Raw genomic sequence first — 54,209 nt, forward strand, 5'->3', positions numbered from 1 at the left:
CGACATCCCCGCCGAGGACCTCGACGCCCGGGCCCTGAACCTGCTGCGCGAGCGCGGCATCGCCGACAGCGGCGATCACGTCATCCTCACCCGCGGCGATCACATGAACGCCCACGGCGGCACCAACACCATGAAGATTCTCGATATGGAAGCGACGTCATGAGCGTGCAGCGCCCCGCCCGGGACGTTCGGCGCACGCTGCCCGAGCGCAAGCGCATCGCGCTGATCGCTCACGACGGCAAGAAGGAGGAACTGCTGGCCTGGGCCAGACGCTGGCAGGCCACGCTGGCCGCCCACGAACTACTGGGCACCGGCACCACGGCCAGGCGCGTCGCCGACACGCTGGGGCTGCCGGTGGAAGGGCTGATGAGCGGCCCGCTGGGCGGGGACCAGCAGATCGGAGCCCGCATCACCGAGCAGCGCCTCGACCTGCTGATTTTCTTCTGGGACCCGTTCTCGCCAATGCCTCACGACCCGGACGTCAAGGCCCTGCTGCGCCTGGCGGCGCTGTGGAACGTGCCGGTCGCCTGCAACGCGGCGAGCGCAGACTTCATGATCAGCTCGCCCTACGTGGCGGAAAATTACGACGCCAGCATTCCGGATGCCGGCGAGTGGATCGCCTCGCGCACCCGGGACTGACGATCGCGTCAGGCGCGCGGCAGCTCCGGCTTCGCGCGCGCCTTCTCCCGTTCCATCGCGGTTTCACGCGCCGTGCCGAACAGGGCCCTCACCCGCTCCAGCCGCGCCTGACTGCTGGCCGACAGCGGCGCGCTGGCCGCCACGACATGTTCGACGTGGGCCAGCTGCTGGTCGATGGTCTCGACGACATCCCCCTCCAGTAGTGACGGCAAGGCCTCGAGCGCGGCCACCGCGTCGAGCTTGAGCACGAAGAACTGCTCGCGGACCACCGACTTGAAATGCGCCAGGTCGGTGCCCGGTTCGACCTCGGCGCGCGTCGCCTTCAGGCGCTGGAAGTTGCGCTCGTCGGTTGATGGCGCGCCACCCAGCACGAAGATGATGGCGCGGACCACGGCATCATGGCTGCTCCCCTGATCCACCTTGGCGCGCAATTCCGCTCGCCGCTGGGCGATGAAGCGCCGATGCTCCGGCTCGCGACCGGGACGACGATTGGGCACCTCGCCCCGGTCGCCCCCCAGCCCGGCCAGAATCTGCAGCCAGGGTTGCCCATAGACTTCCAGGAATGTCCATTCGATGGCGCGATCGCGCATGTCCCGGTAGGCATCGAGCCCACGCACGATGTTGTCGGACATGACCTGCTCGGCGACTCGCCAGGGGTTGTCGTCACCCACCGGGGCACGATTGGCACGCACGGTATCGGCCAGGACCGGCAGAGGCACCGTCGCCGGGTTGCGATCCGACAGCAGCTTGTAGCCCAGGCGGATCGGATGCATGCGGCGCATCCAGCGTGCGCCTTCCGGGGTCATCCAGGTGCGTATCCACGGCCGCAGATAGCGCTGATAGAGCCCCAGGTTGATCTCGGAGAGGCGCGCCACGGTGGCAAAGCGCCGCTCGTCCTCGTGCAGCGGCTGGACCACGGCCTCGACATCGTCGAGCTCCCGCGGCGTGAACTCGAGCAGGTAGTCGCCGTCGACGCCTCCGGTAGCCGATGTCGGGCGCTCGGTGACCTGGGTCTCGTACAGGCCCGGCGGCAGGATGTCGATGTAGTCCATGTTGGCGGTGAACTCGGCATGCTCCTTGCGCGAGACACTGCCCGAAACGAAGATGCCCAGATGGCCGGTGGTGTCGTGAATGCAGTAGACGATGGTCTGCTCGTTGGCCCGGATATCGTCGGCACTGTCGTAGAGGTCGGAAATCCAGCCCAGCGCCTGGGGCGGTGGCGTGATGTCATCACCGCGAGAACAGAACACCACGATCGGCGAGCGGATGTTGCGCAGGTCGATGCGCCGGCCGTCGCGGGTGAGCAGCTGCGCGGTACTCAGGCGGTTGCCGACGAACAGGTTGTCGACGATGTACTGAATCTCCTCGCCGGCCAGCACCACGTGCCCGCCCCACCAGCGCTCGAACTCCAGATAGCGCTCGGCCTCGCTGTCGATGTTGGCAAACAGGCGATACTGCTTGCTCCACAGGGTGTTGGCCGGGTTGAGCTTCTCGAAGTTCTGCACCAGCCAGGCGCCGTCGAAGTTGCCGGCCCCCAGGTCGCTGGCCAGGGCCGTGACCCAGCTGCCACCGCTCATGCCGCCGGTGTAGCGCATAGGTGCCTTGCCGCGTTCGCCCGCCCAGTAGGACAGCGGCGCACCGGCGATGAGGATCGGTCCGAAGCAGGCAGGCTCCAGGGCGGCCGCCATCATGATCTGCCAGCCGGCCTGGCAGTTGCCGACCACCATGGGGCGTTCCGTGGTCTGCGGATGCCGCTCGATGACGGCACGCAGGAACTGGATTTCCGCCTCGACCACGTCCTCGACGGTCTGGCCGGGCACGGGAAACGGCAGAAAGCCGATGAAGTAGCAGGGGTGCCCGGCTCGCAGGGCCACGCCGATCTCGCTGTCCGGCTTGAAGCCGCCGATCCCTGGCCCGTGTCCGGCACGCGGGTCGATCACCACGAAGGGACGCTGGTCCTCGTCGATCTCGACCCCCTCCGGGGGCAGGATGCGCAGCAGTTCGTAGTTGACCGGCCGCGCCAGCGTCCGGCCGTCGATCAGCAGCTCCGCCTCGAAACCCAGCACCGAGGGGCGCGTCTGCTCCATGTGCTCGAGATACTGATTGCCCCGCTGGCGCATGACATCCAGGTAGAGCACGCTGCGCTCGAGGGTGTCTCGCCAGTAGTCGACGGCGGCCTGGCCCAGCCCCAGGGGGTCCCACAGGGCGGTCAGTGACGTGGCAAGCGAGGCATTGACGGGAAACATGGGTCGACTCCGGAAGTGAGTGCTGCACTGCAAGATAAGCATACGCTTCCCCCGCCGTCGATACAGCCCACCGGCTCTGCAAATTCATGCGCATTTCAGGCGCAGCCGGCGCCGCGCAAGGCACTCTTATGGTGCACTCCCGCAGTCCCAGAGCACCAAACCAGTGCATGGAAAGCATCGTTCTGGTGAGGCCTGACAACAACCCGCTGTTTTTAAATGGAAACAGGATTGGCATGTATCGTGCTTACCAAATGCACGGCGCCCGCGATCAGCCCCGCGACGTGCACCAGGAACCCACATAACGACACGACACGCCATGACCGACACGCCTTCCAGCTCCGACGTCCTGTTCCTGCTCCTCGGTTCCTGCATGGTACTGGCCATGCACGCCGGCTTCGCCTTTCTCGAAGTCGGTACGGTACGCGCCAAGAATCAGGTCAACGCCCTGGTCAAGATCATTACCGACTTCGCCGCCTCGACCGTGGCCTACTTCACGATCGGCCATTTCATCGCCTATGGCTCGGGCTTCTTCGTCAGCGCCCAGACCCTGTCGGCCGACCACGGCTACGGCCTGGTCAAGTTCTTCTTCCTACTGACCTTCGCTGCGGCCATACCGGCGATCATCTCCGGCGGTATCGCCGAGCGGGCCCGCTTCTACCCCCAGTTCACCGCCACGCTGCTGCTGGTCGGGCTGGCCTATCCGTTCTACGAGGGCATCGTCTGGAACGGCAACGCCGGTATCCAGAACTGGCTGACCCAGACCTTCGGCCGCCCCTTCCACGACTTCGCCGGCTCCATGGTGGTGCACGGCTTCGGCGGCTGGATCGCGCTGATGGCGGTACTGGCACTGGGGGCAAGGCGTGGCCGCTACCCTCGCCATGGCGCGGTGGCCGCCCACCCGCCGTCGAGCATCCCCTTCCTGGCCCTGGGCGCCTGGACCCTGACGGTGGGCTGGTTCGGCTTCAACGTCATGTCCGCGCAGACCCTCGACGGCATCAGCGGCCTGGTCGCCGTCAATTCGCTGATGGCGATGGTCGGCGGCATCCTGGCGGCCATGGCGCTGGGCCGCAACGACCCGGGCTTCATCCACAACGGGCCGCTGGCCGGGCTGGTGGCGGTCTGCGCCGGCTCGGACCTGATGCACCCGATCGGCGCCCTGGTGACGGGAGTGGTGGCCGGGGCCCTGTTCGTGTCCCTGTTCACACTCACCCAGAATCGCTGGCGCATCGACGACGTGCTGGGCGTATGGCCGCTGCACGGCATCTGCGGCGCCTGGGGCGGCATCGCCGCGGGCCTGTTCGGCCAGACCTGGCTGGGCGGGCTGGGTGGGGTCAGCCTGGCCTCGCAGCTCATCGGCACGCTGGGCGGCATCCTGCTGGCGGTCGTCGCCGGCGGCATCGTCTACGGCGGACTGAAGCGGCTGGTGGGTATCCGTCTCAGCGAAGAGCAGGAATTCGAGGGCGCCGACCTGGCATTGCACCGGATCAGCGCCACGCCGAATCGTGACTGAACAACCGCCCTTCCGCTCAGGCGGACGGCGGACCCTCGCCGCGCGGCGGGGCTGCCGGCGGCTCGCCCGAGGGCGACTCGAAGACCTCGGGCGGCTCGTCGGCGCCGGCCGACGTGTCACGCTCCGCTGAGCCGCCCGGCGTCGACGCGCCGGGCGCCGTGGCGGTGCCGCGCTGCCGTTCGCGCCATGCCAGGGCGCCCAGTCCGGCCACGGCACCGTACTTGACGGCCTTGCCCAGGGCGCTGCGGCCATGGCGGCTGCTCAACAGCAGCCCCAGCACACCCCCGGTCAGCACGCTGCGCGCATCCAGCCTGCACGCCTGACCACAGCAACGATCGAGCCAGCGGCTCAGCTCATCCTTCGCCTGCCTGTCATCCATGATGATTCTCTCCTTCGCGTCGATGAAGATACGTTTTTCACCCCGCACGGCGTGCGGGGCCATCATGCCCGGACGGCCTCAGCCGCCGTTCACGGTCCTGGCCTCGAGCGCCTCGATCACGTCGCCTCCCAACCCCAGCGAGGCAGCAAGCTGATCGAGCCAGGCCCGCTCCATCGGGTTCTGCACGTCGATGATGGCAACGCTGGCCAGGTACATTTCACGCGCCGCCTGGGGAGAATCAGCGTCCATCGCCAGCTGTTCGGCATCCAGCGGCGCCTGGAGTTGCTCGTCCACCCAGGCCAGCAACGGTGGGTCGGCACCCAGCGCATTGATCTGCTCGACCAGCTGAGTGCGCTCGGCGGCATCGATATGGCCGTCGGCGCGGGCGGCGGCGATCATCGCCTTGAGCAGCGCCATGCTGCGGGCCTCGCGGGCCTCGCCCTGCAACTGCTCCAGTGGCTCGCCGTCGTCGGGCACGGTCGGCTCGGGGGATTCCCGCTCGGCCTGGTGCGACTGCCAGGCGCGCCAGGCCAGCATCCCCAGTCCGGCCAGGGCCCCATACTTGACCGCCTTGCGGCCGGCACGGCGCCCGCGATGGGACCCCAGCAGAATTCCCAGGGCGCTGCCGGGCACCAGCCGGCGTGGATCCGGGCCCCGCCTGCCTCGACTGCCGGCCTGCTGCATCAACTCCTCGAGCACTCCTCTGGCGTTCATGACACGCTCCCGATCCGCCTGAAGATGCTGTCAGCATAGGTGATAGCCGCCAGAGACGAAAAAGCCCGGCATTGATGCCGGGCAACCAAGGGGTGACGAGCATGCCACGTCACTCGATCTCGATCAGTACCTCGCCGGGCGTGACACGATCGCCGCGCGACACGTGCACGGCCTTGACGCTGCCGGCGACCCGGGCATGCACCTCGGTTTCCATCTTCATCGCCTCGGTGATCAGCACGGCCTGCCCTTCCTCGACGCGGTCGCCCGCCGCGACCAGCACGTCGACGATGTTGCCGGGCATCGAGGTGGTCACGTGACCGGGCGCGGAGGCCTTGGCACGCCCCGACTCGCCGCCGCCGACATAATCGTCCTTGGCCTCGAAGACCACTTCCTCGGGCATGCCGTCCAGGGTCAGGTAGACCTGGCGCTTGCCGCCGGTGCGCCCCACCCCGGTGATCTGCACTTCGTAGGACTCGCCGTGCACGTCGATGACGAACTCGGTGGGCACGCCCTCGGTCACCGGTCGCTTGGCCGGCTCGGCGCTGGGCAGCGGTTCGGGCGCCAGGGTGCCGTCGCGGCGACCCTGCAGGTAGTCGCGTCCCAGGTCGGGGAACATGGCGAAGGTCAGCACATCCTCTTCGCTTTCGGCCAGCTCGCCGATCTCGCCGGTCAGGCGCGTCATCTCGGGCGACAGGCTGTCGGCCGGACGCCCCTCCTCGACCGGCTCGTTGCCGATGGCCTGCCGACGAACGGTCTCGTTGACCTCGGCCGGCGGATGGCCATAGCCGCCCAGCAGGTAGCGCTTGACCTCGTTGGTGATGGTCTTGTAGCGCTCGCCGGTCAGCACGTTCATCACCGCCTGGGTGCCGACGATCTGCGAGGTCGGCGTGACCAGCGGCGGGTAGCCGAGGTCGGCACGCACTCGCGGAATCTCGGCAAACACCTCGCGAATCTTGCCCAGCGCGTTCTGTTCCTTGAGCTGGTTGGCGAGATTGGACATCATGCCGCCCGGCACCTGGTTGATCTGTACCGAGACATCCTCGCGGGTGAACTCGCTCTCGAAGGCAGCGTACTTCTTGCGCACCTCGCGGAAGTAGTCGCCCACCTCCTTGAGCGCCTCCAGATCCAGTCCGGTGTCATAGCCGGTCCCCTGCAGGGCGGCGACCATCGATTCGGTGGAAGGATGGCTGGTGCCGCCGGCGAAAGCCGAGTTGCAGGTGTCGATGTGCCGGCAGCCGGCCTCGACCGCCTTGAGCTGGCACAGCGCCGAGAGTCCGGAGGTGGCATGCGCGTGCAACTGGATGGGCACGTCGACGGCCTCGCTCAGCGCGGCGACCAGCTCCTCGGCGGCATACGGCGTGAGCAGCCCGGCCATGTCCTTGATGGCGATGGAATCGGCACCCATCTCGACCAGCCGCCGGGCCTGGTCGACGTACATCGCCAGGGTGTGCACCGGACTGACCGTGTAGCACAGCGTACCTTGGGCGTGCTTGCCGCTGGCCTTGACCGCGCGCATTGCGGTCTCGAGGTTGCGAAGGTCATTGAGCGCGTCGAACACCCGGAAGATGTCGATGCCGTTTTCCGCGGATCGGGCGACGAAGCGCTCCACCACGTCGTCGGCATAATGACGGTAGCCCAGCAGGTTCTGGCCGCGCAGCAGCATCTGCAGCGGCGTGTTGGGCAGCGCGTCCTTCAGTGCGCGCAGCCGCTCCCAGGGGTCCTCCTTGAGAAAGCGCACGCAGGCGTCGAAGGTCGCCCCGCCCCAGACCTCGAGGGAGTGAAAGCCGATGGCGTCCAGCTGCGGACAGATCGGCAGCATGTCCTCGGTACGCATGCGAGTGGCGATCAGTGACTGGTGACCGTCACGCAGCACGACGTCGGTGACGTGGACCCGGTCGGGTTGCTTCGGGCTCATGAATCTCTCCTTATAGTCCGGCGTGGGCGGCGATGGCGGCGGCGATGGCCAGCGCAACCTCTTCGGGGTTGCGCTTCACCGAGTAGTTGAGCAGTTCGGGATGGGCCGGGACAAAACCGGTATCGAACTCGCCGCTGCGGAAGTCGGGATGGCGCAGGATTTCCTGGTAATAAGGCGCGGTGGTCTTGACCCCCTGCAGGCGCATGTCGTTGAGCGCGCGGATGCCCCGGTTCAGGGTTTCCTCCCAGGTCAGCCCCCAGACGATCAGCTTCAGGCACATCGAGTCGAAATACGGCGGAATCGTGTAGCCGGTATAAATCGCCGTGTCGGTGCGCACCCCGGGGCCGCCGGGCGCGTAGTAGCGGGTGATGCGGCCGAACGACGGCAGGAAGTCGTTGCGGGGGTCCTCGGCGTTGATGCGGAACTGGATCGCGTAGCCGTGGTGATGGATGTCCTCCTGACGGAAGGCCAGCTTGAGCCCCGCGGCGATGCGGATCTGCTCGCGGACGATGTCGACCCCGGTGATCGCCTCGGTAATGGTGTGCTCCACCTGAACCCGGGTGTTCATCTCCATGAAGTAGATCTCGTTGCCCTTGACGAGGAACTCCACGGTGCCGGCGTTCTCGTAGCCCACCGCCTTGGCGGCGCGCACCGCCAGCTCGCCGACATAGGCGCGCTGCTCGGGGGTCAGCTGCGGGCTGGGGGCAATCTCGATGAGCTTCTGGTTGCGGCGCTGGATCGAGCAGTCGCGCTCGAACAGGTGAATGACGTGGCCGTGGCGGTCGGCGAGGATCTGCACCTCGATGTGGTGCGGCTCGACCACACACTTCTCCATGAACACGTCGGCGCTGCCGAAGGCCTTGGTGGCTTCGGAGATCACCCGCTCCCAGGCCTGTTCGAGCTGCCGGGCATCGTCGCAGCGACGGATGCCGCGCCCGCCGCCACCCGAGGTGGCCTTGAGCATCACCGGGTAGCCGATCTCGTCGGCCAGGGCGAGCGCCGCCTCGCAGCTTTCCAGGTTGCCCTCCGAACCGGGCGTCACCGGCACCCCGGCCTCGCGCATCGCCGAACGCGCCGCGGTCTTGTCGCCCATCCGCGCGATCACCGCGGCATCCGGGCCGACGAAGGCGATCCCTGCCTCGGCGCAGATGCGCGCCAGGTCGGCATTCTCGGACAGGAAGCCGTAGCCGGGATGAATGGCGTCACAGCCCGTCTCGCGGGCCAGGTCGACGATGCGGCGCGGGTCGAGATAGCCCGCCAGGGGGTCGTCGCCGACGAAGTGGGCCTCGTCGGCGCGCTTGACATGCAGCGCGAAGCGATCCGGCTCAGTATAGATGGCGACGGAACGGATCCCCATTTCGGCACAGGCGCGCACGATCCGTACGGCAATCTCGCCGCGGTTGGCGATCAACAGTTTCCGGAACACAGGCTGTCCTCCAGGGTTGCGTCCACGACGGGCATGCGAAAAACTCAAGGGTGGCTTGTCCGTTGCCTCGGCCGTGTTGGGTGTGGCTTTTACGCTACCCCGGGCAAACACCAATAGAAAAATTGATATTTTTTTGCCAACCTATAAGGTAGCGCTTATACCTGTAACGGAAACCACCATGTCGCGCCCGCACCTGCTCAACAGACTGACCTTTCGCCAGCTTCAGGTCTTTCAGGCCGTTCACCGCCAGCAATCCTATTCGCGCGCGGCCGAGCAACTGGGGCTCACCCAGCCCGCGGTCAGCGCCCAGATCCGTCAGCTGGAACAGGCTCTCGAGCAGCCGCTGTTCAAGTACGCCGGCAAGACCCTGCACGTGCTGCCCGCCGCCGACGCTCTGGCGGCCACCGTGCAGTCGATCTTCGGCCAGGTCTCGAGCCTGCAGATGGAACTGTCCGAACTGGCCGGCACGATCCGCGGCGAGCTCAATCTCACGGCAGTCTCCACCGCCCAGTATGTGGTGCCGCACATCCTGGCGCGTTTCCGTGCCCGCTATCCGGAAGTCCACATCCGACTGCGGGTGTGCAATCGCGGTCAGGCACTGGAGCGTCTCGCCGAGCGACGCGACGACCTGGTGATCATGGGCATGGTGCCCGACGACGCCAACCTGGCCTTCATGCCGATTCTCGACAACGAGATGATTCCCATCGTCTGGCCCGGGCATCCCTTGCTCACCGCCACGCAGCCCACGCTGGAAGACTTCACGCGCCATTACGTGCTGATGCGCGAACCCGGCTCCGGCACGCGCACCGCCTTCGAGGAGTTCGTCGCGCGCGAGCGTGTCTCCCTGGCGCACACGCTGGAAATGGGCACCAACGAGGCGATCAAGCAGGGCGTGATGGCCCATCTCGGCGTGGCGGTGCTGCCGCGCCTGGCGGTTCAGCTCGAGCTGGCCTCGGGGCTGCTCGCCTCCCCCGACCTGCCCGGCTTTCCGCTCAAGCGCTCCTGGTGCACGGTCTACCCCAAGGACCGCTACCCGACCCCGGTCACCGAGCTGTTCATGCGTTTCGTGCGCGAACTGCTGCCGGAGCTCAACGCCCATTTCAAGGCACCGATCGAGCCCGCCCCCGGGCCCAGCTTCGTGTGCCTGCCGATGGTCGACGCCTGAGCGCCGCGCCGGCAGGGCAATCGCAGTTGGCTTCGACGAGGGCGCCGGGGGCAGACTGGAGGGGAGGTCCGATGCCAGGGATGGCATCGGTAGCGCCCAGGGAAGGGTCTACAGCGCCTCCTCGCAAGCCTGCCGCCGGCTCAGCCCGAGCCATGTTTCAGCTATCGGCAATAGCCCTGGCCAGGCCGGCGCTCGCTGTCCAGAACCGGGCCTCGTGTGGTATGTTGAGGCCATCGATCCACGCATCATCCGTCATGCCCGGCCGCCCGGAACCGCCATTCGGCGCAGCGCCCATGCCCCCGCGGCAGTGCCGGCGTTCCGGCGCCAGCGGCCGGCTTGCAGAGAGGCTCAAGAACCATGAGCGACACCCCCTCCCAGCGCGTCACCAGCGGCAAGAAATACCGCAACGATCACGGCATCGCCGCCATCAAGGATGGCATGAAGTCTCGCAACCAGAGCGAAGGCGGTGGCGTCGGCGGGCGCAAGCCCCAGTGGCTGCGCGCCCAGATTCCCGGCGGCGGGCGTTTCGACGCCGTGAAGCGCAACGTCGCCGAACACCGGCTGAGCACCGTCTGCGCCGAGTCGCACTGCCCCAACATGGGCGAATGCTGGAGCAACGGCACCGCCACCATCATGCTGATGGGCTCGGTGTGCACCCGGGCCTGCCGTTTCTGCGCCGTCGACACCGGCAACCCGCGCGGCTGGCTCGATGCCGAGGAACCGGCCAACACCGCCAAGTCGGTGGAGCTGATGGGGCTACGCTACGTGGTCCTCACCTCGGTGGACCGCGATGACCTGCCGGACGGGGGCGCCAGCCACTACGCCGCGTGCATCCGGGCCATCAAGGCACGCACCCCCGAGGTCGCCGTGGAAGCGCTGACCCCGGACTTCGACGGCACGCCCAGCGCCATCGAACAGGTCGTCGACTCCGGCCTCGAAGTGTTCGCCCAGAACGTCGAGACCGTGGAACGGCTGACCCAGCGTGTGCGCGACCCGCGCGCCGGCTATCGCAAGACCCTCGACGTCCTCGCTCACGCCAAGCGTCACCGCCCCGAGGTGATCACCAAGACCAGCCTGATGCTGGGCTTGGGCGAAACCGAGGAAGAGATCCTGCAGACCTTCGATGACCTGCGGGCCATCGGCGTCGATATCGTGACATTGGGGCAGTACCTGCAGCCGACGCGCAACCACCTGCCGGTGGAGCGCTGGGTCACCCCCGAGGAGTTCGAACGCTACCGGGTGCTGGGGCTGGAAAAGGGTTTCATGGAAGTGCCCTCGGGTCCGCTGGTGCGTTCCAGCTATCGAGCGGATCGGGTGTTCGAGAAGAACAACCTGGGCCTGGCAGCCCCCGCCGAGGTGCCCGGGCAGTCCTCCGATCCGAACCGCATCGACGCCGTCAACGTCGGCTGAGCGCCGCCCCCACGCATGAAAAAACCCGGCAGCCTGTAAAGGCCGCCGGGTTTTTCATGCCCGCTTTTCCCGCACAGGCTATGCCTCGGCCAGGATTAGCTCACGACCCAGCTCACGGGCCAGACACTCGGCCAAGCGCCCGGCCACCGTATCGACATCCGGGCAGTCATCGATCAGATCGGCAAGCCGCGTCATCGCCATGCCGGCATACCCGCAGGGATTGATGCGCAGGAAGGGCGACAGGTCCCCATCGACGTTGAGGGCCACGCCGTGAAAGCTGCACCCGCGACGGATACGCAGCCCCAGCGAAGCGATCTTGGCCTCGCCCACGTAGACCCCCGGGGCATCGGGGCGTGCCTTTGCCGTCACGCCGTACCCCGCCAGCAGGGCGACGACCGCGTTCTCCAGCGCCGTCACCAGATCGCGCACGCCCAGGCCGGCACGCCGCACATCGAGTAGCGGGTAGAGCACGACCTGACCGGGGCCGTGATAGGTCACCTGACCGCCGCGATCGGTGGCTACCACCGGGATATCGCCGGGCATCAACAGGTGCTCGGGCTTGCCGGCCTGCCCCTGGGTGAACACCGGATCATGCTCGACGAGCCAGAACTGGTCGGGCGTGTCGGCGTCACGCTGGTCGGTGAGCTCGCGCATCGCCTGCCAGACGGGCAGATAGTCGCGCCGCCCGAGGCGCTGCACCTGAACCGGCAGACGGCCGCTGTCGCTCGTCATCACACCACCATGTGCACACGGCCGGTCGCCTTCAGCGAGGCGAACAGCGCCTCGAGCTGGTCATGGCCGGTCGCGGTGATGGTCACGCGAACGGAGCGAAAGCGCCCGTTGCGGCTGTCCACGGCATTGATGGTGGTGCGATCGACGCCCGGGGCATGCTGCTCGACGATCTCGATCACGACTTGCTCGAAGTCCGGCGCGGCATCGCCGACGATCTTAATGGGATAGTCACAGGGGAACTCGACCCGAGGCCGCTCGACCCCGGAGGTCGGCGTCTCGACCCGCAGGTCGCGCAGGGATTTGTCGTTCATGAGGGTCACTCGGTGAAAGCCATTTCCGAGTATTCTACGCAACCTGTACCGGCCGACCAAGGTCGACCGGTACACAGGCCAGGCATGGCGGCCGGCGATCGACCACCGCCGGGCGCGGGTGGCCTCAGAACAGGCCGGTCACGAACAGCACGATCGAATCCCAGATACGCTTGAAGAAGCCGCCCTGCTCCACGCTCTGCAGCGCCACCAGCGGCTGCTCGCGGATCACCTTGCCACCCAGCTTGACCTGCAGCGTGCCCAGCTGCTGACCGGCCTGTACCGGCGCCTTGATGGTCTCCGGAATGTTCAGCTTGGCGGTCATTTCATCACGCCGGCCCTGCGGCACGGTCAGGTAGATGTCCTGGGTCACACCCAGCTTGAGGGCATCGCTCGCCCCGCCCCAGATACGCGGCTGATTGAGTACGGCACCCCGCTGGTAGAGCTTGAAGGTGTCGAAGAAGCGGAAGCCGTAGCTGAGCAGTTTCTGCGACTCCTGGGCGCGGGCCTCGTCGGACTTGGTGCCCATCACCACGGAAATCAGCCGCATGTCGTCCTGCTTGGCGGAAGACACCAGACAGTATCCGGCCTCTTCGGTATGCCCGGTCTTGAGGCCATCGACCGACGCGTCGCGCCACAGCAGGCGGTTGCGATTGGGTTGACGAATACCGTTGTAGGTGAAGTACTTCTCCGAGTAGATCTGGTAATGCTCCGGATAGTCCTGAATGATGTGCTTGGCGAGGGTCGCCAGGTCCCGTGCCGACGAATAGTGTCCGGGACTTGGCAGGCCGGTGGCGTTGGCGAACTGGCTGTTCTGGAGCCCGAGGCGTTGCGCCTGCTGGTTCATCAGCTCGGCGAAGGCCGACTCAGAGCCGGCGATGTACTCGGCCAGCGCGACACTGGCATCATTGCCCGACTGAATGACCACGCCGCGCAGCAAGTCTTCTACGCTGACCTGAGTCCCTTCGCGGATGAACATTCGTGAGCCGCCGGTCTGCCAGGCCTTCTTGCTGATCGTGACCAGATCCTGATCGTTGATATTGCCGTCGTCGATCTCCTTCTCGACGATGTAGGCCGTCATCATCTTGGTCAGACTGGCTGGCGGCAGCCGCTTGTCGGCATTCTGTTCGGCCAGCACCTCGCCGCTGTTGGCATCGATCAGAATCCATGACGAGGCACTGAGGGTCGGCGGCGAGGGGATCATCGGCTCCGGCAGCGTCTGCTGCAGCGCCGAATCGGGCTGGGGAGCCGGATCAGGCTGAGGCGCCGCGTCCTGAGCCTGGGCGGGCTGGGCCGCGATGAACAATACAGTGACGGCGGCAGTCAGCCAATGCCAGGACGGTGTCGGTAAAGCGGGCAATCTCATACGATGTTTCTCGTGGTTTGATTCGACGGAGAGTAATGGTAAAGCGGCTTCAACGCCCAGCGCTCACCGAAAAGGCTTGCGCATAACCCGCCTTACGCAGTTCGCTGCGCAGGCGCTTGAGCGCCGATTGATTGGCGACCGGGCCAACCTGGACCCGGTACAGGCGATCATCGCGAGCGATGCGCACCGGTCGCGCCAGTTGCTGCTGCAATCGTGACTTGAGCCGTTCGGCGCTAGCCGCCGAACTGAGCGCCGCCACTTGCAGATAGATCCGCGATGCTGCGCTGGCCTGCACCGGCTCGGCGACGGGCTGGGGCTGGCCAGCGGCCGGCAGCGCCTTGGCGACGTCACCACCCGCACGAACCGGTGCATCCGGCGCCTTGAGTCGAGTCTCTTCCGGACGCTCCGCAGGCCCTTTTCCCGGCGACGTTTCGCCACTCGCCAAGGCCTTGTCCGCGCCATTCTGACGATACTCGGCCTGCCAGGCGACAGGGTCGATCGCCTCGACCCGCACTTTGCCGGTTCCGTTGCGCAGGATACCCAGACGGGCCGCCGCCGCATAGGACAGATCGATCAGGCGATTGCCCTTGAACGGTCCGCGATCGTTGACTCTGACGATCACCGTACGACCATTATCGAGATTGGTGACCTGCGCATAGGTCGGCAACGGCAGGGTCCGATGCGCCGCCGACATCTTGTACATGTCGTAGGGCTCGCCGCTGGCGGTGTCATACCCCTGGAATTTCTTGCCGTACCAGGAGGCCGTGCCTTCCGCCGCGTAACCTCGCGGATCGGAGAGCACGTGATAGGTCTTGCCCCAGACCCGGTAGGTCGGCCGATTGCCACTCTTGGCCCGCGGCTCGACCCGGGGCACGGCGTCCGGGACCTGCGTGACATCGGGCGGGCTGTCGGGATAGGCATCATCGCGCATGGCATAGCGGCCGCCGTCCCGCCGCCCTCCGTCACCGGCACAACCGGCCAGGATGAGCAACGCGACCAGCGCCGCCGGCAGCCACCACGCACGTTTCATGCCGACGCCTCCAGCGCCTCGCGAATGCGCTCGGCCAGGGTGGCCACCGCCATGGCATAGAGGTGGCTGTGGTTGTAGCGAGTAATGACGTAGAAATTGCGGTAGCCGAGGCGGTAACGGGTCTCGCCGTCGGCCACCTCGAGCGCCAGCGGAATCACCCGGCGACTCGCCGCCAGGCTAGAACCCTGTGCCCGGATGCCGGCGGCGGCCAGCGCATCGACACGCTCATAGGGCGGCTTGGTGCGGTTGAAGGCGATATCGTTGGGCGGTGTGGCCGGCCCCGTCGCCTCGCCGACGATCGGCGCTCCCGCCTGCCAGCCATGCCGGGCGAAGTAGTTGCCGACACTGCCGATGGCGTCGACGGGGTCATGCCACAGATCCCGCTTGCCGTCGTCATCGAAGTCCACGGCATAGGCCTGATAGCTGGTGGGAATGAACTGGGGATAGCCCATCGCCCCGGCATAGGAACCCTCCAGCGAACCCGGGTCGACCGCCTGCTCGCGGGTGATGGTCAAGAAGGCGGCCAGCTCGCCGCGGAAGAACTCACCCCGCGACGGGTGGCGAAAGGCCAGCGTGGCCAGCGAATCGAGCACGCGATGGCTGCCCGTATGGCGTCCATAGTAGGTTTCCACGCCGATGATCGCGGCAATCACCTCGGGCGCGACGCCGTAGGTCTTGCGGGCCCGCTCGAAGGCATCGCGATGGGCGCGCACGAAGTCGGCACCCGCCTGGATGCGTTCCGGCTGAATGAAGATGTCACGATACTCGTCCCAGCGCAGATGGCGCTCGGGCGCCTTCGACATCGCGTCGAGCACGCCCTGGCGATACGCCGCCTGCTTCAGGGCCTTTTCCAGCCAGCCACGATCGGCGCCGGAGGCCACCTGAGCATCGACCCAGCGCGCGACGGCCGGGTGCGTGCCCGGATCGAATGTCTCGTCGGCGCCCACCGCCGGCAGGGCCGCCAGCAGACCCAGGCCGCCCAGTACGCCTGCCCGCAGCGCGCGTTGTCGACGCTCCAGCCACTTCCTCATTGTCGTCGAATCTCCCTGTTGGCCGATGGACATCCCCGCGGGGATCGCAAATCAGCGCGGCAACAGCCGCCGGTGCCCGTGAATCGCCATGAGAATACCGAAGCCGGTCAGCAACGTCACGCTGGAGGTCCCGCCGTAGCTGACCAGCGGCAGCGGCACGCCGACGATCGGCAGAATGCCGCTGACCATGCCGATGTTGACGAACACATAGATGAAAAAGGTCAGGATGAGGCTGCCGCCGACCAGCCGACCGAAGGTGTCGTGCGCCTGGTTCGCCATCACCAGGCCACGGCCGACGATCAGCAGATAGAGGGTCAGGAAAGCCAGCATACCGATCAATCCCAGCTCCTCGCCGAGTACCGCGACGATGAAATCGGTGTGGCGCTCGGGCAGAAACTCCAGCTGCGACTGGGTGCCCATCGTCCAGCCCTTGCCGAAAATGCCGCCGCTGCCGATGGCCGTGGTCGACTGGATGATGTTCCAGCCCGAACCCAGCGGATCGCTTTCCGGGTTCAGGAAGGTCAGCACGCGCTGACGCTGGTAGTCGTGCATGTTCATCCACAGCAGCGGCAGCGCCGATCCGGCCAGTGCGCCCAGCACGGCGACGATGCGCCAGGAGATACCAGCCAGCAGCACCACGAACACGCCCGAGGCCGCTACCAGCAGCGAAGTCCCCAGATCGGGCTGCCGGGCGATCAGCAGTACCGGGACGGCGATGATCACGGCGCACACCAGCAGGTCCGGCAGGCTCGGCGGCAGCGCCCGGCGATGGAGGTAGGCGGCGATCATCATCGGCATCGCCACCTTCATCAGTTCGGAGGGCTGGAAGCGGATCACTCCGGGAATCACCAGCCAGCGCTGCGCGCCCATGCCGATATCCCCCATCAGCTCGACGGCGATCAGCATCAGCAGCCCGGCCCCGTAGGCCACCGGCGACCAGCGACACAGCGTCTTCGGCGAGAACTGGGCCACGACCACCATCGCCGTGAGCGCCACCCCGAGGCGCATCGCCTGGGCTTCCACCACCGATAGGCGCTGACCGCTGGCGCTGTAGAGCACCACCAGCCCACCGCCCAGCAGCAGCAGCAGAAAGGCACATAGCCAGGGATCGAGATGAATACGCGTCCACAGCGTCACCCGACGCTTGACGCGGGCGTTGCGCGGATAGTGAAGAAGGGCCGAATCACGGAGTCGCATGGGTCCCTCGCTCGCGGATTTCCGCCGCGGCCTTGTCCAACGCGTTGTCGTCGGGCAGCAGCCAGGCATCGGTGATCGCCCGCGCCAGCGGCGCGGCATGGGAGCTGCCGCCGCCGGCGTTTTCCACCACCACGGCCACCGCGATCTGCGGGTCGTCGATCGGCGCAAAGGCGGTGAACAGGGCGTGGTCGTGCAGGCGATTCTCGAGCTCGTCGGCGTTGTAGCGCTCATCGTTGTCCAGCGTGAAGACCTGCGCCGTGCCCGACTTGCCGGCCATGCGGTACTCGAGCCCGGCACCGACACGCCGCGCGGTGCCCTCGCTGCCGCTCATCACCCGCCCCATGGCGTCGCGGACCAGATCCCACCACTTGTCGTCGAGCTCGATATCGGGCTTGGCGGGCGGCGGCTTGACCGGCTCGTCGCCGATCCGCTTGGCCAGGTGCGGCGTTACCCACTTGCCGCGATTGGCGAGTACCGACAGCGCCGTGGCCATCTGCAGCGGCGTGGCCAGCCAGTACCCCTGGCCGATGCCGACCGAAAGGGTCTCGCCGGGGAACCACACCTGCCCCTTGCGCTCGCGCTTCCACTCCCTTGACGGCATCAGCCCCTTCGAGGCGCCGTAGACGTCGTAGCTGGTATCCTCGCCGAAGCCGAAGCGGTGCATGAAGGCCGACAACCGATCGATACCCAGCTCATGGGCCAGGCGATAGAAGTAGGTGTCGTTGGACACCTCGATGGCCCGGCGCATGTCGACACGCCCATGCCCCCAGCGCAGCCAGTTGTGATAACGCCGGTCGAAGCCCGGCAGCTTGTAGTACCCGGGGTCGAAGATCGTCTTGTCGGGTGAGATCACCTCATTGGCCAGACCGGCCAGCGCCATGTAGGGCTTGACCGTCGAGGCCGGCGGATACTGGCCGCGCGCCGCCCGGTTGTAGAGCGGCAGGTCGAGGTCGTTGCGCAGGGCGCGGTAATCCTTGCGGCTGATGCCGGTGACGAACAGGTTGGAGTCGAAGCCCGGCGACGACGCCATGGCGAGGATGTCGCCGGTCTTGGGCTGGATGGCGACGATCGCCCCACGCCGGCCGTCCAGCAGATCGTAGGCCAGCTGCTGCAGGCGCTCGTCGATGGTCAGCACGATATCCTTGCCGGGCACCGGATCGGTGCGCCCGATCTCCTTGACCACCCGCCCCCGCGCGTTGGCCTCGACCTGGCGCAAGCCGGCCTTGCCGTGCAGGACCGATTCGTACTGCTTCTCCACCCCGGTCTTGCCGATGAAATGGGTGCCGGCATACTCGCCGCCATCCAGCGCGCGAAGTTCCTCGGCATTGATGCGCCCCACGTAGCCGAGCACATGGGACATGATCTTCGGGTCGGGGTAGTAGCGCAGCAGCTGCGCCTCGACCTCGACCCCCGGAAGACGATAGCGATTGACGGCCAGCCGCGCGATCTGCCGTTCATCCAGCTCGCTCATCAGCAATGCCGGCTGGTAGGGACGCTGCCGCTGGTAGGCCCGTTCGTGAAAGATCTCGGCCTTTTCGGGCGGAAGATCCAGGATATCGACCAGCAGCTCGAGCGTGGCGTCCAGATCATCGACCCGCTCGGGGACGATGGTCAGGTTGTAGGTGGGGCGATTCTCGGCCACCAGCCGCCCGGTGCGGTCATAGATCAGCCCGCGGGTCGGCGGCAGCGGCTCGACACGCACCCGATTGTCCTCGGAGCGCGTGGTGTAGACCTCGTGCTGGACGACCTGAAGATAGACCAGCCGCGCCACCAGCGCGCCGGACATCAGCACCACCAGTGCCGCCGCCAGCAACGAGCGGTTGCGGAAGACGCGCAGCTCCTGCTCGGGATTCTTCAGCGCATCGCGACGTTTACGCATCGCGAACCGCGGATGACGTCAGGCATGGCGAGGTGGCACGCGCTCGGTGTCGGCGATGATGGCTACTACGTGGTGACATCGGTACGTCGTCAGCGGTGATAGGGATGACCAACCAGGAGCGTCCATGCCCGATAGAGCTGCTCGGCGAGGATTAGGCGCACCATGGGATGCGGCAGGGTGAGAGCAGACAGCGACCAGCGCTGGTCGGCCGCCGCCGACAGCCCCGGCTCGAGACCGTCCGGCCCACCCACCAGCAGCGCCACATCGCGCCCGGAATGGCGCCAGTCGTCGGCTTCCCGGGCCAGCCACTCGGTGGACCAGGCCTTGCCGCCGACTTCCAGGGCGACCGTCAGTTCGTCGCCGCGCAGACGATCGCGCATGCGCTGCCCCTCGAGCGCCACGGCCCGGGCCACGTCGGCATTCTTGCCGCGTGCCCCGGGAGTGATCTCGACGATCTCGAGCGCGAAATCCCGCGGCAGTCGCTTGCGGTACTCGTCGACACCGCGCTCGACCCAGTCGGGCATGCGGTTGCCCACGGCGATCAGGCGTACCTTCACGCCCGCCCTCCGCCGACCCGCTCCTCGACGTCGGCGGGCATGTCGGCCCACAGGCGCTCCAGATCGTAGAGTCGACGGGTTTCCGGCATCATCACGTGCACCACCACATCGCCGAGGTCGATCAGCATCCATTCGTCGCCGGCCTTGCCCTCGACCCCCAGAGGGCGCACGCCGGCTTCCTTGGCCTTCTCGACCACGTTGTTGGCCAGCGCCGCCACGTGGCGGGACGATGTCCCGCTGGCCACCAGCATGACATCGGTGACGCTGGTCAGCGCCGAGACGTCGAGTTCGGCGATATCCTGCCCCTTGAGTTCCTCCAGGGCATCGATCGCCAGGGTCTTGAGTGCGTCGGTCTGCATAGCTCCTCGTAAGCAACAGTCTCGTCAGACGACATTCTACCCCGACAGTTCCCGCTAGCGGTAAAGATCGTGCGAACGAATGTAATCCTCCACTGCCCGGGGCAGCAGATAGCGCACGCTGCGGCCTTCGGCCAGCCGCTCGCGCAGGCCCGTCGCCGAGACCGCCATGCGGCTGGGCAGCCGCAGACGCAAGACACCGCCGGCGGGTCGGGCGAACAGCTCGCCGGCGCTGGCCGCCTCGCGCCCCTCGATCAAGCGACTCAGCGCCTCGGGCGGCAGATGCCGGTGGTCGGGGCGATCGATCACCACCACGTGCGCCAGCTCGAACAGCCGCTGCGGGTCGCGCCACTGGTGTAGCTTGAGGAAGGCATCGACGCCCACCGTCATGACCAGCCGCGCCCGCACGCCGTAGTCGCGGCGCAGGGACGCCAGGGTGTCGCCGCTGTAGGACGGCCCCTGACGGCGCAGCTCACGATCATCGGCGACCAGCCCCGGGGTGTCGCCGATGCCCGCCTCGAGCATCGCCAGGCGCTGCGCGGCGTCGACCCCAGGGGCGCAGCGATGCGGCGGCACGTGCGCCGGAATCATGTGGACCCGATCCAGCCCCAGGGCCTCGTGCAACTCCACCGCACTGCGCAGATGGCCGACGTGAACGGGGTCGAAGGTGCCGCCCAGCATGGCGATGCGCGCGGGGCGGCCCGGCGCCTCACTCACGGATCTGGCCGTCGCCGAGCACCACATACTTGCGCGTGGTGAGCCCTTCGAGCCCCACCGGGCCGCGCGCGTGCAACTTGTCCGTGGAGATGCCGATCTCCGCACCGAGACCGTACTCGAAGCCGTCGGCGAAACGGGTCGAGGCATTGACCATCACCGAGCTGGAATCCACCTCGGCCAAAAAGCGCCGCGCCAGCGAATAGGACTCGCTGACGATGGCATCGGTGTGGTGGGACCCGTAGGTCTCGATATGGGCGATCGCCTCGTCGATCCCCTCGACCACACGGACCGCCAGCACCGGCGCCAGGTATTCGGCATGCCAGTCGGCCTCCTCGGCCGGCCTCACGTCGGCCAGCACGCTGCGCGTGCGCTCGCAGCCGCGCAGCTCGACGCCGTGCGCCGCGTAGGCTTCGGCCAGCCGCGGCAGCAGCTCGGCGGCCACCGGCGCGTCGATCAACAGCGTCTCCATGGTGTTGCAGGTGCCGTAGCGCTGCGTCTTGGCATTGACGGCGATGGCCAGGGCCTTGTCCCGGTCGGCCGTGGCATCGACATAGACGTGGCAGACGCCATCGAGGTGCTTGATCACCGGCACCCGCGCTTCCCGGGACACCCGCTCGATCAGCGACTTGCCGCCGCGCGGAATGATCACGTCGACATACTCCGGCATGGCGATCAGCCGGCCCACCGCGGCCCGGTCGGTGGTCGCCACCACCTGCACCGCCGACTCCGGCAGCCCGGCCTCGGCCAGACCGGCGGCAATGCAGTCGGCGATCGCCGCGTTGCTCTCGCTGGCCTCGGAGCCGCCGCGCAGGATGCAGGCGTTGCCGGACTTGAGGCACAGGCTGGCGGCCTCCATCGTCACGTTGGGCCGCGACTCGTAGATGATCCCGATCACCCCCAGCGGCACGCGCATCTGCCCGACCTGAATGCCACTGGGCCGGGCACGCAGGCCGTCGATCTCGCCGACCGGGTCGGGTAGTGCGGCCACCTGATGGAGCCCATCGATCATGGCGTCCAGGCGCTTGTCGTCGAGGGCCAGACGATCGAGCAGCGCCGCATCGAGCCCGCCGGCACGTCCCCGCTCCAGATCACGGGCGTTAGCGGCCAGCAGCGTATCTCGCGACGCCTCGACATGGCGCGCCATTGCCTGCAGCGCGGCATTCTTGCGCCCGGTCGGCAGCCGCCGCAGAGCCACGCTCGCCTGGCGCGCCGCGAGCCCCAGCTGCTGCATGTAGGTTTCCACGTCGGTGATCGCTGAGTGTCGTGACATGCCCGGAAATCTCTCCATAATCGACACGCCGGGCCGGGCCCGGAAGGCCGGGCGGCCGTCGTGATTCAGGAAAAAGTGTCATACGAGTCGTCGCCGGAGGGGCGGGTATCGTACAGTGTCGGCTATTCGAAAAGGAGATCAATACTAAGCCACCATGGAGAGCAAGTTCAAAGCAAGGGACCACCGCCGGCTGATCGTGATCACCGCCGCCACCCTGCTGCTGCTGGCGGCGGGTACACGGGAAACGCCGCTGCGCCTGGGGCTGGTGCTGGCGGCGCCGGGGCTGGTGTGGCTCTGGCACCGTGCCGACGGCCACTGGCGCGTCGCCGAACTGTGGCTGCCGGCCCTGATCGCGGCCCTGCTGAGCCTGGCCCTGCTGGAGGCGCCGCAGCACTATTCGATATGGCTCTGGGGTTGGGTCGGCGTGCTCGCTCTGCCCCAGCCGCTGCCGATGCGCCTGGTCGTCGTGCTGCTGGCGGCACTCGGCTACTGGCAGATACACCCGTTGCTGACGCCCGAGGCACGCCTGCTCGCCGCCCTGGTCCTGATCGCGCTGGGCCTGTTGGCCTGCGGCCAGGCGGTGGCTTTCCAGACGTCGCGGCGCAACGACGACTGGCGCCCCCTGACCCTGCCCGATCTTGCCGTGCATTCACGCCGACAACTGGAACGCGACCTGACCCGCGAAATCGCGCGCACCACTCGCGAAGGCTCCTCCGCCGACCTGCTCCTGCTTCAGGCGCGTCCCGGACAGCTTGCCGAGCTGGCGCGCCTGCTGGACCGGCACACGCGTCGCTACGAAGCCCTTTACCAGTGCGACCGCCGCACCCTGGCCGTCATTTTCATCAGCCGGACTCCGGCGGAGTCCGGCCAACGCCTGGAGCAGCTGTACTCCGCCATGCCGGCCGGGGCCCACCTGCGACTGGCCGGGCTGACGCCGGGGCTGTCGCTGCCCGACCAGATACAGGCCCTCGCGCACCAGACGCAGCCGATTGCCGACGCGGGAGCCCACTGACCATGCGTGGATTCGGCCAGCGCGACTACGAGCGCCTGTTTCTCGCCGTGTATACCGGCGGCATGCTGTTGATCGCCACCCATGCTCTCTGGCACTACCTGATGGGGCATTATGACGCGATCCTGTTGCCGGCCCTGTTGACCCTGCTGCTGGCCGGTGCGCTGTTCGTGCGCCTGGTCAACCCCGGGCTGCAGCGAATGGCGACCTATGCGGTGCTGATCAGCGGTTATCTGCTGACCGCCGCCGAACTCGCGGAGCATGGTGCCCAGGCCTGGTTCTGGCTCGGCGTGCCGCCGGCCCTGACCTTTCTGCTGCTGCCATTGGCACCGGCGGCCCTGCTCAACCTGTCGCTGACGCCGGTCTGGCTGCTGCTGGCCCTCCCGACCGCCACCCTCTGGCAAGCCGGACTGGCCTACCTGGCTCTGATCGGCCTGCTGTCCCTGCCTGCCCGACTGGCGCTGCAGCGCCGTTTCCTGCCGCCGGCCAGCGAGCAGCCGGATGCCCAGTGCCAGGCCCTGTCGCACCATGCCCTGACCCTGCGCTTGGCGGCCGAAGTGGAGCGTGGCCGAGCCCTCAAGTGCCCGCTGGCCGTGCTGGTAATCCATCTGCCCCAGCTGGAAATGGCCGAGGAGCAGTTCGGCAGCCACCTGCTTCAGGCGCTGCTCGATCGCGCCTGCACCACCATCAGGGCCAACTGTCGCCAGCACGACCTGCTCGGCCGGGAGCGTGTCTCGCTGTTCTGGCTATTGCTGCCGGATACCGGCGAGGCCGGCGCGCTGATCGTTCGCGAGCGCCTCCTGCAGGCACTGAACCGCGACGTCTTCGCCGAAACCGGGACCATCCAGGTCCGCATTCGTGGCGAGCACCTGCTGCCCGGCGATACCCTCGAACGCTTCGAACAGCGCCTGACGGCCGCCGGCCTGAAACTTCTGGAACCAAGCCCGTGACTGCAACCGACTGGATCTCGTCGCTCACCCCCTCCCCCGGCTGGCTCTATCTGATATTCCTGCTCATCGCCCTGATCGAGTCGCTGGCCGTGGTCGGTCTGCTGGTGCCCGGGGTGGTCCTGATCACCGCGGCCGCCTCCCTGGCGGGGCATCATGAGCTGTCCATCACCATGGCCCTGCTGGCCGCCGCTGTCGGCGCCGTCATCGGCGACGGCCTGAGCTTCTTGCTGGGCTACCGCTACCGGGATCGCATTCCCACGCTATGGCCGTTCCGGCGCTACCCGGAGTGGCTGTCCCGCGGCGCCCGCTTCTTCCAGCGCCACGGCGTGCTCTCGGTGCTGATCGGACGCTTCGTGGGACCGGTACGCCCGATAGTGCCGCTGATCGCGGGCATGATGCACATGCGCCCGGCGACCTTCCTGTGGTCCAACATCGGCTCGGCGTTGCTCTGGGCGCCGGTCTATGTGCTGCCGGGCTATCTGCTGGGCCGCACCTGGCAGCAACTGCTGGCCCTGCCTCACGACAGCCGGCGCTGGCTGATCCTGCTGGCAGTGCTGGTAGTCGGGTTACTGGTGGCCTTCTCGCTGCTGCGCCGACAGCTCGATCACGACGGCTGGACCTACCGCCGCCTGGCCGCCTTCGCCGGTCGCCACCCGGGCGGGCGCCGGCTGTGGGACGCCCTGACGCCCTCGAGCGCCGATCACGGTGTGCCACTGGCCTCGCTGCTGCTGTTGCTGACCAGCCTGGCCACCCTTTCGGGGTGGACACTGTGGGTGCTCAACCAGGACGGCCCGCTGCCCATGGATCAGCAGCTGCAGGCCCTGCTCGCCGATCTTCAGCACCCGCTGCTCGTCCGGCTGGCCGATATCATGGCCAGAATCGGCGATACCTACGGCGTCATCGCCCTGGTCGCCCCCTGGCTGATCTGGATGGCCGGGCGGCGGCTCGTCGCCCTCGGGCTGCACTGGTTCGCCGCCCTGGGCGGCATCGCCCTGGCCAACACGCTGTTCAAGCATCTGGCAGGGCGCGTGCGGCCGGACATCCCCGACTATCTGGCCGGCTCGTTCTCCTATCCCAGCGCGCATACCTCGACCGCCGTAGTGCTCTACGGCCTCGCCGCGGCCTTCGTCGCCGACGCCCTGCCACCGCGCTACCGGGCCTCGGCCTACTGGCTGGCGGTGCTGATCTGCGTACCCATGGCCCTGTCACGTCTGGTCATCGGCGTACACTGGGTCAGCGACCTGGTCGGCGGTGCGCTGCTGGGGCTGGTGGTCTGCGCCCTCGTGCGCCTGAGCTACCACCGCTTTGCCGAGTGCCGGCCGCCACGCCCGCCGTGGCTACTCCTGCTGCTGGCTTCCACGGCCCTGCTGGCGGCGCGCCTCGCCTGGCTGCCGCATGCCTGACCCGCGGCTGCTCAGCCCAGCGCCAGCCAGGCACCAACCCCCACCATCAGGGTTCCGGCGATACGGTTGAGCAGGCGGACGTTGCCGCCGCGGCTAAGCAGATGGCTGGCCGTGCGCCCGCCGACGGCATAGAGCAGCAGACAGCACAGCTCGATCGACAGGATCATGCCCACCAGCCAGGTCAGCTGCGGCGCCAGCGGCAGGCGGGCATCGAGAAACGGCGGCAACAGCGCGATGAAGAAGGCCCAGCCCTTGGGATTGGCCACGGCGGTGACGAACCCCTGGACGAACAGTTGCCCCCGCGAGACGTCGCGGGCGGCACGGGGCTCATCGGGAATCGCCATGCGCCCGCGCGAGCGCCACATCTGCCAGCCCAACCATGCCAGGTAGAGCCCACCCAACCACTTGAAGATCGAGAACAACGCCGGCTGGCGCAGCATCAGCGTCGCCACCCCGCCGCCGGCGGCGGCGGCCACCAGACCGACGCCCAGCAGCTCGCCGACCATCATCCACAGGGCGCGGCGCACCCCCACCGTCATGCCCAGCACCATCGACAGCGTCATGCACATGCCCGGGGTCAGCGACACCATGAAGAAGGTCGGAATGAAGACCGACAGCAGGGAAAGGTTGATCATCAGGCAGGGTTCCGTGTTGCGAATCCGGGAATCGACAGGCGTGACGGCCGGGCCTACTCCCCCCAGCGCGGCATCAGCGTGTGGGCGATGCCCAGCTGGTTGAGGATGCGCGCGACGATGAAGTCGATCAGGTCGTCGACACTCGTCGGGCGGTGATAGAAGCCGGGCGCCGCTGGCAGCACCACCGCGCCCAGGCGGCTGAGCGCGAGCATGTGCTCCAGGTGGATCGCCGACAGCGGGCTCTCCCGCGGCACCAGCACCAGGCGCCGGCGCTCCTTGAGCGCCACGTCGGCGGCACGCTCGATGAGATTGTTGCTCGCGCCGGTGGCCACCGCCGACAGCGTGCCCGTCGAGCAGGGGCAGATGACCATGGCGCTCGACGCCCCGGACCCCGACGCCACCGGCGCCATCCAGTCCTCGCGGCCGAAGCAGCGGATCTGCCCCGGCCTCGCCCGGCTGCGCTCGATCAGCGCCTCGGCCAGGCGCGCCGGCTGGGCCGGCAGATGCACGTCGGTCTCGGTGGCGATCACCATGTGGGCCGCCTTGGAGATCATCACCCAGACCTCATGGCCGGCCGCGACCAGGCAGTCGATCAGGCGCAGCCCGTACTGGGCCCCGGAGGCCCCGGTCAATGCCACCGTCACCGGCGGCGCGAAGGCCTCGCGCTCAGCCATGGCGCGCCTCCAGCGCGGCCAGCAGCTTCTCGTGGATGCCGCCGAAACCGCCGTTGGACATCACCACCAGCCGATCGCCGGGCCGGGCCTCGTCGACCAGCGCGTCGACCAGCGCCGCGAGGTCGTCGGCCCGCCGCGCCGGCACCGGCGAGGCGGCGACCACCGCGTCCAGCGACCAGTCCAGCCCCGGCGGCTGATACCACCACACGGCATCCGCGTCGGCCACGCTCTCGCCGAGGCGCGCCTTGAGCGTGCCCAGGCGCATGGTGTTGGAGCGCGGCTCGATGACCGCCAGCAGCCGCCCGTTGGGGGTCGCCGCGCGCAGGCCGTGCAGGGTGGCCTGGATGGCCGTGGGATGATGGGCGAAGTCGTCGATCACCTGGATGCCGGCGATCTGGCCGCGCACCTCCTGGCGCCGGCGCGGCGAGGCGAAGCGCGAAAGCGCCGCGCAGCCCCGCGCCAGGTCGACGCCACAGGTCGACGCCGCGGCCAGCGCCCCCAGGGCATTGCGGGCGTTGTGCGCCCCGCTCAGCGACCATTCGACCACGGCATCGTCGTTGCCGTGCAGGACGCGAAAGCGCCCGTCGTCGGCGCGCTCCGAAGCCCAGCGCCAGGCGCTGTCCGCCGCGCTGCCGAAGCGTTCGACCGGCGTCCAGCAGCCCATCGCCAGGACCCGCTCGAGAGCCGGCTCGCCATCGGCGGCCAGCACTCGCCCGTCGCCGGGCACGGTACGCAGCAGGTGATGGAACTGCCGCTCGATGGCCGCCAGGTCGGGGAAGATGTCGGCGTGGTCGAACTCCAGATTGTTGAGCACCACGACATCCGGCCGGTAGTGCACGAACTTGGAACGCTTGTCGAAGAAGGCCGTGTCGTACTCGTCGGCCTCGACCACGAAGGGCGCATCCGGGGCACCGAGTCGCGCCGAAACACCGAAATTGCGCGGCACGCCGCCGATCAGGAATCCGGGGCTGAGTCCGGCGGATTCCAGCAGCCAGGCCAGCAGGCTGGCGGTGGTAGTCTTGCCGTGGGTGCCGGCCACCGCCAGCACGCGCCGCCCGGGCAGGATGTGCTCGGCCAGCCACTGGGGACCCGAGACATAGGGCAGCCGGGCCTCGAGCAGCGCCTCGACCTCGGGGTTGCCGCGGGACAGCGCATTGCCGACCACCACCAGGTCGGGGCGCGGCGAGAGGTTCTCGGCGGCGTAGCCGTCGCACAGGGCGATGCCGGCGGCCTCGAGCTGGGTGCTCATCGGCGGGTAGACGTTGGCATCCGAACCGCTGACCGTCAGCCCCCGCTCGCGGGCGAGCAGGGCCAGGCTGCCCATGAAGGTGCCGCAGATACCAAGGATATGCACGTGCATGACAAGAGTTCCCCGCCGGAGTGAGTCGCCGGGGCGCCGTGCGGGCGCCGCCACAGGCGGGTGAGCCTAGCATGGGGCTCTCGATCGGCGCCACAGGCCGGCCGCCGTGCAGCTGGCGCCGCTTTCGGCTATGATGCACGGTCGTTCCCCCCTCGCAAGCCCAATGACCAGCAGGAGCAAAGGAAGCCCCATGGCCCAGCACAATGCCTTCTATGCCCAGTCCGGTGGCGTCACCGCCGTCATCAACGCCAGTGCCTGCGGCGTGATCGAAGCGTGCCGCCGTCACGACGATCGGATCGGCAAGGTGTATGCCGGACACAACGGCATCATCGGCGCCCTGACGGAAGACCTGATCGACGTCTCCCAGGAATCCGACGAGGCCATCCGTGCCCTGCGCCACACCCCGGGCGGCGCCTTCGGCTCCTGCCGCTACAAGCTCAAGGACATCGAGACCCACCGTGCCCAGTACGAGCGCCTGATCGAGGTCTTCAAGGCCCACGACATCCGCTACTTCTTCTACAACGGCGGCGGCGACAGCGCCGACACCTGCCTCAAGGTCTCCCAGCTCTCCGAGAAGATGGGCTACCCGCTGACCGCCATCCACGTGCCCAAGACGGTCGACAACGACCTGCCGATCACCGACAACTCGCCCGGCTTCGGCAGCGTCGCCAAGTACATCGCCACCTCCACCCGCGAGGCGGCGCTGGACATCGCCTCGATGTGCGCCACCTCGACCAAGGTCTTCGTGCTCGAGGTCATGGGCCGTCACGCCGGCTGGATCGCCGCCGCCGGGGCGCTGGCCGGCAACGGCGAGGGCGAGCCGCCGCACCTGGTGATCTTCCCCGAGGTGGCCTTCGACCGCGGCGCGGTGATGAAGCGTGTCGAGGAGTCGGTCAAGCGCTACGGCTACTGCGTGGTGGTGGTCTCCGAGGGCGCCCGCTACGCGGACGGCACCTTCCTGGCCGACGCCGGCAACACCGATGCCTTCGGCCATCGCCAGCTGGGCGGCGTGGCGCCGACCCTGGCCGGCATGATCAAGCAGGACCTGGGCTACAAGTACCACTGGGCGGTCGCCGACTACCTGCAGCGCGCCGCGCGCCACCTCGCCTCGAAGACCGATGTCGACCAGGCCTATGCCGTGGGCAAGGAGGCGGTGGAGCTGGCACTGGCCGGCAAGAACGCCATGATGCCGGCCATCAAGCGAGTCAGCGACACGCCCTACGAGTGGCGTGTCGAGGCCGCACCGCTGGCCGAGGTCGCCAACAAGGAGAAGTTCATGCCCCGCGACTTCATCCGCGAAGACGGCTTCGGCATCACCCCGGCCTGCCGGCGCTACCTGTCTCCATTGATCCAGGGCGAGGATTTCCCGCCGTTCGAGAACGGCCTGCCCATGGTCGCCTCGCTGAAGCTGGCCAAGGTCGAGCGCAAGCTGCCCACCTTCGAACTGTAAGGCGAAAGCCCCGCCCCATGCTGGCCGGTGGGCGGGGCCGCCGACTCACCGAATCAGCCAGGACAGCACCAGCAGCAGCAACAGGACCCCGGCAACCGCCTGCCAGAGGTTGGCCGGCTCGCGCAGGGCGGGCCGCTCCTCCTCCGCCGAGGCACGGCGCGGGTCGCGCAGGGCCAGCAGGAACTCCGACAGCCGGCGGAAACGCAGTGCACGCTGCGGGTCCAGCGCCCGCTTGAGCGCCTCGTCGAGCGCTGCCGGCACCTCGGGGTTGGCGAGCCGTGCACTGCGATAGTGCATCTGCTCGAGCCCGGTGTGACTGCGCAGCTGATGCGGCGGCTGCGCGTACGGCAGCCCGCCGGTCAGCAACCAGTAGATCACCGACGCCAGCGAGTACTGGTCGCTGCGCCGACCCACTTCTGTGTCCAGGGCATACTCCGGCGCACTATGCTCGCTGAGCCCCACCTCCCGGGCCAGCTCCCGCGCCATGGCATCGTCCTCGCGCCGATGACAGGCACCGAAATGGCCCAGCACCACCCGACCGTGCGGGTCGATCAATATCGTGTCGGGCCTCAACTGTTGAAAGAGCACGTCACGCCGGTGCAGGGCCTGAACCGCCTTGGCCAGTTGGCGGGCAATGTCCAGCCGCTGAACCAAGGTGGCCTGCGGGTGACGGCGCGCCCAGTCGGCGAGCGTCTCGCCGTTCACCGGCTCCGTCAGGTAATAGAGGTAGCGATGGGGACGCCCCACGTCGACACGCCGGGGAATGAACGGCGAGCGCACCCGGTCGATGATCCACTGCTGCAGCAGGAAGTGCTCGAGGTAAGCATTGCGGCTGGACAGTTCGGGGCTCGGCGCACGGAGCACCATCTCGCGCCCGCCGTGGGTATCGCGCACCCGGTAGACCCGCGTCTTGGCGGTACGCGACAGCACCGCCAGCACCTCGAAACCGTCGAGGCGCTCACCCACGCCCAGTTCCGGCGGCACGGGCATGCTGCCGTACACCGGCTCGGGGGCGTCGGGCTCGCGCTCCGGCAGGCGATCGATGCGCACCAGCTGGAAGCAGAACTGCTCGGCATCGTAGCCGCGCGCACCGGCACGCTGCTGGGCGGCCTCGGCCAGCCGCTCGCAGGCCGCGTCCAGGTCGCTGACGTCGGAGCGGATCAGCTGCACGTAGTCGGAAGGCATCAGGGTGCCCCGCACCGCGCGGGTGGTGAACAGGAAGAGGTCGCCCTGCTTCAGCGGCAGCCGGTCATAGTCGATGTCCAGGTTGCCGTCGAGCCCCAGCGCGCGGGACGGGTAACGGTAACCGCCCAGGTCGGTGACGTGGTCGCGCGAGAGCTGCTCGAACTCGGCCCCGCGCAGGCGAAAGACCAGGGTGTCGCCCATGTGGAAGAGATGGGCCTCCGCGCCACGAAAGACGATGGCCGACATCGAGCTGACATAGCTGCCGCCCTCGATGTAGCGGCTCTGGCTGTGGCTCCAGCTGTTGAGCGCCCGCAGTACCCGCGTGGCCGAGTCCTTGACCTCCCAGTGGGCCGGGGTCGAGTAGTAGTCGGTCAGGAAACCGCGCACGCTGAGATCGCCGGCCTGCTTGGCGATCGCGTTGCGCCAGATGGAATCGCTGATCAGCGCACAGACTCCCTTGGCCCCCAGGGCCGCGGCATCCTCGGGCACCAGCACCGACATCGAGCTGCGATGCCGGCGCCGCTCGGGCGCCACGAAGGCCTGGCCATAACTCAAAGACAGCGCTTGTTCCGCCAACCGGGTCTCCTTGCTCGTCACGCGGCGTGACTATCATACACGCTCGCGGTGCATCGGCCATGACGGCGAGGGCCGCCGTCGGGCCGGCATGGCAATCGCCGGATACAGTTCGTATAATCCGGCCAGTCTTTCCGTCATCTAGCCCAACAGCCCAACGCAAGGATTCGACGATGAGCTTCAACCAGATTCCCGCCGGCAAGGATCTCCCCAACGACGTCTATGTGGCGATCGAGATCCCGGCCAATCATGCGCCGATCAAGTACGAGATCGACAAGGATATGGATGCGCTGGTCGTCGACCGCTTCATGGCCACGCCGATGTTCTACCCGGCCAACTACGGCTTCATCCCCAACACCCTGGCCGACGACGGCGACCCGCTCGACGCCCTGGTGGTGACGCCGCACCCGGTCCAGCCCGGCAGCGTGATCCGCGCCCGCCCGGTCGGCGTGCTGAACATGACCGACGAGGCCGGCGAGGACGCCAAGCTGGTCTGCGTGCCGCACAGCAAGCTCACCTCCCTCTACGACGAGGTCGAGGAGGTCACCGACCTGCCCGAGCTGCTGCGCCAGCAGATCGCCCACTTCTTCGAGAACTACAAGGATCTCGAGAAGGGCAAGTGGGTCAAGGTCGAGTCCTGGGACAACGCCGAGGCTGCGCGCAAGGCCATCGAGAAGGCTGTCGCCGCCTACACCAAGCAGTAAGACCGACTCGCGCCACCCCTGACGCCGACGGGCCGCATTCAGCGGCCCGTCGGCGTTTTCAGGCTCCGGCAGGGGGCCGGAAACCGGCGGTCAGTGGTCGCCGGTCTTTTCGGTCGCCTGCGGCGTGGCAGCGTCCGGCGTGGTCGAGGAGGGCGCCGAAGCCTCGCTGCCCTGCGCCCCCGCCGGGGCGGGCGTACCCTGCCCCGGCGCCGCCTGGCCGGCGGCCTCCTCGCCGGCCGCCTGCGGGTCGGCAGCCTTGGCGGGCGTCGGCTCGGGCCGGGAGACCGTGACCTCCTGCACCCGCTGCGCCAGCGAACGCGCCAGCTCGGAGATGGCCTGGGTATGGTTGGCCAGCACCAGCGAGTGATTGGCGAAGAGCCCGAACCCGCTGCCGTTGAGAATCACCGGGCTCCAGACGCGCCGCTGAGCCAGTTCCAGCTCGGCGATCAGCCGTTCCCACAGCTCGCCGGCATCGGCCGAGGCGATGAGGTCGGCATAGTCACGGCGTGTGGCACGCAGCAGCTGCGTGAACCCCCAGGCCTCGCCGCGGGCCGTGTAGAAGACATTGTCGATGCGGAACCAGGGCGTGGCCTCGGGCAGTTCCGCATCACTCACGCCCAGCTCGCGCAGGGCGTCGGGGTCATCGACGTTGGCCAGCAGGTGCTGGGTCTGACGCTGGAAGTGGCGGGCCGAGGCATTCAGCCACGCCGCCAGCGGCTTGCCATCGCCGACGAAGCCGGACACCGTCGACTGGTCAAGCGCATCCTGATAGCCCTGCAACGCGCCGACCGCCTTGGCGTAGCGTCGCTCCGCGCCGGGATACAGCCAGTCGCCACGGTCGGCGTTCAGCGCCGCCTGCGCGTCTTCCAGCGCGGCCGGCGCCTGCCCGCTCAGGTCGGGCAGCGCCGCCGCCATCACTCGCGCCTGGTCCAGCACGCCGCCTTCCCAGCTCGGCATGTTGTCCAGCCACACGCCCGGCGGGAAGACATCGTTGCTCAACAGACCGCCGGGCTTGTCGAGCAGGGTCTCGACCACGCCCTCGAGCGCGGTCACCGTCGCCACGCCCCGTACCGGCGAGGGCGTATCGGCCGCGTCGACCGTGACGATATCGCCGGGACGCTGGCTCCACCAGATACCCAGCCCGATGCAGACCACCAGATAGACGATGACGAGCGTCAGCAGCGGTTTCCAGATCCAGCCATACTCGGGGCGTTCGAGCACCTCGGCGCGACGCTTGCGATTGCGAGATAGAGCCATGTCCACGACGTCCTTGGGCGTGACGAATGAGAATTGGGTCAATGAGAAGGGTATCCTATCATGCGATGCTCGGCGCCCCATGTCGGGCCCTCAACGCCGCCCTTGCGGTCGCCACCGCCCCAACCCGAGGACGATACGTCATGCGTCATGCGTCATTCGCCACCCGGCTGCTGCTGATCACGACTCTGTTCATGGCCGTGTTCATCCTTCAGCCCGCCCGCGCCGGCTGGCTGGCGGACAACCAGGCCAACGGCGACGGCTTCCTGCCGGTTGACGAGGCCTTCCAGGCCAGCGCCTGGCGCGACGCGGACACCCTCTACGTCGGCTTCACGCCGGCCGACGGCTACTACCTCTACCGTCAGCGCTTCGCCGCGGCCAGCGACACTCCAGGCATCTCGCTGGGCGCGCCGCAGCTGCCTCCGGGCATCTTCAAGAGCGATCCCTACCTGGGCGACGTGTACGTCTTCCACGATCCGGTCGTCATGCGCGTACCCATCCAGGGCGACGCGCCGGGCGACCAGCCCCTGTCGGCGCGGATCACCTTTCAGGGCTGCGCCGAGGCCGGACTGTGCTATCCGCCGGAGACGATCTCGCTGACCGCCCGCCCCGGCTCGCCACCGGAACGCTTCGCGACGGCCGCCGGCCTGACGGACGCGCCATCGACTGCACCTCGCTCGTCGAAAGCCGACTCGACAACCGGGCAATCTGCCGCCCCGTCGCCCCCGGCCAGCGCTCCGACGTCGACTCCCGCCGCCGATGCCCCGGACAGCGCCTTCAGCGCCCTGCTCGGCGACGACGCCCCGGCCTGGCTGGTCCTGACCGGCTTCTTCGTAGCCGGGCTGGGCCTGACGTTCACGCCCTGCGTGCTGCCGATGATGCCGATCCTCGCCGCGATCATCGTCGGCCAGCGCTCCGGCCGCCGACGGGCACTGCTGCTGTCGGGCAGCTACGTCGCCGGCATGGCGTCGACCTATGCCGTCGTCGGCGTGCTGATGGGGCTGTTCGGTGCCGGGCTCAACCTCCAGGCCCGCCTGCAGTCCCCTTGGGTGCTGATCCCCTTTGCACTGCTGTTCACGCTGTTCGCCCTGGCGATGTTCGGCAGCATCAACCTGCGCCTGCCCTCGCGCCTCGGCCAGCACGTATCGGCCTGGCAGACCCGCCTGCAACGCAGCGGACCGGTGGGGCTGGCCCTGGCCGGCGCCCTGTCCGTGGTGGTGGTGTCGCCGTGCGTTTCGGCCCCGCTTGCCGGGGCGCTGGTCTACATCGCGGCGACCGGCAAGGCGCTCTGGGGCGGTGCCGCTCTGCTGGCCCTGGCGCTAGGCATGGGGGTGCCGCTGCTGCTCGTGGGCACCTTCGGCGGCGCCCTGCTGCCCCGAGCCGGCGCCTGGATGAACGGTATCAAGAGCGCCTTCGGCGTGCTGATGCTGGGCGTCGCCATCTGGCTGGTCGAACGTCTGCTGCCCGACCCGGTAACGCTGCTGCTGTGGGCCACGCTGGCCATGGGCACGGCACTGATGCTCGGCGCCCTGTCGCTCGGCCAGCCGGCGGGCTGGGCACGCCTGCGCCAGACGCTGGGATTGGTGCTGCTGGGCTGGGGACTGGCTTTGGTCCTCGGCGCCGCCCAGGGCGGTGGCGATCCGCTGCGCCCGTTGCGCCCGGGCCTGGCGGATGACACTCGCGTGGCACCGCCGGCTTTCACCACCGTGACGACCCTCGAGGGCCTGCAGCGCGAGCTCGCCCGGGCGGAACAGCGCGGACAGCCCGCTTTCGTCGACATCAGTGCCGAATGGTGCATTTCCTGCCAGATCATGGAAAACGAGGTATTTCCGGCACCCGCCGTTGCTCGCCGCCTGACCGACTTCCATCGCATCCGCGCCGACGTCACCGACACCAACGCCACCAGCCGCGCCCTGCTCAATCATTTCGGCCTGTTCGGCCCGCCGGGGCTGCTGTTCTTCGATGGCGAACACGAGCTGAAGGCGGCCCGGCTGCTCGGGGAGGTCGACGCCGATACGCTGGCCGCGCATCTCGATCGCGTGCGGAAGCGGGTCGACGCCGGCCCGATCGCGAGTCGCTGAAAACGCTGTTCGCGACCTCGCTGGACAAGCCCACGGTTTTTCGGCAAACTCCGCCAGCACTGCATTATTGATATTCAGAGGCGGCATCTTGCAACAACCTGCCGTGATCTGAACGAATCGCGAACAGGTTAACAGCGCCATTTCAAGGACACGGTCATGGCCCGACTGCCAGTACACCACGGCCCTTGCACCGCCCGGACGCCCCCGCGGCCGACCACGGTTTCGTCCCGCGCGCCGGCAGGCGGACACCCGCCGCCTCCCCTCTTCCCCGAGCCCGCAGGCTCGTCGCCGCTGGTCATCATGCGCCGCTTTTCCGCGGCGGCCGCGAGCCCGGCTCGGAACTTCGGCACGCCACGCCTTCCCGGCTGACGCTGCCACGTACGACACGCCCCACTCATCTATTCGAGAGACTCCGACACATGGACATTCGCAAGGTCAAGAAGCTCATCGAGCTGCTCGAGGAATCCAACATCAGCGAGATCGAGATTCAGGAAGGTGAAGAGTCGGTGCGGATCAGCCGCCACCCGAACGGTACCGCGGCCCAGCCGATGGTTGCCGCGCCGCAGTGGAACCACGCGCCCTCGGCACCGGCTCCCGCACCGGCCGCCGAGCCCGCGGCAGCGGCCGCCGACCCGGCACCGGCCCAGCCCAGCGGCCATGCCGTCACATCGCCGATGGTCGGCACCTTCTACCGTTCGCCGGCTCCCGGCGCCAAGGCGTTCGTCGAAGTCGGCCAGAGCGTCAAGAAGGGCGAGACCGTGTGCATCGTCGAGGCCATGAAGATGATGAACCAGATTGAAGCCGACAAGGACGGCGTGGTCGAAGCGATCCTGGTCGAGGACGGCGAGCCGGTCGAGTTCGACCAGCCGATGCTGATCATTTCCTGATTCACGCGACAACCTGGCGGATCACATCATGTTGGAAAAGGTACTCATCGCCAATCGCGGCGAGATCGCCCTGCGCATCCTGCGTGCCTGCAAGGAGCTGGGCATTCGCACCGTCGCGGTTCATTCCAAGGCCGATCGCGACCTGATGCACGTGCGCCTGGCCGACGAGGCGGTCTGCATCGGCCCGGCGTCATCGGCTCAGTCCTATCTGAACATCCCGGCGCTGATCAGCGCCGCCGAGGTCACCGACGCCGACGCCATCCACCCCGGCTACGGCTTTCTCTCCGAGAACGCCAACTTCGCCGAGCAGGTCGAGCGTTCCGGCTTCGTCTTCGTCGGTCCGCGCGCCGAGACCATTCGCCTGATGGGCGACAAGGTCAGCGCCATCGAGGCCATGAAGAAGGCCGGTGTGCCCACCGTGCCCGGCTCCGACGGTCCGCTGCCGGAGGACGACGACGCCGTGCTAGCCACCGCCCGGCGCATCGGCTACCCGGTGATCATCAAGGCCGCCGCTGGTGGCGGCGGGCGCGGCATGCGCGTGGTGCACACCGAAGCCCACCTGCTCTCCTCGGTCAGCGTGACCAAGACCGAAGCCAGCAGCGCCTTCGGCGACGGCACGGTGTACATGGAGAAGTTCCTGGAAGAGCCGCGCCACGTCGAGGTGCAGGTACTGGCCGACGGCCAGGGCAATGCCATTCACCTGTACGATCGCGACTGCTCACTGCAGCGCCGCCACCAGAAGGTCCTCGAGGAAGCCCCCGCGCCGCATATCGACCCCGAGGCCCGGGCCCGGGTTCTCAAGGCGTGTACCGATGCCTGCCTGGAGATCGGCTATCGCGGCGCCGGCACCTTCGAGTTCCTCTACGAGAAGGGCGAGTTCTTCTTCATCGAGATGAACACCCGCGTGCAGGTCGAGCACCCGGTCACCGAGATGGTCACCGGCATCGATATCGTCAAGCAGCAGCTGCTCATCGCTTCCGGCCAGCCGCTGTCGATCAAGCAGTCCGACGTCGAGGTCAAGGGCCACGCCTTCGAGTGCCGCATCAACGCCGAAGACGCACGCACCTTCATGCCCTCGCCCGGCAAGGTGGACCTTTACCACGCCCCCGGCGGGCTCGGTGTGCGCATGGACTCTCACCTGTACACCGGCTACAGCGTGCCGCCCCATTACGACTCGCTGATCGGCAAGCTGATCACCTGGGGTGCGGACCGCACCAATGCCCTGACGCGCATGCGCAACGCCCTCGACGAGCTGCTGGTGGAAGGCATCAAGACCAACATCGACCTGCAGAAGGACCTGGTCCGCGATGCGGCCTTCCAGCAGGGCGGTGTCAACATCCACTACCTGGAGAAAAAGCTCGGCGAATAAGCCGGGCTTGCCGAGGAGACCGCCATGCCCTGGCTGCAACTCAAGGCCCGCATCGCGCCGGACCAGGCCGAGACCCTCGAGGACCTGCTGCTCGCCGAGGGGGCTCAGGCCATTACCCTTCAGGACGCCCACGACGACCCGGTCTTCGAGCCGGAGCGCGGCAGCACGCCACTGTGGCAGGAAACGGTGCTGACCGGCCTCTACGACGACCTCGAGGGTGTCGAGGCGATGCTCGAGCGGGTCCGTCAGGGCTGGGCGATGGCGATGGGTGACGAGCCCTGCCCGACCATCGAGTACGAGCTGCTCGCCGACCGCGACTGGGAACGCGAGTGGATGGACGGCTTCGAGCCCCTGCGCATGGGGCAGCGGCTGTGGATCGTGCCCAGCTGGCATGACGCCCCGGACGCCGAAGCCGTCAACCTGCGTCTCGATCCGGGCCTTGCCTTCGGCACCGGCACCCACCCGACCACCGCGCTGTGCCTGGGCTGGCTCGACGAGCTCAGCGTCGACGGCGCCCTGGAGGGCAGGCGGGTGCTCGACGTCGGCTGCGGCTCCGGCATCCTGGCGCTCGCCGCCCTCAAGCTGGGCGCACGCGCCGCGACGGGTACCGACATCGACCCCCAGGCGCTGCTGGCAACGCGCGACAACGCCGAACGCAACGCCATCGCCGAAGATGACCTCACGCTTCACCAGCCCGAGACGCTGCCCGAGGAGCGCTTCGAGGTCGTGCTCGCCAATATCCTCGCCGGGCCGCTCGTCGAACTGGCCCCGACCATCGCCGGACACGTCGCCCCCGGCGGCCGCCTGGCCCTCTCGGGCATTCTCGCCCACCAGGCCGAGGAGGTGCTCGCCGCCTACCGCGACCAGGGGCTGGCCATGGACGAGCCGGTCGAGCGCGACGGCTGGGTGCTGCTGACCGGCCGCGCCTGAACGTCCGGCCGCGATACCCGGCGTGGCCGCGGCCTTCAATCTGGGCGGTCAGGTGAGTATCATAGGCGGCCCCTTAGCCGAGACCCCCATGACGATGTCAGCCACTGCCAGCATCGCACCACCCGCCATTGGCCCCTACCGGCTACCCAACCGGGTCATCCTGGCGCCCATGGCCGGTGTCACCGACCGCCCCTTCCGCCAGCTCTGCCGGCGTCTCGGCGCGGGTCTGGTGGTGGGCGAGATGGTCACCTCGGACCCCAGCCTGTGGCATACCCGCAAGTCGCGGCTGCGCATGGACCACAGCGGCGAGCCGGGACCGCGCAGCGTGCAGATCGCCGGCGGCGATGCCGAGATACTGGCCGAGGCCGCCCGGCTCAATGTCGAGCGCGGCGCCCAGATCATCGACATCAACATGGGCTGCCCGGCCAAGAAAGTCTGCAACAAGGCTGCCGGCTCGGCCCTGCTGCGCGACGAGCGCCTGGTGGCCGAGATCCTCCACGCCGTGGTCGCCGCCGTCGACGTGCCGGTGACCCTGAAGATCCGCACCGGCTGGTGCGAGCGCAGCCGCAACGGCGTACGCGTGGCACGCCTCGCCGAGGACGCCGGCATCCGGGCCCTGGCCGTGCACGGCCGCACCCGGGACCAGCGCTACGCCGGCCACGCCGAATACGACACCATCGCCGCCATCAAGGCCAGCGTGTCGCTGCCGGTCTTCGCCAACGGGGATATCGACTCTCCCGCCAGGGCGGCCGAGGTTCTCGACTATACTGGGGCGGATGCCGTCATGGTCGGCCGCGGCGCCCAGGGCAACCCCTGGATCTTCCGCGAGATCGACCACTTCCTGCGCACCGGGGAGCCCCCGGCCGCACCGTCCCGCGCCGAGCAGCATGCCGTCATGCAGGAGCACCTCGATGCCCTGCATGCCTTCTACGGCGACATCATGGGCGTGCGCATCGCGCGCAAGCATATCGGCTGGTACCTGAGCACACGCGACGACGCCCGCGCGCTACGCAAGCGCTTCAACGCTCTCGAGACGCCGGACGCGCAGCAGCGTTTCGTGGATGAACTGTTCTGCCGGACCGGGCGTCCGGCAACCGATGGAATCAGCGCAGCATGACCAGCAGGCAACCCATACCCCCTGAAGCCACGCCCGACGAGGAGTCGCTCGCGCCGGCCCTGCCCCGCGGACAGACCCTGCGCCAGGCCGTGGACGACGCCATGCGTCGCTACTTCGCCCACCTCGAGGGCGAAACGGTCACTGACCTCTATGCCATGGTGATGGCCGAAGTCGAGGCCCCCCTGCTCGGCGCCGTGCTCGAGTACGCCGGCGGCAACCAGACCCGCGCCGCCGACATGCTGGGGCTGAATCGAGGCACGCTGCGCAAGAAGCTCAAGCAGTACGACCTGATCTGATCCCGGTGGCACCGGGTCCGTCGCCCGGGGCCGCCACCGTCGTTTCAATCCCCGTGAAACCGCCATCCCGAGAGTGACACCATGGCCGAACAACCTTCGCAGACCCGTCCCCAGCCCGTGCGGCGCGCCCTGATCAGCGTGTCGGACAAGGCCGGTATCGTCGACTTTGCCCGCAAGCTCGCCGAGCGCGGCGTCGAACTGCTCTCCACCGGCGGCACCTACCGCCTGCTCCAGGAAAACGGTGTTGCCGTCACCGAAGTCTCCGAGCACACCGGCTTCCCCGAGATCATGGACGGCCGGGTCAAGACCCTGCATCCGAAGATCCACGGCGGCATCCTCGGGCGCCGCGGCCAGGACGATGCGGTGATGGCCGACAACGACATCGCGCCCATCGACATGGTGGTCGTCAATCTCTACCCCTTCGCCGCCACCGTCGCCCGGCCCGACTGCACGCTGGAAGACGCCATCGAGAATATCGACATCGGTGGCCCGACCATGGTGCGTGCCTGCGCCAAGAACCACGCCCATACCAGCATCGTCGTCGACAGTGCCGACTATGCCCGGGTACTCGATGACATGCAGGGCCACGACGGCGCAGTCAGCGACGCCCTGCGCTTCGACCTGGCGGTCAAGGCCTTCGAGCACACCGCCGGCTACGATGCCGCCATCGCCGACTACCTGGGCCAGCGCGTCGAGGGTGGCGAGCCCGGCTTCCCGCGCACCTACAACCTGCAGTTCCACAAGAAGCAGTCGATGCGCTACGGCGAGAACCCGCACCAGGGTGCCGCCTTCTACGTCGAGGCCGATGCCAGCGAGGCCAGTGTGGCCACTGCCGTGCAGCGTCAGGGCAAGGCACTCTCCTATAACAACGTCGCCGATACCGATGCCGCCTTCGAGTGCGTCAAGGCCTTCACCGACATCGCCTGCGTGATCGTCAAGCACGCCAACCCCTGTGGCGTGGCGCTCGGCGAGACCCCGCTGGCCGCCTACGAGAAGGCCTTCGCCACCGACCCGACCAGCGCCTTCGGCGGCATCATCGCCTTCAACCGGCCGCTGGACGCCGAGACGGCCCGCGCGATTATCGACCGTCAGTTCGTCGAGGTGATCATCGTGCCGGGCATCAGCGACGAGGCGGCCGCCATCGTCGCCGAGAAGAAGAACGTGCGCCTGCTCGATGTCGGCGCTCACTGGCCCGGCGAGCGGCGCCCGGCGCACGACCTCAAGCGGGTCACCGGCGGCCTGCTGGTGCAGGACCGCGACCTGGGGATGGTCGGCCGCGACGAGCTGCAGGTGGTCACCGAGCGCGCCCCCAGCGAGCAGGAACTGCGCGACCTGGCCTTCGCCTGGAAGGTCGCCAAGTACGTCAAGTCCAACGCCATCGTCTACGCCAAGGGCGGCCAGACCATCGGCGTCGGCGCCGGGCAGATGAGCCGGGTCTACTCGGCGCGGATCGCCGGCATCAAGGCCGCCGACGAAGATCTCTCCGTCCCCGGCTCGGTGATGGCCTCGGACGCCTTCTTCCCCTTCCGCGACGGCATCGACGCCGCCGCCGAGGCGGGCATCACCGCGGTCATCCAGCCCGGCGGCTCGATGCGCGACCAGGAAGTGATCGACGCCACCAACGAGGCGGGCATCGCCATGGTGTTCACCGGAATGCGCCACTTCCGCCACTAGGGCGCGGAAAACGCTGAGTCTCGGCCAGCCGTTTTCTCTAGTGTCTGGAAAGAAAAACCCCATCGGTCATGACCGATGGGGTTTTCGTTTCTTAAAGCTTAAGGCTTACGGCTTAAAGCTCCGGGCAAAGTCCGGTCAACCAAGGTCGATGCACAGGTACTTGGTCTCCAGGAACTCGTCGAGCCCCTGATGGCCGCCCTCGCGGCCCAGACCGGACTCCTTGACCCCACCGAACGGCGCGGCGGCGTTGGAGATCAGCCCGGTGTTGACGCCGACGATACCGTATTCCAGCGCCTCGCCGACCCGCCATACCTGACTCAGGTCCCGCGAATAGAAATACGCGGCCAGCCCGAACGGCGTGTCGTTGGCCATGGCCACGGCATCCTCCTCGTCGTCGAACGGGAACACCGCCGCCAGCGGTCCGAAGGTCTCCTCGGAGGCGACCAGCATCTCGCTGTTGGCCTGATTGACCAGCGTCGGGGTGAAGAAGTTGCCACCCAGCGGGTGCGGGTGACCACCCAGCAGCAGCTCGGCGCCCTTGTCGACAGCATCCCGGATGTGCCGGTCGACCTTCTCGACCGCATTCTGGTCGATCAGCGGCCCGATATTGACCCCGTCCTTGGTGCCGTCACCGACATGCAGCTCGCTGTTCATGGCTGCGGCCAGCTTCTCGCAGAAGGCGTTAACCACGCTCGACTGCACCAGGAAGCGGTTGACGCACACGCAGGTCTGGCCGCCGTTACGGAACTTGGAGGCCATGGCCCCTTCCACGGCGGCATCCAGATCGGCGTCCTCGAAGACCAGAAACGGCGCATTGCCGCCCAGTTCCAGGGAGATCTTCTGGATATGCTGCGAGGCCTGCGCCATCAGCTTGCGGCCCACTTCGGTGGAACCGGTGAAGGTGATCTTGCGCACCAGCGGCGACTCGGTCAGCGCGCCGGCGATCTCGCTGGCCTGGCCGGAGACCACGTTGAACACACCGCGCGGCACGCCCGCACGCTCGGCCAGCAGTGCCAGCGCGGTGGCCGAGAACGGCGTCTGGCTGGCCGGCTTGACCACCGTGGTGCAGCCGGCGGCCAGTGCCGCGCCGACCTTGCGGGTAATCATCGCCGCCGGGAAGTTCCATGGGGTGATGGCACCCACCACGCCTACCGGCTGCTTGGTCACCAGGATACGCTGGTTGGACTTGGCGGCGGGCACCGTCTCGCCGTAGATCCGGCGCGCCTCCTCGGCGAACCAGCGCAGGAAACTGGCCGCATAGACGATCTCGCCCGCCGCTTCCTTGAGCGGCTTGCCCTGCTCGAGGGTCATGATGGTGGCCAGCTCGTCCTGATGCTCGAGCATCAGGTCGTACCACTTCATCAGGATGTCGGCACGTTCCTGCGCGGTTTGCGCACGCCAGCTCGGCAGTGCGGCATCGGCCGCCTCGATGGCACGCTGTGTCTCGATACGCCCCATGCGCGGCATCCTGCCGATGGTCTCGCCCGTCGCCGGGTTGTCGACCTCGATCTGCTCACCGCTGTCGGCGGCGACCCAGCCGCCGTCGATGTAGGCGAAGGGACGAAACAGCGAGCTATCCTGCAACGACTCCATGGTGTTCTCCTTATCCTTGCGACGACCGATGAGCGATCGCCGATGACTGCCTCCCGGCCCTCTCGCCGGGCATGACGTTGACATGTGCGCTGGCGGAGGAGACCGGCGGCGCGGTCACGAGCAGCCCCGAAAGCAGCGTCACCATCGCCGCCAGGGCGATGGCCGCCCAGCAGAAGAGCCGCCCCTTGTAGCGTTGGGGCGAGCGGCGAATCTGATACAGACCGAACAGGGCGAAAAGGACCGCGACACCGCCGAACAGCGGCGCCAGCACATCGAAAAACAGGCCCAGCAGCGCCACCACCACGGCGGCGATGGCGGCATTGGCATGACGGGGGGACGTGGCGCCGGGCGTCGCCGACGGGGGCGCGGCCTGGCTCGACGCTGGGGCTCGGGGCGGTTGAGGACCTGGCGCGCGCGCTGGCCACGAGGATCGAAGCGCACGGCGGTGCCCGGGCCGGGAAGCCCGCGCCCACGCCAGTCCGCCAGGCCGAAGGCATAACGCTGGCCGTCCGGCGTTTCGATGGTCCCTTCCTGTGCTGCATCGTCGAACGCGATGATCTCGCCGTCCAAGGCCGTCTCCCTTACGCTGGGCAACCTTCATGCTAAGCGCTTTACCGGCCGGACACCAATAGCCAAAGGTCGCCGCTCGGCTCAGGCCAGCCAGCGCGCGCCCTCCAGCGCCAGGCGCTGCTGCTCCAGCGTGCGAATGTGCTGATCCCAGTAGTCCTCGCTGGTCACCCAGGGGAAGGCACGGGGGAAGGCCGGGTCCGCCCAGCGTGCCACCAGCCAGGCACTGTGGCGCATCAGCCGCAGGGTGCGCAGCGTTTCGATCCACTCCAGCTCGCGCCGATCGAAGTCATGATGCTGCTCGTAGCCCTCGAGCAGCTCCGATAGCTGGGCCCGCCATTCCGGCTCGCTCTGGGCGGTCAGCATCATCCACAGATCCTGCACCGCCGGTGCCATACCGCAGTCGTCGAAGTCGACCAGGGTGAACTTGGCGTCGCGGCCCAGGATATTGCCCAGATGGCAGTCACCATGCACGCGGATGAGCGCCCGCTCCGGCCAGGCATGCGCGACGAGCAGCGGCTCCAGCGCCTCGCTGATGCGCAGGTAGGCCTGACGCTGACGCCGGTTCAGCCAGGCTCCGGCCAGCACCTGCTCGCGACTGTATGCCACGCGCTCGGCCGGGTTCAGCGTCGGCCGCTCGACGAAGGGCCGACGGCTCGACACCGCATGCAGCCGACCAATCAGCTCGCCCAGCGCGAACAAATGCTCGGGATTCTCGAGTTCCGGCGCCTGCCCGACCACCTGCGGAAACAACGCAAACCGGAAGCCGGCATGGGTGTGCAAAGTCTCGCCGGCATCATCCCGCCACGGTGCCGCCACGGGCACCGCCGCATCCGCCAGTTCCTGAAGGAAGGCGTGCTCCTCGCGAATCTGGGCATCACTCCAGCGCTGCGGGCGATAGAACTTGGCCACCCAGCCCCGCCCTTCGTCATCCCGGAACTGGAACACGCGATTCTCGTAGCTGTTCAGCGCGAACGGCTCGCCGGGCAGCATCAGGCCCAGCGACTCCACGGCCGCGACGATGCGCTGGGGAGACAGGGTGTCGAAGGGGTGCAGATTGGCAGTCATGTGCGCATCCTTGGCCGTTGATGAGGGGCATGCTAGCAGACCGCACGCCGGCTCGTTAGCGCCCGGCCGCCAGCGGGGTGCGCGCCGCCGCCCAGGCCTCCACGTGCTGCGCCCCCGCCGCCCGGCAGGCCGCGGCCAGGGCACCGAGCGAGGCCCCGGTGGTCATCACGTCGTCGACCAGCGCCACCCGGGCCGGCAGCTCGTGCCCGACGACGAAGGCATCGCGCAGGTTGCGCCGGCGCGCGCGACGGTCGAGCCCGCGCTGGGTCGGCGTGTCGCGCCGCCGCTGCGGGACGGTCCACGGCAGGTCCAGCGACCGGGCCAGGCGCGCGGTCAGCCACGGCCCGGTATCCAGCCCCGCCTCGCGGGCACGCCGCCGGTGCCGCGGCAGGGCGATCAGCAACTCGGGGCGCTCGGCCGCGTCAAGGGCGGCCAGCTCCCGGGCCATCAGCGCCACCAGCAGGGTGCCGGCACGCGGGTCAGCACCAAACTTGAAGCGCTGCAACAAGGTGATGACCTCTGCCTCGTAGCGCAGCCCCACCCGCGCCCCATCGAAGGCCGGCGGCGAGGTCAGGCAGCGCCCGCACCAGTCCGGCGCACCGGGCGGCAGGGGCTCGGCACAGCGCCGACAGGCGGGTCGATTCCACGGCAGCGCCGCCAGGCAGGCCTCGCACCAAGGTGCCTGCGGCGGGCAGGGCCCCAGGCAGAAGGCGCAGCCACCGGGCAGGGTTATCCGCAACCCATGGTCAACTCTGTTAGAAACCAAGGTTGACAGCCGGCGCACTCGCCCTATCATCACAGTCAACTTGTTAAAAGACACCATGTTAACCACAGGAAGCCGAACCTGACATGAGCGTACCGTCCTCTCCGACTCCGCGTCACGACTGGCGGCTCGACGAGATCGAGGCCCTGTTCGCCCTGCCCTTCAACGACCTGCTGTTCCATGCCCAGCAGGTGCATCGGGCCCATTTCGATGCCAATGCCGTGCAGGTCTCGACACTGCTGTCGATCAAGACCGGCGCCTGCCCCGAGGACTGCAAGTACTGCCCGCAGTCCGGCCACTACAACACCGGGCTCGGCAAGGAAAAACTGCTCGAGATCGAGAAGGTGGTGGAACAGGCCCGGGCCGCCCGTGACGCCGGGGCCAGCCGCTTCTGCATGGGCGCGGCCTGGCGCAGCCCCCGGGAGCGCGACCTGGACGTGGTGCTGGAAATGGTCCGTCAGGTCAAGGCGCTGGGGCTCGAGACCTGCATGACGCTGGGCATGCTCGACGACGCCCAGGCCGCGCGGCTGGCCGAGGCGGGGCTCGACTACTACAACCACAACCTTGATACCTCGCCGGACTACTACGGCGAGATCATCACCACCCGCACCTACGCCGACCGCCTCGATACCCTGGCCCATGTGCGCGACGCCGGCATGAAGATCTGCAGCGGCGGCATCCTCGGCATGGGGGAAGCCCCCCGCGATCGCGCCGGCCTGCTCCAGCAACTCGCCAACCTCGACCCGCACCCCGAGTCGGTGCCCATCAACCAGCTGGTCAAGGTGCCCGGCACGCCGCTGGAGAACGCCGACGACCTGGACCCGCTCGACTTCGTGCGCGCCATCGCGGTGGCGCGCATCCTGATGCCGCAGAGCCACGTGCGCTTGTCCGCGGGCCGCGAACAGATGGACGACGCCACCCAGGCGCTGGCCTTCCTGGCGGGTGCCAACTCGATCTTCTACGGCGACCGGCTGCTGACCACCGAGAACCCCGAGGCCGACCGCGACCACCGGCTGTTCGAGCGCCTGGGCCTGCATCCGGAAACCCGTGACATCACCGACGATGTCGAACCCAATGCCGTGGCCGCCACGCGTCCGGCGCCGTCCGCCCTCTATTACGATGCGACGGCCCGGAGCGCCTGAGATGTGGCGTGACACCCTCGCCCGCCGACTCGAGACGCGGCGCGCCGAGTCGCTGTGGCGCAATCGGGCGATGTACCGGCCCGCGGGTGACGCCGGCCTGGTCGGGAACAGCCGCCGCCTGCACGACTTCGCCGGCAACGACTACCTCGGCCTGGCCCGCGACTCGCGCCTCGCCGAGGCCCAGGCCGAAGGTGCACGCCGTCACGGCACCGGCGCCCGCGCCTCGCATCTGGTGTGCGGCCACCTGCTGCCCCATCATGCCCTCGAGGAACGCCTCGCCGCGCTGACCGGGCGCCCGCGGGCCCTGCTGTTCTCGACCGGCTACATGGCCAACCTGGCCGTGCTGCAGGTGCTCGGCAGTGACGGCACGCAGGTCTTCCAGGACCGCCTCAACCACGCCTCGCTGCTGGACGGCGCAGCCCTCGCCGGCGCCCGCTCGCGACGCTTCCATCACGCGGATCTCGCCGACCTGGAGCGCCTGCTGGCGCGCGCGCGGGCCGATGTTCCCCGCCTCGTCGTCAGCGACGGGGTCTTCAGCATGGACGGCGACGTGGCCGATGTCGCTGCCCTCGCCACCCTGGCTCAGCGCCACGCTGCCGCGCTGGTGATCGATGACGCCCACGGCATCGGTGTGCTCGGCGACCATGGCGACGGCAGCGTGGGCTGGCGCCATGACACCCGCCAGGTACCGGTGCTGGTCGGCACCCTGGGCAAGGCCCTGGGCAGCGCCGGCGCCTTCGTGGCCGGCGACGATCTGCTGATCGACGCCCTGACCCAGCTTGCCCGCCCCTACATCTATACCACCGCTCAGCCGCCAGGCGTGGCCTGCGCCACCCTGCGGGCCCTCGACATCCTCGCGGCGGAACCCGAGCGACGCCGCCACCTGCAGGCCCTGATCGACCACTGGCGATCCCGGGGCGCCGCACTCGGCCTGCCTTTGCTGCCCTCGCCGACACCCATCCAGCCGGTGCGGCTCGGCGACAGCGCGCGGACCCTGCACTGGGCCCGGCGACTGCATGAGCAGGGCTTTCTGGTCGGCGCGATCCGCCCGCCCACCGTGCCCCGCGGCCAGGCCCGTCTGCGCATCACCCTGAGCGCCGCCCATGACCGCGACACGCTGGACGACCTGCTCGACCGCCTGGCCGCGCTCGCCGCCGAGGAGGCGTCATGAAGCTGGTGCTGCTTTCCGGCTGGGGCATCGATGCACGCATCTGGCGGCCGCTGGGCCCGCACTGGCCGGACGCGGTCGAGGTGAGCACACCGGACTGGCCCGGCTATCGTGCCAGTCCCGGGCTCGAGCAGCCGGATGATCTCGAGGCGCTGGCCGAGGCGATGCGCGATGCCCTGCCGGCGGACGCCGTCTGGGTCGGCTGGTCGCTCGGCGCACTTCTCGCCGCCGCCCTGCTCGACCACCTGCCGCCCCCGCGCGGACTGATTCGGCTGGGCATGGCCGGGCGCTTCACCGGTGCGCCCGGCTGCCGGGTGTCCGCCGCCGAGCTGCGCGCCTTTCGGCGTGCCTTCCTGCGTGATCCCGACGTCGTCTGGCAGCGCTTTCTCGCGCGCCAGCTGGGTGGCGAAGCGCATCCCGACAGCGCCCACCAGGCCCTGGCCCGGCTGATCGGCACCCGCCCGCCGGCGGACACCGCCGCCCTCGATGCCGGCCTTGCCCAGCTGGCCACCCTGGCGACAGACGGCCCGCTTGCGCGCAGCGGCTGCCCGAGCATCACGCTGATCGGCGAGCACGACCCGCTGTTCGACATCGCGGCCCTGAGCGAGGCCGATGTACTGCCCGGCACCGGCCACTGCCCGCAACTCGCCACGCCTGAGCATTTAGCTCACACGCTCGTCGCCACCGCCCGCGTCCTGCCTTCCATGGAGGACTCCGCATGACTGCCTCGCTCGTCGAGACCACGGACACCGCGCAGGATCGTGACTGGCGCCGACGCGTCGCCCATGCCTTCGGCCGCGCCGCCCCGCATTATGCCCGCCGGGCCCATGCCCAGGCACAACTCGGCGAGCAGCTCTGGCAATGCCTGCCGGCCACGGCCTCGCACATCGTCGATCTCGGCTGCGGCCCCGGCGACTGGACGCAGCGCCTGACGGCCCGTTACGGCCGTCCGGCACTGGGCATCGACCTGGCTTTCGGCATGCTCGCCGAGGCTCGCCGCCGCCATGCCCGCGACGCGCACTGGCTGTGCGCCGACGCCACCCGGCTGCCGCTGGCCGATGGCGCGCTGGACCTGGTGTTTTCCAACCTGGCCATCCAGTGGTGCCGGGACCTGCCGGCTCTGTTCGCCGAGCTGCATCGCGTGCTGGCGCCGGGTGGCGTGGCCTTGGTCAACACCCTGGGCCCGGGCACCCTGGCGGAAGTCGCCGATGCCTGGTCGCGCCCCGGTCATACCGCCGCCGTGGAGCCCTTCATTCCAGCCGCGCAATACCGGGCGATGATCCGCCGGGCCGGCCTGCACGGCCGCCTCACTTCGCGCGTGGCGCGCTTTCACTACCCCGACCTGGACGCCGTCATGGCCTCGATCAAGGGCGTCGGCGCCCAGGTCGCCCGCCCCGGCGCCCGCCTCGGCCGTGCCGATCTGGCCCGCGCCCGGGCACGCTTCGAGCGCCACCGCGAGGCCGCCGGACTGCCGGTGACCTACCACTGCTTCACCCTCGAACTGCACAAGCCGCAACGGAACACGCCATGAGCCTGTATTTCGTCACCGGAACCGACACCGACGCCGGCAAGACCCTGATCAGCGCCGGTCTGCTGGCCCGTGCCCGTACGCAAGGGCTGACCACTCGTGGTATCAAGCCCGTGGCCTCGGGCAGCACGCGCACGGCTCGGGGGTTGCGCAATCGCGATGCCCTGCTGCTGCAACGCTATAGCGCCCCCGCCGTCGACTATACCGAAGTCAACCCGGTCACCCTGGAACCGGCCGTGGCCCCGCACCTGGCCGCCCGCGAAGCGGGCATGACACTGGAAGCATCAAGCCTGATCGCCCACATCCGCCGCTTGCAGGCGTCACCGCGCCAGTTCGGCCTGGTCGAGGGCGCCGGCGGCTGGCGAGTGCCACTGAATCGGCAGGAAGACCTCAGCGCGATCGCCCGGGCACTCGAGTTGCCGGTGATTCTGGTCATCGGCCTGCGCCTGGGCTGCATCAACCATGCTCGCCTCAGCGCCGAGGCGATTCGCGCCGACGGCCTGCGCCTGGCCGGTTGGGTGGGCAACCACATCGACCCCGACTACGCGGAAATCGAGGATACCCAGACGATGCTCGCCCACCATCTGGACGCCCCCTGCCTGGGCCAGGTCCCCTGGATCGACGCCGCCGAGACACACGGGCCGGAGGTTGCCGCCCGCCATCTGCGCCTGCCCGGCGAGGCGCATTGACTCAACGCCGGACATCCGTACAATACGGGCGTCCTCTCCCCTGCGGATGTGGTGGAATTGGTAGACACGCTAGATTTAGGTTCTAGTGCCGAGAGGCGTGGGAGTTCGAGTCTCCCCATCCGCACCAACAAGCATTTCCCCATATCCTTCCAAACGCTCTCATATCAGCCACAAAGCCCATAACTACGCGGTTTTCAGCCTGATTTAGCGCTTCCACATGCTCTCACACGGGGACATATACCCGTTGCCACCGTGTATGCCTCCTTGTATGCTCACCTGAAAAGCGAACTTTGGCATACACCGGGCATACAAGACATGAAGCGAAGCCAGATCAAGCGCCGCCCCCTGGCGGATACCGTACTGGCCACCCTTGAGCCAGAGGACAAGGCATACCGTGTAGCCGATGGCGGCGGGCTGTACTTCCGCGTGAAGCCCAACGGCTCCAAGTCCTGGGAACTGCGGTACAAGGCACCAGATACCAGCAAGTGGACGTGGTACGGCTTGGGCAGCTACACGGAACTGTCCGGCTCCAAGGCCCGTAAGAAGGCGCTGGAGGCTCAAGACCTACTCCGTGAAGGCATCGACCCAGCCAAGCAACGTCGCGCTCAGAAGGCCGCAGAGGACGCTGCAAGGGCTAACACCTTCCGCCGTGCCGCTGAATACTGGTACGAACACAAGGAGAAGAACGGTCGCCGTGCCGCCACGCTCAAGGGAATGCGCCTGGCTCTCGATAGGGACATTCTCCCCGCCATCGGGGATCGCCCCATCGGTACGCTTGAGCATCCCGACTGTGTAGCCATTCAGGAAGCCATCGAGGCCCGCGGTGCCCACAACACCGCCGAGAAAGTGCGCGGCTGGCTGCGTGAAATCTTCGGCATGGCCGTGGCCAAAGGCTGGTGTTTCAGCAACCCCGCCTCAGAAATGCACCGTGTGGCCGCACAAGCGCCGAAAGAGAAGCAGCTCCCCCACCTATACGAGTCAGAGCTACCAGCCTTCCTGCGGGCTCTCAGGCAGACGCCCAGCCGTACCCTGGTCGCTACCGCCGCATGGATGACGGTCCTAACCGCTTCCCGCCCTGGCATGGTCAGGCAAGCCGAGTGGTCAGAGATCGACCTGGACAACGCCCTGTGGTCGATTCCCGGTGAGAAGATGAAGATGCATCTTCCCCACCTGGCTCCCCTGCCGACTCAGGTTGTCGAACTACTGCGTGAACTCAAACGCACTACGGGGCGGAGCAAGTGGGTATTCCCCAGCAACGGGCCTAAGAACCCTGTCCTGTCCGATAACAGCATCAACAAGTGCTTTGCGCTGATCGGCTACAAGGGAAAGATGACCGGCCACGGATCGCGCCACACCTTCAAGACGCTGGTGAGCGAACACGGCTGGAAAACCGAATGGTCGGAACGCCACCTAGCGCACGTCAAGAAAGGCGAGGAAGCCACATACGACAAGGCGCAATACTTGGCCCCGCGACGCATCATGATTCAGTGGTATGCCGACTATCTGGAAGCGCTGGAAGCGGGCATGACACCGGAGATACAAGCCGAGTTTGATAGCCGCGTGAATGTGCTGGGCGAGAACATCGTGGAATTGGTGAGGCGGGCGTAATGGTGCTTACATTAGACATCCGTGCAAAGCAGGCGCTAGAAGCTATTGAGCGAGGAGACACGAGTAAGCTAGCGGATTTATTTGAAAATGGAAATCTAAAGAACCTTCCAGCACTCCTATCAGACCGCCCCGATCTTCGCAAAAAAATTGCAAAAGCCCTTAGGAGCGGCACTTCCAAAGGCAGGGGGCCACGACCTAAAGACAACAGAACAAGAGATGAGCACATTTATTCAGCCGTCGCTTATTGGATGGGGTATGGCCTTCCCGGCTGGCAAGAGGAGTTTGAGCCCAACAGCTATTTCCATGCAGCGAAAGAAGATTTAGCACGAAGCGGGTACTATCTTGAGGCTGGCACAATACGCAATGTATTCGGAAAAGGGGAAAACAAGCCTTTTGCCCTGCTGGGAATGACCATCGCATTTTTGGACGGAGCTGAGCATGGCATCCAGCACGCGGGAGACAAAAACCTTTTTATCAGAGAGGCATTTTCAAGACTAGAAAAGCTAGAACTTATGCCTTTCTCGTATTATGAATTGCTCAAGCTGCACGCTAATTCTACGAAATAGGATTCACGACCCCAGAGAGCAAGTTTACGAGCATGGAAACGTCATCAACACGAAGGCGTTCACATGCAATTAGATACCCTCCCCGCTGACATGCGGATCATCTCCAAGCCCAGCCTTTGCCGCTCATGGGATATGACCCGGAGCGGCTTGGACAAACTGAGCAAGAATGACCCCACCTTCCCCCGGCCCATCAAGTTTGGCCAGACGCGCCAAGCTGGCTGTTACTTCGTCGTGGCTGAGGTCGAAGCATGGCTTGAAGCCAAGATGGCTGAGCGAGGTGCCGCATGAAGATTACAGACAATAGCGCCGCCTCTCAGTGCGCACGCATCCTGGTACGCCTTCACGAAGGCCCAGCCACCACCATCGAACTGATGCAGGAAATGAACATCATGCGCCCTGGGGCTCGCGTTAATGAGCTGCGTAAGCAAGGGCACAAGATCAACACGCACCTTCAAGATGTTTTCGATCCGTGGGGACGAAAGCACTCTCGCGTGGCCCTGTATTATCTACCGACCCAGACTGACGAGGTGGCCTGATGCTTGCGCATATCATCCCGTCTCACTACCATGTCCGGGTTGCCGCAAATTCGGCAACCGACCTTGGCCGGTCGAATCCCGAATGGCGCACAAGCGCCCATATCGACGGCGCTATTTTTGTGCCCGTCAGTTATGGCGGCTGTGCGTGGGACGCTTTCGAGCGTGCCGGTTTCCATTCGGGCCGGTCGGCCAACCCGCGTACAGTCGCCCCCATCCGTTGCTTGGCCGCAACCGGGGACGACTCCACACCGAATGGAGTCTCACCAATGGCAATCCGCCTTCCCGCCCTTAGTGCGTCCGCACGCGCCGCTGCCCACCGGGCAATGGCGAAATCCGCCCTTTTCTCCAACTCAAGCACTGCCGTTCGTCTGCGTCGCTACAACGCGCACATGGACAAGGCCCGCGCCCTCGAAGCCGCTGCACGCGGTCAGGAGGAGGCGCAATGACTCCCCAAGATCGTCTCAACCGCGCCACCATCTATGGCGACACTCGCATCATGAGCCGCGCATCCGTGGTGATTAACGGCATTGCTGACCTGCTGGATAGTGAAGAAATCACGGACTTCCATCGTGCCGCACTGCACGAAGCCCTGCGCCTGGCGGCTGAAAGCCTCGATGATCGCGTGGCATACCTAGAAGGGGGTGAGGCATGACACACCACCTGATTCACACCCTGTATGGCTCGCTGTCCATCGAGGCTGAGCATAACTTCGAGGCGCTGCGCATCCTTGGCCGCCCGGATGCCGTGGTAGTCGAGCAATTCCCCGATGGCCGGTACGAGGCCACCCGCTATTTGCCTGACGTGGATGCGTTCTCAAGTTATCGCGCGGCATCGCCAACCCTGGCGCTGAACCGGGCGTTTAAGCATATCCGCGAGTGCGAGGAGGTGCTATGCAAGGAGCAATGAAAACGCCCACGGCTGGGGACCAGTGGGCGGAGAAGCAGGGCATTGTCGTGAAGCTTGCGGCTGAAATTCTAGCACATACCGGCCTGAATGTTTCCATCGCCACCGATGGAGCCATTCACCGGCTGGACCACCCCGACAGCCGCAAGGGCAACAAGCGCGTCTGGTACGTGGCTCACCACGACTTCGCCTGCTTTGGCGTGTGGGGGCTGGTCGATACCCAGTACGTCTTTCCCGATGGCGAGCATGACCCCGAGGCCGCCGAGAAAGCCCGCCTGGAAGCCGAACGCGCCCGACAGGAACGGCAAGCCGAGCGTGAGCGTCAACACGCCCTGGTGGCCCGCCTGTGCCGCCGTGAGAAACCGGGACTATCCCCGGCTGCCCCTGGCCATGCCTACCTGATCGCCAAGCGCTGCAAGCCGTTCGGGCTGCTGCAAGACGGTGACCGGCTGGTGGTGCCCATGTACTGCGAGGCGGGTCTGGTCAATTTCCAGTATATCGACGGTGACGGCATCAAGCGCTTTCGCCCTGGTGGTCGCAAGAAGGGCGCTTACTTCCCAGTAGGCGCACCCAAGCCGGGCGAGCCGCTGCTGGTCTGTGAAGGCGTGGCGACCGGGCTGACGCTGCACGAAGCGACCGGGTATGCCGTCGCCTGTGCGATGGACTGCGGCAACCTGCTG

The 54,209-nt window shown here is 67.6% G+C and carries 54 protein-coding genes and 1 tRNA gene (1 of these 55 running past the window's edge); 30 read left to right on the forward strand and 25 right to left on the reverse strand.

Annotated features, from left to right (window positions below):
- A partial coding sequence (locus ACTCB7_RS09040) for a pyruvate kinase alpha/beta domain-containing protein (protein ID WP_463006452.1) occupies positions 1-163 on the forward strand: 163 nt, incomplete at its 5' end.
- Entirely contained in the window at positions 160-639 is a 480-nt protein-coding gene (locus ACTCB7_RS09045) for a methylglyoxal synthase (RefSeq protein ID WP_463006404.1), read from the forward strand. The genes ACTCB7_RS09040 and ACTCB7_RS09045, both read left to right, overlap by 4 nt.
- A gap of 8 nt (positions 640-647) precedes the next feature.
- Here ACTCB7_RS09045 and ACTCB7_RS09050 read toward each other — a convergent pair whose 3' ends face one another.
- On the reverse strand, positions 648-2,885 hold the full coding sequence (locus ACTCB7_RS09050) for a DUF3141 domain-containing protein (protein WP_463006405.1): 2,238 nt from the start codon (positions 2,883-2,885) through the stop codon (positions 648-650).
- Positions 2,886-3,201: 316 nt separating this feature from the next.
- On the opposite strand from ACTCB7_RS09050, the gene ACTCB7_RS09055 reads away from it, so the two are divergent.
- Positions 3,202-4,395, forward strand: coding sequence for an ammonium transporter (locus ACTCB7_RS09055; RefSeq protein WP_224414583.1), 1,194 nt, complete (start codon positions 3,202-3,204; stop codon positions 4,393-4,395).
- A gap of 16 nt (positions 4,396-4,411) precedes the next feature.
- Here the strand turns inward: ACTCB7_RS09055 and ACTCB7_RS09060 are convergent, their stop codons facing one another.
- From ACTCB7_RS09060 to ACTCB7_RS09075, 4 genes are all read right to left on the reverse strand, one after another.
- Positions 4,412-4,774, reverse strand: a complete 363-nt coding sequence (locus ACTCB7_RS09060) for a DUF533 domain-containing protein (protein WP_224414582.1) — start codon at positions 4,772-4,774, stop codon at positions 4,412-4,414.
- 78 nt (positions 4,775-4,852) lie between these two features.
- Positions 4,853-5,488: a tellurite resistance TerB family protein gene (locus tag ACTCB7_RS09065; protein WP_224414581.1), complete on the reverse strand. Its 636-nt coding sequence runs from the start codon at positions 5,486-5,488 to the stop codon at positions 4,853-4,855.
- A gap of 109 nt (positions 5,489-5,597) precedes the next feature.
- Positions 5,598-7,403, reverse strand: coding sequence for a sodium-extruding oxaloacetate decarboxylase subunit alpha (oadA, locus tag ACTCB7_RS09070; protein WP_224414580.1), 1,806 nt, complete (start codon positions 7,401-7,403; stop codon positions 5,598-5,600).
- Positions 7,404-7,413: 10 nt separating this feature from the next.
- Positions 7,414-8,829, reverse strand: coding sequence for an acetyl-CoA carboxylase biotin carboxylase subunit (locus ACTCB7_RS09075; RefSeq protein WP_224414579.1), 1,416 nt, complete (start codon positions 8,827-8,829; stop codon positions 7,414-7,416).
- 178 nt (positions 8,830-9,007) lie between these two features.
- On the opposite strand from ACTCB7_RS09075, the gene ACTCB7_RS09080 reads away from it, so the two are divergent.
- Together ACTCB7_RS09080 and lipA are read left to right on the forward strand one after the other, a co-directional pair.
- The gene (locus ACTCB7_RS09080) at positions 9,008-9,994 is read left to right on the forward strand and encodes a LysR family transcriptional regulator (protein ID WP_224414578.1); all 987 of its coding nucleotides are present in this window, start codon (positions 9,008-9,010) and stop codon (positions 9,992-9,994) included.
- Between the two features lie 357 nt (positions 9,995-10,351).
- Complete coding sequence (gene lipA, locus ACTCB7_RS09085) at positions 10,352-11,404, forward strand: lipoyl synthase (RefSeq protein WP_463006406.1); 1,053 nt, start codon at positions 10,352-10,354, stop codon at positions 11,402-11,404.
- 78 nt (positions 11,405-11,482) lie between these two features.
- On the opposite strand, the gene lipB is transcribed toward lipA, so the two are convergent.
- From lipB to ACTCB7_RS09140, 11 genes are all read right to left on the reverse strand, one after another.
- The gene (lipB, locus tag ACTCB7_RS09090) at positions 11,483-12,136 is read right to left on the reverse strand and encodes a lipoyl(octanoyl) transferase LipB (protein ID WP_163649070.1); all 654 of its coding nucleotides are present in this window, start codon (positions 12,134-12,136) and stop codon (positions 11,483-11,485) included.
- Positions 12,136-12,447, reverse strand: a complete 312-nt coding sequence (locus tag ACTCB7_RS09095) for an HP0495 family protein (RefSeq protein WP_163649072.1) — start codon at positions 12,445-12,447, stop codon at positions 12,136-12,138. The genes lipB and ACTCB7_RS09095 overlap by 1 nt, the downstream gene beginning before the upstream one ends.
- A gap of 124 nt (positions 12,448-12,571) precedes the next feature.
- The gene (locus ACTCB7_RS09100; protein WP_463006407.1) at positions 12,572-13,810 is read right to left on the reverse strand and encodes a D-alanyl-D-alanine carboxypeptidase family protein; all 1,239 of its coding nucleotides are present in this window, start codon (positions 13,808-13,810) and stop codon (positions 12,572-12,574) included.
- Positions 13,811-13,859: 49 nt separating this feature from the next.
- Entirely contained in the window at positions 13,860-14,840 is a 981-nt protein-coding gene (locus tag ACTCB7_RS09105) for a septal ring lytic transglycosylase RlpA family protein (RefSeq protein WP_463006408.1), read from the reverse strand.
- Positions 14,837-15,871 (reverse strand): lytic murein transglycosylase B, encoded by a 1,035-nt coding sequence (gene mltB / locus ACTCB7_RS09110; protein WP_463006409.1) that lies wholly within the window; start codon positions 15,869-15,871, stop codon positions 14,837-14,839. Before mltB ends, ACTCB7_RS09105 begins: the two co-directional genes overlap by 4 nt.
- A gap of 51 nt (positions 15,872-15,922) precedes the next feature.
- Complete coding sequence (rodA, locus tag ACTCB7_RS09115; protein ID WP_463006410.1) at positions 15,923-17,068, reverse strand: rod shape-determining protein RodA; 1,146 nt, start codon at positions 17,066-17,068, stop codon at positions 15,923-15,925.
- Positions 17,055-18,947, reverse strand: a complete 1,893-nt coding sequence (gene mrdA, locus ACTCB7_RS09120; RefSeq protein ID WP_463006411.1) for a penicillin-binding protein 2 — start codon at positions 18,945-18,947, stop codon at positions 17,055-17,057. Before mrdA ends, rodA begins: the two co-directional genes overlap by 14 nt.
- A gap of 89 nt (positions 18,948-19,036) precedes the next feature.
- Positions 19,037-19,504 (reverse strand): 23S rRNA (pseudouridine(1915)-N(3))-methyltransferase RlmH, encoded by a 468-nt coding sequence (gene rlmH / locus ACTCB7_RS09125; protein WP_224414570.1) that lies wholly within the window; start codon positions 19,502-19,504, stop codon positions 19,037-19,039.
- Positions 19,501-19,863: a ribosome silencing factor gene (gene rsfS, locus ACTCB7_RS09130; protein WP_463006412.1), complete on the reverse strand. Its 363-nt coding sequence runs from the start codon at positions 19,861-19,863 to the stop codon at positions 19,501-19,503. The genes rlmH and rsfS overlap by 4 nt, the downstream gene beginning before the upstream one ends.
- 54 nt (positions 19,864-19,917) lie before the next feature.
- Positions 19,918-20,577 (reverse strand): nicotinate-nucleotide adenylyltransferase, encoded by a 660-nt coding sequence (nadD, locus tag ACTCB7_RS09135; RefSeq protein WP_463006413.1) that lies wholly within the window; start codon positions 20,575-20,577, stop codon positions 19,918-19,920.
- The gene (locus ACTCB7_RS09140; protein WP_463006414.1) at positions 20,570-21,847 is read right to left on the reverse strand and encodes a glutamate-5-semialdehyde dehydrogenase; all 1,278 of its coding nucleotides are present in this window, start codon (positions 21,845-21,847) and stop codon (positions 20,570-20,572) included. The genes nadD and ACTCB7_RS09140 overlap by 8 nt, the downstream gene beginning before the upstream one ends.
- A 154-nt stretch (positions 21,848-22,001) precedes the next feature.
- On the opposite strand from ACTCB7_RS09140, the gene ACTCB7_RS09145 reads away from it, so the two are divergent.
- From ACTCB7_RS09145 to ACTCB7_RS09155, 3 genes are read left to right on the forward strand one after another with little or no spacing between them, the layout of a single operon-like run.
- Positions 22,002-22,859 carry a hypothetical protein gene (locus tag ACTCB7_RS09145; RefSeq protein WP_463006415.1) on the forward strand — a complete coding sequence of 286 codons (858 nt, stop codon included), beginning with the start codon at positions 22,002-22,004 and terminating at the stop codon, positions 22,857-22,859.
- Between the two features lie 2 nt (positions 22,860-22,861).
- Entirely contained in the window at positions 22,862-23,806 is a 945-nt protein-coding gene (locus ACTCB7_RS09150) for a diguanylate cyclase domain-containing protein (RefSeq protein ID WP_463006416.1), read from the forward strand.
- The gene (locus ACTCB7_RS09155; protein ID WP_463006417.1) at positions 23,803-25,209 is read left to right on the forward strand and encodes a bifunctional DedA family/phosphatase PAP2 family protein; all 1,407 of its coding nucleotides are present in this window, start codon (positions 23,803-23,805) and stop codon (positions 25,207-25,209) included. The genes ACTCB7_RS09150 and ACTCB7_RS09155 overlap by 4 nt, the downstream gene beginning before the upstream one ends.
- Positions 25,210-25,220: 11 nt before the next feature.
- Here the strand turns inward: ACTCB7_RS09155 and ACTCB7_RS09160 are convergent, their stop codons facing one another.
- The 3 genes from ACTCB7_RS09160 to mpl are packed head-to-tail and all read right to left on the reverse strand — an operon-like array spanning position 25,221 to position 27,878.
- Positions 25,221-25,844, reverse strand: coding sequence for a LysE family translocator (locus tag ACTCB7_RS09160; RefSeq protein ID WP_463006418.1), 624 nt, complete (start codon positions 25,842-25,844; stop codon positions 25,221-25,223).
- A 53-nt stretch (positions 25,845-25,897) separates the two neighbouring features.
- Entirely contained in the window at positions 25,898-26,518 is a 621-nt protein-coding gene (locus ACTCB7_RS09165; RefSeq protein WP_224414562.1) for a flavin prenyltransferase UbiX, read from the reverse strand.
- On the reverse strand, positions 26,511-27,878 hold the full coding sequence (mpl, locus tag ACTCB7_RS09170) for a UDP-N-acetylmuramate:L-alanyl-gamma-D-glutamyl-meso-diaminopimelate ligase (RefSeq protein ID WP_463006419.1): 1,368 nt from the start codon (positions 27,876-27,878) through the stop codon (positions 26,511-26,513). Before mpl ends, ACTCB7_RS09165 begins: the two co-directional genes overlap by 8 nt.
- A 190-nt stretch (positions 27,879-28,068) precedes the next feature.
- On the opposite strand from mpl, the gene ACTCB7_RS09175 reads away from it, so the two are divergent.
- Positions 28,069-29,328: a 6-phosphofructokinase gene (locus ACTCB7_RS09175; RefSeq protein ID WP_463006420.1), complete on the forward strand. Its 1,260-nt coding sequence runs from the start codon at positions 28,069-28,071 to the stop codon at positions 29,326-29,328.
- Positions 29,329-29,373: 45 nt separating this feature from the next.
- Here the strand turns inward: ACTCB7_RS09175 and ACTCB7_RS09180 are convergent, their stop codons facing one another.
- Positions 29,374-31,089, reverse strand: coding sequence for a protein kinase domain-containing protein (locus ACTCB7_RS09180; protein ID WP_463006421.1), 1,716 nt, complete (start codon positions 31,087-31,089; stop codon positions 29,374-29,376).
- A gap of 170 nt (positions 31,090-31,259) precedes the next feature.
- On the opposite strand from ACTCB7_RS09180, the gene ppa reads away from it, so the two are divergent.
- A complete protein-coding gene (gene ppa, locus ACTCB7_RS09185; protein ID WP_163649100.1) occupies positions 31,260-31,790 on the forward strand; it encodes an inorganic diphosphatase in 531 nt (176 codons plus the stop codon).
- A 90-nt stretch (positions 31,791-31,880) separates the two neighbouring features.
- Here ppa and ACTCB7_RS09190 read toward each other — a convergent pair whose 3' ends face one another.
- A complete protein-coding gene (locus ACTCB7_RS09190) occupies positions 31,881-33,047 on the reverse strand; it encodes a DUF2333 family protein (protein ID WP_224414558.1) in 1,167 nt (388 codons plus the stop codon).
- 140 nt (positions 33,048-33,187) lie between these two features.
- Here ACTCB7_RS09190 and dsbD point away from each other — a divergent pair, with 140 nt between their 5' ends.
- From dsbD to purH, 7 genes are all read left to right on the forward strand, one after another.
- Positions 33,188-35,125: a protein-disulfide reductase DsbD gene (gene dsbD / locus ACTCB7_RS09195; protein ID WP_463006422.1), complete on the forward strand. Its 1,938-nt coding sequence runs from the start codon at positions 33,188-33,190 to the stop codon at positions 35,123-35,125.
- Positions 35,126-35,544: 419 nt separating this feature from the next.
- Positions 35,545-36,012, forward strand: coding sequence for an acetyl-CoA carboxylase biotin carboxyl carrier protein (gene accB, locus ACTCB7_RS09200; RefSeq protein ID WP_463006423.1), 468 nt, complete (start codon positions 35,545-35,547; stop codon positions 36,010-36,012).
- A gap of 28 nt (positions 36,013-36,040) precedes the next feature.
- Positions 36,041-37,381 carry an acetyl-CoA carboxylase biotin carboxylase subunit gene (gene accC, locus ACTCB7_RS09205; RefSeq protein ID WP_463006424.1) on the forward strand — a complete coding sequence of 447 codons (1,341 nt, stop codon included), beginning with the start codon at positions 36,041-36,043 and terminating at the stop codon, positions 37,379-37,381.
- Positions 37,382-37,405: 24 nt separating this feature from the next.
- A complete protein-coding gene (gene prmA / locus ACTCB7_RS09210; RefSeq protein WP_463006425.1) occupies positions 37,406-38,311 on the forward strand; it encodes a 50S ribosomal protein L11 methyltransferase in 906 nt (301 codons plus the stop codon).
- A gap of 88 nt (positions 38,312-38,399) precedes the next feature.
- On the forward strand, positions 38,400-39,428 hold the full coding sequence (gene dusB / locus ACTCB7_RS09215) for a tRNA dihydrouridine synthase DusB (RefSeq protein ID WP_463006426.1): 1,029 nt from the start codon (positions 38,400-38,402) through the stop codon (positions 39,426-39,428).
- Complete coding sequence (fis, locus tag ACTCB7_RS09220) at positions 39,425-39,724, forward strand: DNA-binding transcriptional regulator Fis (protein ID WP_463006427.1); 300 nt, start codon at positions 39,425-39,427, stop codon at positions 39,722-39,724. Before dusB ends, fis begins: the two co-directional genes overlap by 4 nt.
- A gap of 81 nt (positions 39,725-39,805) precedes the next feature.
- Positions 39,806-41,398, forward strand: a complete 1,593-nt coding sequence (gene purH, locus ACTCB7_RS09225; protein ID WP_463006428.1) for a bifunctional phosphoribosylaminoimidazolecarboxamide formyltransferase/IMP cyclohydrolase — start codon at positions 39,806-39,808, stop codon at positions 41,396-41,398.
- A 135-nt stretch (positions 41,399-41,533) separates the two neighbouring features.
- On the opposite strand, the gene ACTCB7_RS09230 is transcribed toward purH, so the two are convergent.
- The 4 genes from ACTCB7_RS09230 to ACTCB7_RS09245 all read right to left on the reverse strand — a co-directional run bounded on the left by ACTCB7_RS09230 (position 41,534) and on the right by ACTCB7_RS09245 (position 45,365).
- Positions 41,534-42,991 carry an NAD-dependent succinate-semialdehyde dehydrogenase gene (locus ACTCB7_RS09230; RefSeq protein WP_463006429.1) on the reverse strand — a complete coding sequence of 486 codons (1,458 nt, stop codon included), beginning with the start codon at positions 42,989-42,991 and terminating at the stop codon, positions 41,534-41,536.
- 10 nt (positions 42,992-43,001) lie between these two features.
- Positions 43,002-43,292, reverse strand: coding sequence for a hypothetical protein (locus ACTCB7_RS09235; protein ID WP_463006430.1), 291 nt, complete (start codon positions 43,290-43,292; stop codon positions 43,002-43,004).
- A gap of 350 nt (positions 43,293-43,642) precedes the next feature.
- Positions 43,643-44,626 carry a serine/threonine protein kinase gene (locus ACTCB7_RS09240; RefSeq protein ID WP_463006431.1) on the reverse strand — a complete coding sequence of 328 codons (984 nt, stop codon included), beginning with the start codon at positions 44,624-44,626 and terminating at the stop codon, positions 43,643-43,645.
- Positions 44,627-44,681: 55 nt separating this feature from the next.
- Positions 44,682-45,365, reverse strand: coding sequence for a ComF family protein (locus tag ACTCB7_RS09245; protein WP_463006432.1), 684 nt, complete (start codon positions 45,363-45,365; stop codon positions 44,682-44,684).
- Between the two features lie 110 nt (positions 45,366-45,475).
- Here ACTCB7_RS09245 and bioB point away from each other — a divergent pair, with 110 nt between their 5' ends.
- The 13 genes from bioB to ACTCB7_RS09310 form a co-directional block, all read left to right on the forward strand.
- Positions 45,476-46,531, forward strand: coding sequence for a biotin synthase BioB (bioB, locus tag ACTCB7_RS09250; protein ID WP_463006433.1), 1,056 nt, complete (start codon positions 45,476-45,478; stop codon positions 46,529-46,531).
- Position 46,532: 1 nt separating this feature from the next.
- Entirely contained in the window at positions 46,533-47,702 is a 1,170-nt protein-coding gene (gene bioF, locus ACTCB7_RS09255; protein ID WP_463006434.1) for an 8-amino-7-oxononanoate synthase, read from the forward strand.
- Positions 47,699-48,421, forward strand: a complete 723-nt coding sequence (locus ACTCB7_RS09260) for an alpha/beta fold hydrolase (protein ID WP_224414545.1) — start codon at positions 47,699-47,701, stop codon at positions 48,419-48,421. The genes bioF and ACTCB7_RS09260 overlap by 4 nt, the downstream gene beginning before the upstream one ends.
- Positions 48,418-49,230 (forward strand): methyltransferase domain-containing protein, encoded by an 813-nt coding sequence (locus tag ACTCB7_RS09265; protein WP_224414544.1) that lies wholly within the window; start codon positions 48,418-48,420, stop codon positions 49,228-49,230. The genes ACTCB7_RS09260 and ACTCB7_RS09265 overlap by 4 nt, the downstream gene beginning before the upstream one ends.
- Positions 49,227-49,916 carry a dethiobiotin synthase gene (gene bioD / locus ACTCB7_RS09270; protein ID WP_463006435.1) on the forward strand — a complete coding sequence of 230 codons (690 nt, stop codon included), beginning with the start codon at positions 49,227-49,229 and terminating at the stop codon, positions 49,914-49,916. The genes ACTCB7_RS09265 and bioD overlap by 4 nt, the downstream gene beginning before the upstream one ends.
- 42 nt (positions 49,917-49,958) lie before the next feature.
- A tRNA-Leu gene (locus ACTCB7_RS09275) sits at positions 49,959-50,043 on the forward strand.
- 188 nt (positions 50,044-50,231) lie between these two features.
- Entirely contained in the window at positions 50,232-51,524 is a 1,293-nt protein-coding gene (locus ACTCB7_RS09280; RefSeq protein WP_463006436.1) for a tyrosine-type recombinase/integrase, read from the forward strand.
- Complete coding sequence (locus ACTCB7_RS09285) at positions 51,524-52,090, forward strand: hypothetical protein (protein ID WP_463006437.1); 567 nt, start codon at positions 51,524-51,526, stop codon at positions 52,088-52,090. The genes ACTCB7_RS09280 and ACTCB7_RS09285 overlap by 1 nt, the downstream gene beginning before the upstream one ends.
- 63 nt (positions 52,091-52,153) lie before the next feature.
- Entirely contained in the window at positions 52,154-52,378 is a 225-nt protein-coding gene (locus ACTCB7_RS09290; RefSeq protein ID WP_463006438.1) for a helix-turn-helix transcriptional regulator, read from the forward strand.
- Positions 52,375-52,626 carry a helix-turn-helix domain-containing protein gene (locus ACTCB7_RS09295; protein ID WP_463006439.1) on the forward strand — a complete coding sequence of 84 codons (252 nt, stop codon included), beginning with the start codon at positions 52,375-52,377 and terminating at the stop codon, positions 52,624-52,626. Before ACTCB7_RS09290 ends, ACTCB7_RS09295 begins: the two co-directional genes overlap by 4 nt.
- 442 nt (positions 52,627-53,068) lie before the next feature.
- Positions 53,069-53,278: a hypothetical protein gene (locus ACTCB7_RS09300; RefSeq protein ID WP_463006440.1), complete on the forward strand. Its 210-nt coding sequence runs from the start codon at positions 53,069-53,071 to the stop codon at positions 53,276-53,278.
- Positions 53,275-53,532: a hypothetical protein gene (locus ACTCB7_RS09305; protein ID WP_463006441.1), complete on the forward strand. Its 258-nt coding sequence runs from the start codon at positions 53,275-53,277 to the stop codon at positions 53,530-53,532. The genes ACTCB7_RS09300 and ACTCB7_RS09305 overlap by 4 nt, the downstream gene beginning before the upstream one ends.
- Positions 53,529-54,209, forward strand: the 5' portion of a protein-coding gene (locus ACTCB7_RS09310; protein WP_463006442.1) for a toprim domain-containing protein. The gene runs 216 nt beyond the window's last position; the window shows 681 of its 897 coding nt (coding positions 1-681); it begins with the start codon at positions 53,529-53,531; its stop codon lies off the right edge, out of view. The genes ACTCB7_RS09305 and ACTCB7_RS09310 overlap by 4 nt, the downstream gene beginning before the upstream one ends.

The sequence above is a fragment of the Modicisalibacter sp. genome (genome assembly GCF_055145905.1).

What these genes read in the sequence shown, in the direction of transcription:
- bioD (WP_463006435.1), top strand. Translation starts at nt 49,227, where the DNA reads ATGAGCCTGTATTTCGTCACCGGAACCGACACCGACGCCGGCAAGACC.
- ACTCB7_RS09260 (WP_224414545.1), top strand. Translation starts at nt 47,699, where the DNA reads ATGAAGCTGGTGCTGCTTTCCGGCTGGGGCATCGATGCACGCATCTGG.
- mpl (WP_463006419.1), bottom strand. Translation starts at nt 27,878, where the DNA reads ATGCACGTGCATATCCTTGGTATCTGCGGCACCTTCATGGGCAGCCTG.
- accB (WP_463006423.1), top strand. Translation starts at nt 35,545, where the DNA reads ATGGACATTCGCAAGGTCAAGAAGCTCATCGAGCTGCTCGAGGAATCC.
- bioB (WP_463006433.1), top strand. Translation starts at nt 45,476, where the DNA reads ATGAGCGTACCGTCCTCTCCGACTCCGCGTCACGACTGGCGGCTCGAC.
- ACTCB7_RS09165 (WP_224414562.1), bottom strand. Translation starts at nt 26,518, where the DNA reads ATGGCTGAGCGCGAGGCCTTCGCGCCGCCGGTGACGGTGGCATTGACC.
- mltB (WP_463006409.1), bottom strand. Translation starts at nt 15,871, where the DNA reads ATGAGGAAGTGGCTGGAGCGTCGACAACGCGCGCTGCGGGCAGGCGTA.
- ACTCB7_RS09050 (WP_463006405.1), bottom strand. Translation starts at nt 2,885, where the DNA reads ATGTTTCCCGTCAATGCCTCGCTTGCCACGTCACTGACCGCCCTGTGG.
- ACTCB7_RS09300 (WP_463006440.1), top strand. Translation starts at nt 53,069, where the DNA reads ATGACTCCCCAAGATCGTCTCAACCGCGCCACCATCTATGGCGACACT.
- ACTCB7_RS09160 (WP_463006418.1), bottom strand. Translation starts at nt 25,844, where the DNA reads ATGATCAACCTTTCCCTGCTGTCGGTCTTCATTCCGACCTTCTTCATG.
- ACTCB7_RS09060 (WP_224414582.1), bottom strand. Translation starts at nt 4,774, where the DNA reads ATGGATGACAGGCAGGCGAAGGATGAGCTGAGCCGCTGGCTCGATCGT.
- ppa (WP_163649100.1), top strand. Translation starts at nt 31,260, where the DNA reads ATGAGCTTCAACCAGATTCCCGCCGGCAAGGATCTCCCCAACGACGTC.
- ACTCB7_RS09080 (WP_224414578.1), top strand. Translation starts at nt 9,008, where the DNA reads ATGTCGCGCCCGCACCTGCTCAACAGACTGACCTTTCGCCAGCTTCAG.
- mrdA (WP_463006411.1), bottom strand. Translation starts at nt 18,947, where the DNA reads ATGCGTAAACGTCGCGATGCGCTGAAGAATCCCGAGCAGGAGCTGCGC.
- ACTCB7_RS09045 (WP_463006404.1), top strand. Translation starts at nt 160, where the DNA reads ATGAGCGTGCAGCGCCCCGCCCGGGACGTTCGGCGCACGCTGCCCGAG.
- ACTCB7_RS09285 (WP_463006437.1), top strand. Translation starts at nt 51,524, where the DNA reads ATGGTGCTTACATTAGACATCCGTGCAAAGCAGGCGCTAGAAGCTATT.
- fis (WP_463006427.1), top strand. Translation starts at nt 39,425, where the DNA reads ATGACCAGCAGGCAACCCATACCCCCTGAAGCCACGCCCGACGAGGAG.
- ACTCB7_RS09055 (WP_224414583.1), top strand. Translation starts at nt 3,202, where the DNA reads ATGACCGACACGCCTTCCAGCTCCGACGTCCTGTTCCTGCTCCTCGGT.
- ACTCB7_RS09145 (WP_463006415.1), top strand. Translation starts at nt 22,002, where the DNA reads ATGGAGAGCAAGTTCAAAGCAAGGGACCACCGCCGGCTGATCGTGATC.
- lipB (WP_163649070.1), bottom strand. Translation starts at nt 12,136, where the DNA reads ATGACGAGCGACAGCGGCCGTCTGCCGGTTCAGGTGCAGCGCCTCGGG.
- ACTCB7_RS09305 (WP_463006441.1), top strand. Translation starts at nt 53,275, where the DNA reads ATGACACACCACCTGATTCACACCCTGTATGGCTCGCTGTCCATCGAG.
- ACTCB7_RS09175 (WP_463006420.1), top strand. Translation starts at nt 28,069, where the DNA reads ATGGCCCAGCACAATGCCTTCTATGCCCAGTCCGGTGGCGTCACCGCC.
- dsbD (WP_463006422.1), top strand. Translation starts at nt 33,188, where the DNA reads ATGCGTCATGCGTCATTCGCCACCCGGCTGCTGCTGATCACGACTCTG.
- oadA (WP_224414580.1), bottom strand. Translation starts at nt 7,403, where the DNA reads ATGAGCCCGAAGCAACCCGACCGGGTCCACGTCACCGACGTCGTGCTG.
- purH (WP_463006428.1), top strand. Translation starts at nt 39,806, where the DNA reads ATGGCCGAACAACCTTCGCAGACCCGTCCCCAGCCCGTGCGGCGCGCC.
- ACTCB7_RS09105 (WP_463006408.1), bottom strand. Translation starts at nt 14,840, where the DNA reads ATGAAACGTGCGTGGTGGCTGCCGGCGGCGCTGGTCGCGTTGCTCATC.
- rsfS (WP_463006412.1), bottom strand. Translation starts at nt 19,863, where the DNA reads ATGCAGACCGACGCACTCAAGACCCTGGCGATCGATGCCCTGGAGGAA.
- ACTCB7_RS09095 (WP_163649072.1), bottom strand. Translation starts at nt 12,447, where the DNA reads ATGAACGACAAATCCCTGCGCGACCTGCGGGTCGAGACGCCGACCTCC.
- lipA (WP_463006406.1), top strand. Translation starts at nt 10,352, where the DNA reads ATGAGCGACACCCCCTCCCAGCGCGTCACCAGCGGCAAGAAATACCGC.
- bioF (WP_463006434.1), top strand. Translation starts at nt 46,533, where the DNA reads ATGTGGCGTGACACCCTCGCCCGCCGACTCGAGACGCGGCGCGCCGAG.
- rodA (WP_463006410.1), bottom strand. Translation starts at nt 17,068, where the DNA reads ATGCGACTCCGTGATTCGGCCCTTCTTCACTATCCGCGCAACGCCCGC.
- ACTCB7_RS09240 (WP_463006431.1), bottom strand. Translation starts at nt 44,626, where the DNA reads ATGACTGCCAATCTGCACCCCTTCGACACCCTGTCTCCCCAGCGCATC.
- ACTCB7_RS09295 (WP_463006439.1), top strand. Translation starts at nt 52,375, where the DNA reads ATGAAGATTACAGACAATAGCGCCGCCTCTCAGTGCGCACGCATCCTG.
- ACTCB7_RS09290 (WP_463006438.1), top strand. Translation starts at nt 52,154, where the DNA reads ATGCAATTAGATACCCTCCCCGCTGACATGCGGATCATCTCCAAGCCC.
- dusB (WP_463006426.1), top strand. Translation starts at nt 38,400, where the DNA reads ATGACGATGTCAGCCACTGCCAGCATCGCACCACCCGCCATTGGCCCC.
- accC (WP_463006424.1), top strand. Translation starts at nt 36,041, where the DNA reads ATGTTGGAAAAGGTACTCATCGCCAATCGCGGCGAGATCGCCCTGCGC.
- ACTCB7_RS09280 (WP_463006436.1), top strand. Translation starts at nt 50,232, where the DNA reads ATGAAGCGAAGCCAGATCAAGCGCCGCCCCCTGGCGGATACCGTACTG.
- prmA (WP_463006425.1), top strand. Translation starts at nt 37,406, where the DNA reads ATGCCCTGGCTGCAACTCAAGGCCCGCATCGCGCCGGACCAGGCCGAG.
- ACTCB7_RS09150 (WP_463006416.1), top strand. Translation starts at nt 22,862, where the DNA reads ATGCGTGGATTCGGCCAGCGCGACTACGAGCGCCTGTTTCTCGCCGTG.
- ACTCB7_RS09230 (WP_463006429.1), bottom strand. Translation starts at nt 42,991, where the DNA reads ATGGAGTCGTTGCAGGATAGCTCGCTGTTTCGTCCCTTCGCCTACATC.
- ACTCB7_RS09265 (WP_224414544.1), top strand. Translation starts at nt 48,418, where the DNA reads ATGACTGCCTCGCTCGTCGAGACCACGGACACCGCGCAGGATCGTGAC.
- ACTCB7_RS09190 (WP_224414558.1), bottom strand. Translation starts at nt 33,047, where the DNA reads ATGGCTCTATCTCGCAATCGCAAGCGTCGCGCCGAGGTGCTCGAACGC.
- ACTCB7_RS09100 (WP_463006407.1), bottom strand. Translation starts at nt 13,810, where the DNA reads ATGAGATTGCCCGCTTTACCGACACCGTCCTGGCATTGGCTGACTGCC.
- ACTCB7_RS09065 (WP_224414581.1), bottom strand. Translation starts at nt 5,488, where the DNA reads ATGAACGCCAGAGGAGTGCTCGAGGAGTTGATGCAGCAGGCCGGCAGT.
- ACTCB7_RS09140 (WP_463006414.1), bottom strand. Translation starts at nt 21,847, where the DNA reads ATGTCACGACACTCAGCGATCACCGACGTGGAAACCTACATGCAGCAG.